The organism is Mesorhizobium sp. WSM4310 (assembly GCF_007003935.1).
GTDB lineage: Bacteria > Pseudomonadota > Alphaproteobacteria > Rhizobiales > Rhizobiaceae > Mesorhizobium.
On record NZ_VFTA01000012.1, the window covers coordinates 111,547 to 168,803 of the forward strand.

At 63.2% G+C, this 57,257-nt stretch carries 52 protein-coding genes (2 of these 52 only partly in view); 26 read left to right on the forward strand and 26 right to left on the reverse strand.

Annotation, left to right across the window (positions count from 1 at the left end):
* Positions 1-316: the 5' portion of a single-stranded DNA-binding protein gene (locus tag FJV80_RS15490; protein ID WP_064985641.1), read on the reverse strand. It extends 203 nt beyond the left edge of the window; the window shows 316 of its 519 coding nt (coding positions 1-316); the start codon lies at positions 314-316; its stop codon lies off the left edge, out of view.
* Between the two features lie 226 nt (positions 317-542).
* Between FJV80_RS15490 and FJV80_RS15495 the strand changes: the two genes are divergently transcribed.
* From FJV80_RS15495 to FJV80_RS15530, 8 genes are all read left to right on the forward strand, one after another.
* Entirely contained in the window at positions 543-857 is a 315-nt protein-coding gene (locus FJV80_RS15495; protein WP_010909628.1) for a metalloregulator ArsR/SmtB family transcription factor, read from the forward strand.
* A 14-nt stretch (positions 858-871) separates the two neighbouring features.
* Positions 872-1,342, forward strand: a complete 471-nt coding sequence (locus FJV80_RS15500) for an SRPBCC domain-containing protein (RefSeq protein WP_246688979.1) — start codon at positions 872-874, stop codon at positions 1,340-1,342.
* Positions 1,343-1,364: 22 nt separating this feature from the next.
* The gene (locus FJV80_RS15505; protein WP_142876830.1) at positions 1,365-1,970 is read left to right on the forward strand and encodes an ATP-dependent Clp protease proteolytic subunit; all 606 of its coding nucleotides are present in this window, start codon (positions 1,365-1,367) and stop codon (positions 1,968-1,970) included.
* An 82-nt stretch (positions 1,971-2,052) separates the two neighbouring features.
* Positions 2,053-2,352, forward strand: coding sequence for a hypothetical protein (locus tag FJV80_RS15510; protein WP_142876831.1), 300 nt, complete (start codon positions 2,053-2,055; stop codon positions 2,350-2,352).
* Between the two features lie 701 nt (positions 2,353-3,053).
* A complete protein-coding gene (uvrA, locus tag FJV80_RS15515) occupies positions 3,054-5,975 on the forward strand; it encodes an excinuclease ABC subunit UvrA (RefSeq protein WP_095793717.1) in 2,922 nt (973 codons plus the stop codon).
* Positions 5,976-6,009: 34 nt separating this feature from the next.
* Positions 6,010-6,480 carry a GNAT family N-acetyltransferase gene (locus FJV80_RS15520; RefSeq protein WP_095789699.1) on the forward strand — a complete coding sequence of 157 codons (471 nt, stop codon included), beginning with the start codon at positions 6,010-6,012 and terminating at the stop codon, positions 6,478-6,480.
* Between the two features lie 59 nt (positions 6,481-6,539).
* Positions 6,540-7,346: a DUF72 domain-containing protein gene (locus FJV80_RS15525; protein WP_142876832.1), complete on the forward strand. Its 807-nt coding sequence runs from the start codon at positions 6,540-6,542 to the stop codon at positions 7,344-7,346.
* A gap of 183 nt (positions 7,347-7,529) precedes the next feature.
* Positions 7,530-8,678: a GGDEF domain-containing protein gene (locus FJV80_RS15530; RefSeq protein WP_142876833.1), complete on the forward strand. Its 1,149-nt coding sequence runs from the start codon at positions 7,530-7,532 to the stop codon at positions 8,676-8,678.
* A gap of 72 nt (positions 8,679-8,750) precedes the next feature.
* Here FJV80_RS15530 and FJV80_RS15535 read toward each other — a convergent pair whose 3' ends face one another.
* The 6 genes from FJV80_RS15535 to urtA all read right to left on the reverse strand — a co-directional run bounded on the left by FJV80_RS15535 (position 8,751) and on the right by urtA (position 14,945).
* On the reverse strand, positions 8,751-8,927 hold the full coding sequence (locus tag FJV80_RS15535) for a hypothetical protein (protein WP_019858306.1): 177 nt from the start codon (positions 8,925-8,927) through the stop codon (positions 8,751-8,753).
* A 267-nt stretch (positions 8,928-9,194) separates the two neighbouring features.
* Positions 9,195-9,890, reverse strand: a complete 696-nt coding sequence (gene urtE / locus FJV80_RS15540) for an urea ABC transporter ATP-binding subunit UrtE (protein WP_142876834.1) — start codon at positions 9,888-9,890, stop codon at positions 9,195-9,197.
* A 69-nt stretch (positions 9,891-9,959) separates the two neighbouring features.
* Positions 9,960-10,706, reverse strand: coding sequence for an urea ABC transporter ATP-binding protein UrtD (gene urtD, locus FJV80_RS15545; protein WP_095775376.1), 747 nt, complete (start codon positions 10,704-10,706; stop codon positions 9,960-9,962).
* A 5-nt stretch (positions 10,707-10,711) separates the two neighbouring features.
* Positions 10,712-11,947 (reverse strand): urea ABC transporter permease subunit UrtC, encoded by a 1,236-nt coding sequence (urtC, locus tag FJV80_RS15550; protein ID WP_095793713.1) that lies wholly within the window; start codon positions 11,945-11,947, stop codon positions 10,712-10,714.
* Positions 11,944-13,557, reverse strand: a complete 1,614-nt coding sequence (gene urtB, locus FJV80_RS15555) for an urea ABC transporter permease subunit UrtB (RefSeq protein WP_095789695.1) — start codon at positions 13,555-13,557, stop codon at positions 11,944-11,946. The genes urtC and urtB overlap by 4 nt, the downstream gene beginning before the upstream one ends.
* A gap of 107 nt (positions 13,558-13,664) precedes the next feature.
* A complete protein-coding gene (urtA, locus tag FJV80_RS15560; protein ID WP_245318325.1) occupies positions 13,665-14,945 on the reverse strand; it encodes an urea ABC transporter substrate-binding protein in 1,281 nt (426 codons plus the stop codon).
* 341 nt (positions 14,946-15,286) lie between these two features.
* On the opposite strand from urtA, the gene FJV80_RS15565 reads away from it, so the two are divergent.
* Both FJV80_RS15565 and FJV80_RS15570 read left to right on the forward strand, forming a co-directional pair.
* Positions 15,287-15,694 carry a hypothetical protein gene (locus FJV80_RS15565; protein WP_142876835.1) on the forward strand — a complete coding sequence of 136 codons (408 nt, stop codon included), beginning with the start codon at positions 15,287-15,289 and terminating at the stop codon, positions 15,692-15,694.
* 39 nt (positions 15,695-15,733) lie between these two features.
* Positions 15,734-15,922: a hypothetical protein gene (locus tag FJV80_RS15570; RefSeq protein ID WP_095775371.1), complete on the forward strand. Its 189-nt coding sequence runs from the start codon at positions 15,734-15,736 to the stop codon at positions 15,920-15,922.
* Positions 15,923-16,045: 123 nt separating this feature from the next.
* On the opposite strand, the gene FJV80_RS15575 is transcribed toward FJV80_RS15570, so the two are convergent.
* Positions 16,046-16,759 carry a DeoD-type purine-nucleoside phosphorylase gene (locus FJV80_RS15575; protein ID WP_142876836.1) on the reverse strand — a complete coding sequence of 238 codons (714 nt, stop codon included), beginning with the start codon at positions 16,757-16,759 and terminating at the stop codon, positions 16,046-16,048.
* A 90-nt stretch (positions 16,760-16,849) separates the two neighbouring features.
* Positions 16,850-19,426, reverse strand: coding sequence for a PAS domain-containing sensor histidine kinase (locus tag FJV80_RS15580; RefSeq protein ID WP_142876837.1), 2,577 nt, complete (start codon positions 19,424-19,426; stop codon positions 16,850-16,852).
* 328 nt (positions 19,427-19,754) lie between these two features.
* On the opposite strand from FJV80_RS15580, the gene FJV80_RS15585 reads away from it, so the two are divergent.
* Positions 19,755-20,498 carry a flagellar biosynthetic protein FliO gene (locus FJV80_RS15585; protein WP_095775369.1) on the forward strand — a complete coding sequence of 248 codons (744 nt, stop codon included), beginning with the start codon at positions 19,755-19,757 and terminating at the stop codon, positions 20,496-20,498.
* A gap of 151 nt (positions 20,499-20,649) precedes the next feature.
* On the opposite strand, the gene dksA is transcribed toward FJV80_RS15585, so the two are convergent.
* Complete coding sequence (gene dksA / locus FJV80_RS15590; protein ID WP_010909647.1) at positions 20,650-21,066, reverse strand: RNA polymerase-binding protein DksA; 417 nt, start codon at positions 21,064-21,066, stop codon at positions 20,650-20,652.
* Between the two features lie 246 nt (positions 21,067-21,312).
* Here dksA and FJV80_RS15595 point away from each other — a divergent pair, with 246 nt between their 5' ends.
* The 4 genes from FJV80_RS15595 (at position 21,313) to FJV80_RS15610 (ending at position 25,189) form a co-directional block, all read left to right on the forward strand.
* A complete protein-coding gene (locus FJV80_RS15595; RefSeq protein ID WP_142876838.1) occupies positions 21,313-21,816 on the forward strand; it encodes a histidine phosphatase family protein in 504 nt (167 codons plus the stop codon).
* 140 nt (positions 21,817-21,956) lie between these two features.
* Positions 21,957-23,432, forward strand: a complete 1,476-nt coding sequence (locus FJV80_RS15600) for a YcjX family protein (RefSeq protein ID WP_142876839.1) — start codon at positions 21,957-21,959, stop codon at positions 23,430-23,432.
* Positions 23,429-24,514, forward strand: coding sequence for a YcjF family protein (locus FJV80_RS15605; protein ID WP_142876840.1), 1,086 nt, complete (start codon positions 23,429-23,431; stop codon positions 24,512-24,514). The genes FJV80_RS15600 and FJV80_RS15605 overlap by 4 nt, the downstream gene beginning before the upstream one ends.
* 123 nt (positions 24,515-24,637) lie before the next feature.
* A complete protein-coding gene (locus FJV80_RS15610) occupies positions 24,638-25,189 on the forward strand; it encodes a hypothetical protein (RefSeq protein ID WP_142876841.1) in 552 nt (183 codons plus the stop codon).
* A 93-nt stretch (positions 25,190-25,282) separates the two neighbouring features.
* Here FJV80_RS15610 and FJV80_RS15615 read toward each other — a convergent pair whose 3' ends face one another.
* From FJV80_RS15615 to FJV80_RS15625, 3 genes are all read right to left on the reverse strand, one after another.
* A complete protein-coding gene (locus FJV80_RS15615) occupies positions 25,283-25,549 on the reverse strand; it encodes a hypothetical protein (protein ID WP_019858327.1) in 267 nt (88 codons plus the stop codon).
* A 180-nt stretch (positions 25,550-25,729) separates the two neighbouring features.
* Positions 25,730-26,938 (reverse strand): MFS transporter, encoded by a 1,209-nt coding sequence (locus FJV80_RS15620; RefSeq protein WP_142876842.1) that lies wholly within the window; start codon positions 26,936-26,938, stop codon positions 25,730-25,732.
* A gap of 59 nt (positions 26,939-26,997) precedes the next feature.
* Complete coding sequence (locus tag FJV80_RS15625; protein ID WP_185975215.1) at positions 26,998-27,987, reverse strand: AraC family transcriptional regulator; 990 nt, start codon at positions 27,985-27,987, stop codon at positions 26,998-27,000.
* 161 nt (positions 27,988-28,148) lie between these two features.
* Here FJV80_RS15625 and FJV80_RS15630 point away from each other — a divergent pair, with 161 nt between their 5' ends.
* Positions 28,149-29,984, forward strand: a complete 1,836-nt coding sequence (locus tag FJV80_RS15630) for a monovalent cation:proton antiporter-2 (CPA2) family protein (protein ID WP_142876844.1) — start codon at positions 28,149-28,151, stop codon at positions 29,982-29,984.
* A 15-nt stretch (positions 29,985-29,999) separates the two neighbouring features.
* Entirely contained in the window at positions 30,000-30,545 is a 546-nt protein-coding gene (locus tag FJV80_RS15635) for a DUF924 family protein (RefSeq protein ID WP_095775361.1), read from the forward strand.
* A gap of 3 nt (positions 30,546-30,548) precedes the next feature.
* Here the strand turns inward: FJV80_RS15635 and folK are convergent, their stop codons facing one another.
* Genes folK through folP form a run of 3 tightly spaced genes read right to left on the reverse strand, consistent with a single transcriptional unit; the run spans position 30,549 to position 32,259 of the window.
* Positions 30,549-31,061, reverse strand: coding sequence for a 2-amino-4-hydroxy-6-hydroxymethyldihydropteridine diphosphokinase (gene folK, locus FJV80_RS15640; protein ID WP_142876845.1), 513 nt, complete (start codon positions 31,059-31,061; stop codon positions 30,549-30,551).
* Positions 31,045-31,404: a dihydroneopterin aldolase gene (gene folB / locus FJV80_RS15645; RefSeq protein ID WP_095775359.1), complete on the reverse strand. Its 360-nt coding sequence runs from the start codon at positions 31,402-31,404 to the stop codon at positions 31,045-31,047. The genes folK and folB overlap by 17 nt, the downstream gene beginning before the upstream one ends.
* 3 nt (positions 31,405-31,407) lie before the next feature.
* Positions 31,408-32,259, reverse strand: a complete 852-nt coding sequence (gene folP / locus FJV80_RS15650) for a dihydropteroate synthase (RefSeq protein ID WP_095775358.1) — start codon at positions 32,257-32,259, stop codon at positions 31,408-31,410.
* 99 nt (positions 32,260-32,358) lie between these two features.
* Here folP and FJV80_RS15655 point away from each other — a divergent pair, with 99 nt between their 5' ends.
* Together FJV80_RS15655 and FJV80_RS15660 are read left to right on the forward strand one after the other, a co-directional pair.
* Complete coding sequence (locus FJV80_RS15655) at positions 32,359-32,979, forward strand: DUF922 domain-containing Zn-dependent protease (RefSeq protein WP_095775357.1); 621 nt, start codon at positions 32,359-32,361, stop codon at positions 32,977-32,979.
* A 217-nt stretch (positions 32,980-33,196) separates the two neighbouring features.
* Positions 33,197-34,690 (forward strand): MDR family MFS transporter, encoded by a 1,494-nt coding sequence (locus FJV80_RS15660; RefSeq protein ID WP_246688980.1) that lies wholly within the window; start codon positions 33,197-33,199, stop codon positions 34,688-34,690.
* 9 nt (positions 34,691-34,699) lie between these two features.
* On the opposite strand, the gene FJV80_RS15665 is transcribed toward FJV80_RS15660, so the two are convergent.
* The 3 genes from FJV80_RS15665 to FJV80_RS15675 all read right to left on the reverse strand — a co-directional run bounded on the left by FJV80_RS15665 (position 34,700) and on the right by FJV80_RS15675 (position 36,836).
* On the reverse strand, positions 34,700-35,731 hold the full coding sequence (locus FJV80_RS15665; protein WP_142876846.1) for an NAD(P)/FAD-dependent oxidoreductase: 1,032 nt from the start codon (positions 35,729-35,731) through the stop codon (positions 34,700-34,702).
* A 316-nt stretch (positions 35,732-36,047) separates the two neighbouring features.
* Positions 36,048-36,368: a 2Fe-2S iron-sulfur cluster-binding protein gene (locus FJV80_RS15670; protein WP_010909663.1), complete on the reverse strand. Its 321-nt coding sequence runs from the start codon at positions 36,366-36,368 to the stop codon at positions 36,048-36,050.
* Positions 36,369-36,467: 99 nt separating this feature from the next.
* Positions 36,468-36,836: an Hpt domain-containing protein gene (locus FJV80_RS15675; protein ID WP_032930394.1), complete on the reverse strand. Its 369-nt coding sequence runs from the start codon at positions 36,834-36,836 to the stop codon at positions 36,468-36,470.
* 273 nt (positions 36,837-37,109) lie between these two features.
* Between FJV80_RS15675 and FJV80_RS15680 the strand changes: the two genes are divergently transcribed.
* Together FJV80_RS15680 and FJV80_RS15685 are read left to right on the forward strand one after the other, a co-directional pair.
* Positions 37,110-43,523: a kinesin gene (locus FJV80_RS15680; RefSeq protein WP_142876847.1), complete on the forward strand. Its 6,414-nt coding sequence runs from the start codon at positions 37,110-37,112 to the stop codon at positions 43,521-43,523.
* Between the two features lie 99 nt (positions 43,524-43,622).
* Positions 43,623-44,237: a 3'-5' exonuclease gene (locus FJV80_RS15685; RefSeq protein ID WP_142876848.1), complete on the forward strand. Its 615-nt coding sequence runs from the start codon at positions 43,623-43,625 to the stop codon at positions 44,235-44,237.
* A gap of 25 nt (positions 44,238-44,262) precedes the next feature.
* Here FJV80_RS15685 and FJV80_RS15690 read toward each other — a convergent pair whose 3' ends face one another.
* Genes FJV80_RS15690 through FJV80_RS15705 form a run of 4 tightly spaced genes read right to left on the reverse strand, consistent with a single transcriptional unit; the run spans position 44,263 to position 48,340 of the window.
* On the reverse strand, positions 44,263-44,913 hold the full coding sequence (locus FJV80_RS15690) for an ABC-type transport auxiliary lipoprotein family protein (RefSeq protein WP_095775353.1): 651 nt from the start codon (positions 44,911-44,913) through the stop codon (positions 44,263-44,265).
* Positions 44,914-44,950: 37 nt separating this feature from the next.
* Positions 44,951-46,324 (reverse strand): MlaD family protein, encoded by a 1,374-nt coding sequence (locus tag FJV80_RS15695; RefSeq protein WP_095793700.1) that lies wholly within the window; start codon positions 46,322-46,324, stop codon positions 44,951-44,953.
* Positions 46,325-46,338: 14 nt separating this feature from the next.
* Positions 46,339-47,148 carry an ABC transporter ATP-binding protein gene (locus FJV80_RS15700; protein ID WP_142876849.1) on the reverse strand — a complete coding sequence of 270 codons (810 nt, stop codon included), beginning with the start codon at positions 47,146-47,148 and terminating at the stop codon, positions 46,339-46,341.
* A 4-nt stretch (positions 47,149-47,152) separates the two neighbouring features.
* Positions 47,153-48,340 carry an ABC transporter permease gene (locus FJV80_RS15705; protein WP_142876850.1) on the reverse strand — a complete coding sequence of 396 codons (1,188 nt, stop codon included), beginning with the start codon at positions 48,338-48,340 and terminating at the stop codon, positions 47,153-47,155.
* Between the two features lie 77 nt (positions 48,341-48,417).
* Between FJV80_RS15705 and dgcA the strand changes: the two genes are divergently transcribed.
* On the forward strand, positions 48,418-49,401 hold the full coding sequence (gene dgcA, locus FJV80_RS15710; protein ID WP_142876851.1) for an N-acetyl-D-Glu racemase DgcA: 984 nt from the start codon (positions 48,418-48,420) through the stop codon (positions 49,399-49,401).
* Here the strand turns inward: dgcA and FJV80_RS15715 are convergent.
* A complete protein-coding gene (locus FJV80_RS15715; protein WP_095793698.1) occupies positions 49,321-50,586 on the reverse strand; it encodes an MFS transporter in 1,266 nt (421 codons plus the stop codon). The two genes, dgcA and FJV80_RS15715, sit on opposite strands and share 81 nt — an antisense overlap.
* Positions 50,587-50,710: 124 nt before the next feature.
* Entirely contained in the window at positions 50,711-51,526 is an 816-nt protein-coding gene (locus tag FJV80_RS15720; protein WP_142876852.1) for a UDP-2,3-diacylglucosamine diphosphatase, read from the reverse strand.
* A gap of 119 nt (positions 51,527-51,645) precedes the next feature.
* Between FJV80_RS15720 and FJV80_RS15725 the strand changes: the two genes are divergently transcribed.
* The 4 genes from FJV80_RS15725 (at position 51,646) to FJV80_RS15740 (ending at position 57,159) form a co-directional block, all read left to right on the forward strand.
* Complete coding sequence (locus FJV80_RS15725) at positions 51,646-52,425, forward strand: SDR family oxidoreductase (RefSeq protein ID WP_095789678.1); 780 nt, start codon at positions 51,646-51,648, stop codon at positions 52,423-52,425.
* Between the two features lie 175 nt (positions 52,426-52,600).
* The gene (locus tag FJV80_RS15730) at positions 52,601-54,925 is read left to right on the forward strand and encodes an NADP-dependent malic enzyme (protein WP_142876853.1); all 2,325 of its coding nucleotides are present in this window, start codon (positions 52,601-52,603) and stop codon (positions 54,923-54,925) included.
* 192 nt (positions 54,926-55,117) lie between these two features.
* A complete protein-coding gene (locus FJV80_RS15735; RefSeq protein WP_142876854.1) occupies positions 55,118-55,798 on the forward strand; it encodes an outer membrane protein in 681 nt (226 codons plus the stop codon).
* 155 nt (positions 55,799-55,953) lie between these two features.
* Positions 55,954-57,159 (forward strand): DUF2865 domain-containing protein, encoded by a 1,206-nt coding sequence (locus FJV80_RS15740; RefSeq protein WP_142876855.1) that lies wholly within the window; start codon positions 55,954-55,956, stop codon positions 57,157-57,159.
* Here FJV80_RS15740 and FJV80_RS15745 read toward each other — a convergent pair.
* Positions 57,077-57,257 carry the end of a glutamate--tRNA ligase gene (locus FJV80_RS15745; RefSeq protein ID WP_142876856.1) on the reverse strand. It continues 1,193 nt past the right edge of the window, so only the last 181 of its 1,374 coding nucleotides appear in the window; its start codon lies off the right edge, out of view; its stop codon occupies positions 57,077-57,079. The two genes, FJV80_RS15740 and FJV80_RS15745, sit on opposite strands and share 83 nt — an antisense overlap.

Genomic DNA, 57,257 nt, shown 5'->3' on the forward strand with positions numbered 1-57,257 from the left:
GCTGCAGCACGACTTCCGTCGTGTACTTGTCGGCGCCGGTCTGGTCCTGCCATTTGCGCGTCTGCAGCTGGCCCTCGACATAGACCTTCATGCCCTTCTTCAGATACTGCTCGGCCACCTTGGCGATGCCCTCATTGAAGATGACGACATTGTGCCACTCGGTCTTTTCCTTGCGCTCGCCGGAATTCTTGTCGCGCCAGCTTTCCGACGTGGCGATACGGATGTTGACGACCGGCTCGCCAGAGTTCAGGCGGCGGATTTCAGGGTCCGCGCCGAGATTGCCGACCAGAATGACCTTATTGACGCTACCCGCCATGATTTTTCTCCGCGCTCATCCGAAACAAATTTTTGTCGCAGCACCTTACAGGCTGCGGACGTCAGCCGCCTGCTAAGGCTGGCTTTTCCCACAAGGTTTTTGTTCCCTTTTCGTTCCTATATGCGCTGCCGCTGATTGTCAAGGAATGGCAACAGTGCCTGAGCCTGACATATGGGTTTCAAAACAGCGCTTGCCAAATCAATAAGTATCGACTTATGCTTTTGTCATGATCGAAGCAGAGATTTTCCGCGCTTTGGCTGACCCGACGCGCCGCGCCGTCTTCGAGCGCCTCGCCGCAGCTGAAATGAGCGTGTCCGAATTGCGCAGCGGCCTGACGGTGTCGCAGCCGGCAGTGTCGCAGCATCTGGCGGTGCTGCGCGGCGCCGGCCTCGTGGTCGAGCGGCGGGCCGGACGCAACGCCTACTATCGTGCCGATCCGCAGGGGCTCGCCCCCTTGCTCTCCTGGATCGAACGCTACCGGACCTTCTGGCCGGAGCGGATCGAAAGGCTCAAGACGGTTTTGAAGGACATGGATCAATGAAGGATTTGGGATCGATGAACGCCAAGACCCGGGGCGAAGCCTCCCCGGATGTGCTCGAGTTCGAATACGACCTTGCTGAACCGCCGGAAAAAGTGTGGCGGGCGCTGACCGTGCCGGAATTGCTCGCCGCATGGATGATGCCGAACGACATCAGGCCGGAAATCGGCAATCGTTTTGCCTTCGCCGGGACCGAAGCTGCCATCGAATGCGAAATCCTCGACGCCGAGCCGGAGCGCCTGCTGCGCTATTCCTGGCGAGAGCAGCCGGGCGACGCCGGGGATCCGCTCGACAGTGTCGTTACCTTCACACTCGCCCGCACCGTTTCCGGCGGCACGCATCTGCGCATCGTCCATGACGGTTTTGCAGGGAAAGCGATGCCCGCCGTCGCCACGGCGGGCGCCGGCTGCCGGCTCTCGCTTGGAGTGGACGGGCGCGCAAAGCCTGTCGCCGCGAACATACCGAACACCCTGCTGCTCGCAGCCTGAACACGGAAATCGGAGACGAAAAATGAGCGGTCTTGCCAGTCTGGTGCCGATGGTGATCGAGCAATCGAGCCGCGGCGAACGCGCCTTCGACATTTTCTCGCGGCTGCTGCGCGAGCGCATCATCTTCATCAATGGCGAGATCAACGACGACGTCTCGGCGCTGGTCTGCGCGCAGCTTTTATCATTGGAGTCGGACAGTCCCGACAAGGAGATATCGCTCTACATCAACTCGCCGGGCGGCGTGGTGACCAGCGGGTTCGCCATCTACGACACGATGCAGTATGTCAGTTGCCCGGTATCGACCGTGTGCATGGGGTTTGCCGCCTCGATGGGTTCGTTCCTGCTGATGGCGGGCACGCCGGGGCGCCGCATCGCGCTGCCCAACGCCACCATTCTGCTGCATCAGCCGCTGGGCGGCTTCCAGGGCCAGGCTTCCGACATCCAGCGCCATGCCGAGCGGATCGGCAAGACCAAACGCCATATGGCCGAACTCTACGCCCAGCATTGCGGCCGCAGCTATGAGGAGGTCGAACGCACGCTCGACCGCGACCATTTCATGACCGCCCGCGAGGCCCAGGCATGGGGCATTGTCGACCATGTCTTCGACACGCGCAAAAAGGCGGCGTGAACCAGCTCGGATTTCTGCCCGCTGTCGATGATTTGACGACACCGCTCTGGTTCCGGGAGCGGCTGGTCCCTATAATCCCGGGATGATCGACACTCATTCGCCCAGGACGTCGCATCGCCTCATGGTCGCAGCGGTGCTCACTTTTGCCAGCCTTGCGAGCGGTATGGCCCTCGCCGGCGACAGCGCACCGCAGGCACAGAAACGCGCACTGCCCGGTGTGAACGGTGATTATCGCATCGCCAAGCCGGGTCCCCGGCCGGAACCCGACGATGCGTTCCCCAGCAACGGCAACGGCACGTTCAAAATCGGCGATACCGATGTCAGGATTTCCGGCACCATCACGATCGATATGGCCACGGGCGGGTTTAAGCCGCCGAGGTGAGCAGCCCTCCGCTGGGGCCGGTGCAGCCATGTCGTCAAAAGAACAGCCCCGCCGTGCCCTAGGCAAACGGACGGGGCTTTTCTGGATCTCAAATCCAAATTTTGCCGGGAGTGTACTGCCGGCGTTTGATTTCGGATGCTACGCGGCGTCAGCCGACGATCCGACTAGCGGTCTCTGATTTTGGGGATACGGCAAGTCACGGTTTGTCGGGTGGCGCAAACGCTAAACCCTGGCACTTATGCCTGCCGCGGCTCCAACGAGGCGTGGAGCCCTTGGGGACTGTCCGGTGGCGTCATGCTCCGCTCCTGTGTCCGTTGCGACATTGTCGTAGCGAAGCGCAAATCGCAAATGCCTGCGGCGTCTCGCAGGCCGCCTTGGGGCGGCGAGGCCATCGAAAGACGGCCGGCTTCACTGACCCCGGGAGACTGCCCCCGTGAGCCGGCCACGTCAACCTTCAATAGCCGGTTACGGAAAATTGTGATCGCCGGGAGGTTACGTACAGGTCAGGTTTCTACACAGCTTTGTCAGGAGCGTGTTCGGCCTTTGTTCTTTCTGCTTGCCCCTTCGCGCGAAAGACGGTTAAACGACTTCTGTCGGGAATTGTGGCGTCTCTCGACGTGGCGGCAAAAACACCTACATAGGGGATGGCTGGGACAATCCCGCCAATCCCACGAATTCCAGATCTGAGGCGGCGACCGGCGATGGCCGACCATAAATTCCTTTCCATTCGCGGGGCGCGCGAACACAATCTGAAGAATGTCGATCTCGACCTGCCGCGTGACAGCCTGATCGTCATGACCGGCCTGTCTGGTTCCGGCAAATCGTCGCTGGCCTTCGACACCATCTATGCCGAAGGCCAGCGCCGCTATGTCGAGAGCCTGTCGGCCTATGCCCGGCAATTCCTCGAGATGATGCAGAAGCCCGACGTCGACCAGATCGACGGCCTGTCGCCTGCCATCTCGATCGAGCAGAAGACTACCTCGAAGAACCCGCGCTCGACGGTCGGCACCGTCACCGAGATCTACGACTATATGCGCCTGCTGTTCGCGCGTGTCGGCGTACCTTATTCGCCGGCCACCGGCCTGCCGATCGAGAGCCAGACGGTCAGCCAGATGGTCGACCGGGTGCTGGCGCTGGAGGAAGGCACGCGCCTGTTCCTGCTGGCGCCGATCGTGCGCGGCCGCAAGGGCGAGTACCGCAAGGAACTGCTGGAGCTGCAGAAGAAGGGTTTTCAGCGCGTCAAGGTCGACGGTGTCTTCTATGAGATATCCGATGTTCCGGCGCTCGATAAGAAATACAAGCACGACATCGACGTCGTCGTCGACCGTATCGTCGTACGCGGCGATCTGGCCACGCGTCTTGCCGACTCCATCGAGACGGCGCTGAAGCTCGCCGAGGGGCTGGCGGTGGCCGAGTTCGCCGACAGGCCGCTCGATTCCAGCCAGACCGGCGAGGATTCGGTCAACAAATCGAAGAACGAGACGCATGAGCGCATCCTGTTCTCGGAAAAATTCGCCTGCCCAGTGTCCGGCTTCACCATTCCCGAAATCGAGCCGCGGCTGTTCTCGTTCAACAACCCGTTCGGCGCCTGCCCGACCTGCGACGGTCTCGGCAGCCAGCGCGCCATCGACCCCAATCTCGTCGTGCCCGACGAAAACGTGTCGCTGCGCGACGGCGCCGTCAGCCCATGGGCGAAGTCGACCTCGCCCTATTACGTGCAGACGCTCGAGGCCTTAGGCAAGGCCTACGGCTTCAAGCTCGGCGACAAGTTCAAGGATTTGAGCGCCGAGGCCCAGGACGCGATCCTGCGCGGCACCGGCGAGCGTGAAGTCACCTTCCAGTATGATGACGGCCTGCGCTCCTACAAGACGACCAAGACCTTCGAAGGCGTCATCCCCAATCTCGAACGGCGCTGGAAGGAAACCGAATCCGCCTGGATGCGCGAGGAGATCGAGCGCTTCATGTCGGCGACGCCCTGCCCCGTCTGCAAAGGTTATCGGCTGAAGCCGGAAGCGCTGGCGGTTAAGATCGGCGGCAAGCACATCGGCGAAGTCACGGAACAGTCGATCCGCAACGCCGACAAATGGTTCACCGACCTGCCTGCGCAGCTCAACGACAAGCAGAACGAGATCGCTGTGCGCGTGCTGAAGGAAATCCGCGAGCGGCTGCGCTTCCTCAACGATGTCGGGCTCGATTATCTGACATTGTCGCGCAATTCGGGCACGCTGTCGGGCGGCGAGAGCCAGCGCATCCGCCTAGCGTCGCAGATCGGCTCGGGGCTCACCGGCGTGCTTTACGTGCTGGACGAGCCGTCGATCGGCCTGCACCAGCGCGACAACACGCGCCTGCTCGATACGCTCAAGCACCTTCGCGACATCGGCAACACCGTCATCGTCGTCGAACATGACGAGGATGCCATCCTGCATGCCGACTATGTCGTCGACATGGGTCCGGCCGCCGGCATCCATGGCGGCGAGATCATCGCCCAGGGCACGCCGCAGCAAGTGATGGCCAATCCCAACTCGATCACCGGCAAATACCTGTCGGGCGCGCTTGAAGTAGCCACCCCCGGGGTCCGGCGTGAGGCGAAAAAGAACCGGCGCCTGAAAATCGTCGGCGCGCGCGGCAACAATCTGAAGAACGTCACTGCCGAAATCCCGCTCGGCACCTTCACCGCCGTCACCGGCGTATCGGGCGGCGGCAAGTCGACCTTCCTGATCGAGACGCTGTTCAAGGCAGCCTCGCGCCGCATCATGGGCTCGCGCGAGCATCCGGCCGAGCATGACCGCATCGAGGGCCTGGAATTCCTCGACAAGGTCATCGACATCGACCAGTCGCCCATTGGACGGACCCCGCGTTCGAACCCCGCCACCTATACCGGCGCCTTCACGCCGATCCGCGACTGGTTCGCCGGCCTGCCCGAGGCCAAGGCGCGCGGCTACCAGCCGGGACGCTTCTCGTTCAACGTCAAGGGTGGCCGCTGCGAGGCCTGCCAGGGCGACGGCGTCATCAAGATCGAGATGCACTTTTTGCCTGACGTCTACGTCACCTGCGACGTCTGCCACGGCAAGCGCTACAACAGGGAGACGCTCGACGTCCTGTTCAAGGGCAAGTCGATCGCCGACGTGCTCGACATGACCGTCGAGGAAGGCGTCGACTTCTTCGCCGCCGTGCCGGGCGTGCGCGACAAGCTCGATACGCTGAAGCAGGTCGGCCTCGGCTACATCCATATCGGCCAGCAGGCGACGACGTTGTCCGGCGGCGAGGCGCAGCGCATCAAGCTCGCCAAGGAACTGTCGCGCAAGGCGACAGGCAAGACGCTCTACATTCTCGACGAGCCGACCACCGGCCTGCATTTCCACGACGTCGCCAAACTCTTGGAAGTGCTGCACGAGCTGGTTGACCAGGGCAACACGGTGGTGGTCATCGAGCACAATCTCGAAGTGATCAAAACCGCCGACTGGGTGCTCGACCTCGGCCCCGAAGGCGGCGACGGCGGCGGCGAACTGGTTGCCCAGGGCACACCGGAAGCGATCGTGCGCGAGAAGCGCAGCTACACCGGGCAGTTCCTCAAAGAACTGCTGGAGCGGCGCCCCGGAGGCAAGCGCGAAGCGGCGGAGTGATCAGCGGACCGGTTGGCGCCTGGAGAGTGTTTGGATGACAATCAGAAGAGCGCTTGCCGGTGATATCCAAACAGTCGTTTCGCTGACGCAAGCCGCCTACGCCCCCTACAACGCCATGCTCGACGCGCCGCCGATCCCGGTGACCGAAGACTACGCGCCGCGCATCGCGAACGCCGAGGTCTGGCTGCTGGAGAGCGACGGCGAACCTGCCGGAGTGCTCACACTGGAGCGGCATGCGGATCACGCCATGATCTTCTCCATCGCGGTGTCGCCCGCCTTCCAGGGCAAGGGGTTCGGTATCGCATTGCTAAAACACGCCGACGAGCAGACGCGCCAGTGGCGCCTGCCGGAGATACGGCTCTACACCAATGCGAAAATGGAGCGGAACATCGCGCTCTATCTCGCTTACGGCTATCGCGAAACGGGTCGCCGGCCCAACCCCTACCGGCCAGGATGGGTGCTTGTCGACATGGCAAAGCCGGTCGACGAGACCACGACGGCCTGATTTTCTGAACGCGGCCAGACTTCTGAATTTGGCCAGACACCGCACTCGGGAGGACGATAATGAGCAAATCGGGAACAATCCGCTCCGGCATGGGCGGCTGGACCTTCGAGCCCTGGGATACGTCCTTCTATCCGGACAAATTGTCGAAGGCCAAGCAACTGCACTACGCCAGCCGGCAGGTGCCGAGCATCGAGGTCAACGGCACCTACTATTCCAGCTTCAAGGAGCCGACCTTCGTCAAATGGGCAAGCGAGGCGCCGGACGGTTTCGTCTATTCGCTGAAGGGCAACCGCTTCGTCACCAACCGCCGCGTGCTGGGCGAGGCCGGTGAATCGATGATGCGCTTCCTCGGCTCCGGCGTTGCCGCGCTCGGCGACAAGCTCGGCCCGATCCTGTGGCAGTTCGCGCCGACGAAAAAGTTCGATCCGGACGATTTCGAAGCTTTTTTGAACCTGCTGCCGGAGAAACAGGACGGTGTCGCGCTGCGCCATGCGCTGGAAGTCCGCAACGACAGTTTCATCGTGCCGGAATTCGCGGCACTTGCCCGCAAATACAAGGCGGCGATCGTCTATGCCGACCATGCCAAATATCCTGATATCGCCGACGTCACCGGCGACTTCGTCTACGCACGACTGCAGACCGGATCGGACGACAATCCCGATTGCTACACGCCGAAGGGGCTCGACGAGTGGGCGGCGCGGGCAAAGACATGGGCTGAAGGCAAGCAGCCGGCCGATTTGCGACGCGCCGATCCCGCCACCGACGCGCCTGTTCAGCCGCGCGACGTGTTCGTCTACTTCATCACCGAGGGCAAAGTGCGCGCACCGTTCGGGGCGATGGCGCTGATGAAGCGCATAGCCGGCTGACAAGCATTCGTTGTTGTTCGGCTACATGCTGTAAGTGCATCATCTATGCGTTTTGCGCGTAGCAAAGCGTCTATTCCCGGGCATCTTCGCCACGATCGTAACCTTATCGACACTTCCTTGCTGCATGTATGCGGCGACGCCAAGCTGCAGAGCTGGAGCCGCCGCCGGCAGGGAAAGAGGGGCATGTCGCTCGACTACACTTCACTTCTGCTGGCTGTCGGTTTCTCCGCTGCTTGCCTGAGCCTGACATTGTTCGGCATGTGGCTGACCGCCCGCACGGAACGGTTCCTGCTGACATGGGCGATCAGCCTGGTATTCGTGGTCGGCGATATCTTTGTCTATGACGCCTATATCGACATGCCCGGGCGCTTGCTCGGCATCGCCACCCTTGCCCTGTTGCTGCTCGGTTTCTCAACCATGCTGGGTGCGGCCTACCAGTTCAGAACCGGCGGCTCGCCGCTGCCGCGAGCATTGTTGGGCTGTGTTTCACTGGCAGTGACGCTGCCCCCCATGGCTCTGGGCTATGATGGCCTTGGCTTCATGTTCGAGAACCTGTTCGCCGCCTTGCTCCTGTTCGCGACGGCATTCGAATACTGGCGCGGCCGCGACGAAGCCCCTGCCCTGACGGTCGGCATCACCACGCTCTACTCGGCCACCGCCGTTTCCTTCATGCTGTGCGCGGCGGTCCTGGCATGGGACGGCAAGCTGGTTCTCGGCCATGCACCAAGCAACTGGGCCGAGGAACTGAGCCTCATTGTCGTCATCGCCAGTATGACGGGCATTGGCGCCCTGTCCCTTGCGCTCAATCAGGGGCGCCTGGCGAGACACCACCGCCGCAACGCGCTCACCGATCCCTTGACCGGCCTGCTCAACCGGCGCGCACTGTTCGACATGCATGGCCATCTCCCGGTCGGTGCCTTTACCGCCGTGGTCGTCTTCGATCTCGACAATTTCAAAGCCATCAACGACGAGTTCGGCCACGCGGCCGGCGACGAGGTGCTGAAGGTATTTGCGAGCGAACTCGCCGGCAATCTTCGCCAGACCGACGTTGCCGCGCGCATGGGCGGCGAGGAATTCGCGCTGGTGTTGAAGCGCACCTTGCCGGAAACGGTCGAGGGCGCGGCGGAGCGCATCCGAACCGCCTTCGCGACACGCCAGATAGAGACCGAAACCGGCTCCCTGAGATGCACGGTCAGTGCCGGTTTTGCATTCGGCAGCAAAGAGGGGCTCAGCTTCGACAAGGTGCTCAGCGCCGCCGACAAGGCGCTTTACGACGCCAAGCGCGGCGGCCGCAACCGCGTCACCGCCTCTGCGTTCCGGCGCGCGAGCTGACCGCGCTTATCAATGCCGAGCTGTGACTATTGGATGGGCGAAGGCGACTCTATTGGATGGGCGAAAGCGGCTCTATGCCGCCATCACGATTTCATTGAAAGTATCGAGGTCGACGTAGAACACCTTGGTGATCTCCTCGATCAGGTCGTCATATTCGCAGCCCTGTGACCTCAAAATGTTGATGGCCGCGATGATATCGACCCGTTCGGTAAGCCGCCGCTTCTGGTAGTCCTCGACGAAACGTTCCATGGCTGTCCCTTAGCCTGTGTGCCCAAACGCGTTTGAACGACAAAGATCGCAGGAGAGAAGCTAGGAAGCCTTGCTTGCGTGGAACTTGCCGGCCTTCGCCGCACCCTCGATCTGCGATAACCAGACTGATACGGAAGCGGCCGACTCACAAAGCCAACAAAAGACTAGCATGCCGCCTCTGGCGCGCCAGAGATGAGGATCGCTGGATGAAAGAAATATTGGAATTGCCAAGGAGTTTGGATCGTCAGCTGAAGTCCAGCACCGATTCTAGACGGTAAGAAACTTTCGCACATCAGCCCGGTCTAAATCTTGCGCCGGTCCAGTATGGACGATCTGGCCCCGGTCCATGATGTTGACCTCGTCGGCAAGCTCGCGGCAGAAGTCGAGATATTGTTCGACCAGCAGCACCGCGATACCAGCCTGGTCGCGCAAATAGCGGATGGCGCGGCCGATGTCCTTGATGATCGATGGCTGGATGCCCTCGGTGGGCTCATCCAGCACCAGCAGCTTCGGCCGCATCACCAGCGCTCTGCCGATGGCGAGCTGCTGCTGCTGACCGCCCGAAAGATCACCGCCACGGCGGCCGAGCATCTGCTTCAGCACTGGAAACAGCTCGAAGACATGCGCCGGCACATTGCGGTCGGCACGCTTCAACGGCGCAAAACCCGATTCCAGGTTTTCGCGCACCGTGAGCAGGGGAAAGATCTCCCTGCCCTGCGGCACGAATGCGATGCCCGACCGGGCGCGGTCATACGCCGCGCTCCGGTCGAGCGCCTTCCCCTCGAAGGCAACGCTTCCGCTCGTCAGCCGGTGGTGGCCGACGATCGATCTCATCAAACTGGTTTTGCCGACGCCGTTGCGGCCGAGCACGCAAGTGATCTTCCCGGCACCCGCCTTCAGCGAAACGCCGCGCAGCGCCTGGGCGGCGCCGTAGTGGAGTGTGGCGTTGGAAACTTCGAGCATGTCAGCGCCTTCTCCAGAACCGGAGAAACGACAGATCGAAGCGATGAAACTGCACCCGCCAGACCATGGTCATCTCCCCAGATAGACTTCGACGACGCGCTCGTCGGCCGAGACGAAATCGAGTGTGCCTTCCGACAGCACCGAGCCCTCGTGCAGGCAGGTGACCTTGACGCCGAGTTCGCGAACGAAATGCATGTCGTGCTCGACGACGATGACGGAATGGTCGCGCGCAATGTCCTTGAGCAGCCGCGCCGTCTCCTCGGTTTCGGCATCGGTCATGCCCGCGACCGGCTCGTCGACCAAAAGCAGCTTCGGGTCCTGCGCCAGCAGCATGCCGATCTCCAGCCACTGTTTCTGGCCGTGGCTGAGATTGGCGGCCAGCTCGTGGCGCTTGTTGCCCAGCCGGATAATGCCGAGAATGTCGTCGATCTGCCGCGCCTCGGCCGCAGAGCGGCGGTTGAACAGCGCCGGGAAGATCGAACGCGGCCCCTTCAGCGCCAGCATCAGATTGTCCTCGATCGTGTGGCTTTCGAAGACTGTCGGTTTCTGGAACTTGCGGCCTATGCCCATCATGGCGATCTCGGCCTCGTCATGCCTGGTGAGATCCACCTGGCCGTCGAAGAACACTTCGCCCTCGTCGGGCCGCGTCTTGCCGGTGACGATGTCCATCATCGTCGTCTTGCCGGCGCCGTTGGGGCCGATGATGGCGCGCATCTCGCCCTTGTCGAGCACGAGCGACAAATTGTTGATGGCGCGAAAACCGTCGAAGGAGACCGAGACGCCGTCGAGATAGAGCATGGTGTTCGACTTGCTCATGGTCGCTACTCCGCCGCCTGCGGTTCAGGGTCGGACAAGGACCATTCGCCCGGATTCCTCGCCGGCGAGCGAGCGGGCTTCGAGGTCGCGGACGGCATTGCAACCTTGGTGGCGGCCTCTTCAGCGACGGAGGCCGCGCGCAACGCCTTCGCATTGCCGCCCCAGCTGTCCCACATGCCGATGATGCCCTTTGGCAAGAGCAAGGTGACGGCAACGAACAGGCCGCCCAGCGCAAACAGCCACAATTCCGGCAGCACGCCGGTGAACCAGGATTTGCCAGCATTGACCAGCAGCGCTCCGATGATCGGCCCGACAATGGTGCCACGTCCGCCGACGGCGGCCCAGATCACCACCTCGATCGAATTGGACGGTTCGAACTCGCCGGGATTGATGATTCCGACTTGCGGCACATAGAGCGCGCCGGCAATGCCGGCCATGACCGCCGAGACGGTGAAGGCGAACAGTTTCACATTCTCCGCCCGCCAGCCGAGGAAGCGCGTGCGGCTTTCGGCATCGCGCACCGCCATCAGGAGCTTGCCGTATTTGGAGCCGACGATCGCCCAGGTGATGAACACGGCGAGCGCCAGCATCACCGCGCTGGCGGCGAACAGCGCCGAACGCGTTGCGTCGGCTTGCACGTTGAAACCAAGAATGTCCTTGAAATCAGTCAGGCCGTTATTGCCGCCGAAACCCATATCGTTGCGGAAAAAGGCGAGCAGCAGCGCATAGGTCATCGCCTGGGTGATGATGGAGAGATAGACGCCGGTGACGCGGCTGCGGAAGGCGAACCAGCCGAAGACGAAGGCGAGCAGGCCGGGCACCGCCAGCACCATGATCGCCGCAAACCAGAAATGATCGAAGCCATGCCAGAACCACGGCAATTCCTTGTAGTTCAGGAACACCATGAAATCAGGCAGGATCGGGTTGCCATAGACGCCGCGCGAACCGATCTGGCGCATCAGATACATGCCCATCGCATAGCCGCCGAGCGCGAAGAAGGCGCCGTGGCCGAGCGAAAGGATGCCGCAATAGCCCCAGACCAGGTCGAGCGCGAGCGCCAGCAGCGCATAGCAGAGATATTTGCCGGTCAGCGCCACGATATAGGCCGGGACGTAGAAGGCGCTGGTTGGCGACACCGCAAGGTTGAGCAGCGGCACGATAATGGCCGCGGCCAGCAGGATGAAGATGGTGATGGCGATGCGGCGGTCGGCGCCGGCGGCGAAGAAGCGTCCCGTGATCATGCTTCCACCGCCCTGCCCTTGAGGGCGAACAGGCCGCGCGGGCGCTTCTGGATGAACAGGATGATCAGCACCAGCACGACGATCTTGCCGAGCACGGCGCCGGCATAAGGCTCGAGGAACTTGTTGACGATGCCCAGCGAAAAGGCGCCGACCAGCGTGCCCCAGAGATTGCCGACGCCGCCGAAGACGACGACCATGAAGCTGTCGATGATGTAGCCGCGGCCGAGATTGGGCGAGACATTGTCGATCTGGCTGAGTGCGACGCCGGCAATGCCGGCGATGCCGGATCCGAGCGCGAAGGTCAGCGCGTCGACCCATGGCGTCCTGATGCCCATCGAGGCCGCCATGCGCCGGTTGGCGGTGACGGCGCGCATCTGCAGTCCCCAGGGCGTGCGCTTCATCACATAGAGCAGGACGCCGAAGACGGTGAGCGCGAAGACCAGGATCCACAGCCGGTTCCAGGTGATGGCCAGCTGGCCGATATCGAACGAACCCGACATCCAGGAGGGGTTGCCGACCTCCTGGTTGGTCGGCCCGAAGATCGAGCGCACCGCCTGCTGCAGGATCAGCGACACGCCCCAGGTCGCCAGCAGCGTCTCCAGCGGCCGTCCGTAGAGGAAGCGGATGACGCCGCGTTCGATGGCGAGGCCAACGAGTGCGGCGACCAGGAAGGCAAGCGGCAGCGCAATGACCAGCGACCAGTCGAACAGGCCGGGAAAGGATGTGCGGATCACTTGCTGGACAACGAAGGTCGTGTAGGCGCCGAGCATGACCATCTCGCCATGCGCCATGTTGATGACGCCCATGACGCCGAAGGTGATGGCGAGCCCGATCGCCGCGAGCAGCAGCACCGACCCCAGCGAAATGCCATACCAGATGTTCTGCCCGGCATCCCAGATGGCGAGCGTTGAATTAATGCTTGCGATTGCGGCCGTCGCCGCTTCCTTAACCGCTCCGGAGGCGTTGGCCTCGACGGAGGTGAGTAGCGAAACCGCATTACGGTCGCCACGCGCACCGATCAGCGCGATTGCGGCGAGCTTGTCTGCATCAGGCTTGTCTGAAACCAGTATGGAAGCGCCACGCGCCTGCTCTAGCAAAGCCTTGACGCTCGCCACGCTTTCACTGGCGATCGCTGCGTCGAGCGGTTCGATATTGGCGGCGTCCGGTGTCTTGAACATGGTGTCGGCCGCGGCGATGCGAACGGTCGGATCCTTGGAACCAAGCGTCAACGTGCCCAATGCATCACGGATGGCGCGGCGCAAGGTGTTGTTGACAGTGATCTTGGTTATGTCGTCCTCGGAGGCCTCGCCAGCTGCCTCGCCGCTCAGCGGGTCAAAAAGCTGGACGCCTTCATCGCCTTCCTTGCCGACAAAAACCATCGAGTCGGCGGTGCGAATGTAAAGATTGCCGTCAGCCAATGCAGCAAGCGGCCGTTCGACAGCGGAATCCCCTGTGGCTGTCAATTCTTGGACGACAGCTCCCGTCTCAGAAAAGTCCGTTACCGTAGCGAACTTGGCGATGATGCCACGCAGGTCGGCTTCCGCGGCGCCCGAAGACGACAGCGTCGTCAGCAGGAACAGCAGTGTCAGGCCCGCGCGGATCAAGGTCATCGGCTTATGTTAACCCCTTGAAGGTTTGAATTGGACGTCCGGACGGCGGAGGAAACCGTCCGGACGCTGCGGTCTGGTCATGGACCCAACAGTCCAGACCTGGGAGGTCAGTTCGTTCCCTTGCCGCCGCACTTGCCGGTAGCAACGTTGAAGTTGCCGCAGGACAGAGGCTTGCGCCAATCGGAGATCAGGTCCTTGGAATCCGGCAGGTAATCGGACCATTCATCGCCCATCACCAGACCCGGTGTCTTCGAAACCGTTTCGAACTGGCCATTGGCCTGGATTTCGCCGATCAGCACCGGCTTGGTGATGTGGTGGTTTGGCATCATCGTCGAATAGCCGCCGGTCAGGTTCGGCACCGAAACGCCGATCATGGCATCGATGACCTTGTCCGGATCGGTGGTGCCGGCCTTTTCAACCGCCTTCACCCACATATTGAAGCCGATATAATGGGCTTCCATCGGGTCGTTGGTGGTGCGCTTGTTGTTCTTGATGAACTTGTGCCAATCGGAGATGAACTTCTTGTTCTCGGGCGTGTTGACGCTCTCGAAATAGTTCCAGGCGGCGAGATGGCCGACCAGCGGCTTGGTGTCGAGACCGGCAAGCTCTTCCTCACCGACGGAGAAGGCCATGACCGGAATGTCCTCGGCCTTGATGCCCTGGTTGCCGAGTTCCTTGTAGAATGGCACGTTGGCGTCACCATTGACGGTCGAAACGACGGCGGTCTTCTTGCCGGCAGAACCGAACTTCTTGATCGCAGAAACTTCGGTCTGCCAGTCGGAGAAGCCGAACGGCGTATAGTTGGTCATGATGTCTTCGGCAGCGACGCCCTTGGACTTCAGATAGGCCTCGAGGATCTTGTTGGTGGTACGCGGATAAACGTAGTCGGTGCCTTCCAGCACCCAACGCTTCACCGAACCGCCGTCCTTGCTCATCAGATAGTCGACGGCCGGAATGGCCTGCTGGTTCGGAGCCGCACCCGTGTAGAACACGTTGCGCTCGCTTTCCTCGCCCTCATACTGGACGGGATAGAACAGGATGTTGTCGAGCTCGGAGAACACCGGCAGCACCGACTTGCGCGACACCGAGGTCCAGCAGCCGAACACCGCCGCGACCTTGTCCTTCGAAATCAGCTCGCGCGCCTTTTCGGCGAACAGCGGCCAGTTGGAAGCCGGATCGACGACGACGGCTTCAAGCTTCTTGCCGAGCAGGCCGCCCTTGGCGTTCTGCTCATCGATGAGCATCAGCATGGCGTCCTTCAGCGTCGTCTCCGAAATCGCCATGGTCCCCGACAGCGAATGGAGAATGCCGACCTTGATCGTATCGTCGGCCGCCCTGGCGGGAGCCGACATCAACAGGCCGGCGGCAACGACGCTCGCCGAAAACATTTTTGTTATTGTCGAGAAATTACCCCTCATACGGAAGTCTCCCACGCTGGTTGATTGCACCGCAACAATACAATGCAACCCCCATGCCAACCGCCGCCGGGACGCTGAAAAACGGCCAATAATAAACATTATCAATCATTTACTATATTAGATTGAACAAATCTAAGAGAGCCGGTTAAAAATTGGTTGAGAGAAATTTGCGCAGCGCATATAGCAGCTGCCTAATTTTTGCCCAATTTCGCCAAATGCCTAGATTTTGGCCTCAACGTGCGAGGTGGGGGCTATGAAGTTGCAGCACAGCGCAAAAATAGGGCAAGCTCTCTGCTCAACCGAGCGACGTCATGACATCCCTGATTTCACGCATTTTTATCGGCATAGCGCTTCTGGCGGCAGCGACCGGCGCTGCACAGGCCGACTTCAGCGACGGCAAGATGCCTGACGGCACCTATCACTGCGAAGTCTACCTGCTCGGCATGTTCCTCGACCTCGGCAACATCACCATCAAGGGGAACGTCTATACCGGCCCGGTAACCTTCGGAACCGCCCAGCAGGCTTACAATTATCAGATGAATGCAAACGGCGAGATCTCCTGGCTGGGACCGCTCGGCGGCTACACCACGGGCGGCAACTCGCTGTCGATGACCCAGGCAACGCTGGATGGCCAGAACCCGCCCTCCTTCGACATCATCATGAAGCAACCCGACGGCGCCTTCACCGCCTCGACCTGCACCCGGCGGAGCAATCCGTAGGCCTGCCCTGGAACGGCGCCGCCGTACGGCCCGCAACCCGTGTCCGCCTTCTCGTGTCATCTCACGCCGGATGGCACGACCTTGTTCCTGTCGGTCCAGCACCCCGCGGAAGACGCCGAGACGCTCGACAAGGCGCAAACATTGTGGCCCGATTTCAGGGACGGCCAGCCGCCGAGGCCGTCAGTGGTCGCCATCCGCCGCATGGACGGCCTGCCGGTCGGCGCCTGACCTATATCCGACAAAAATGCGGAGCGCCTGGCGCGCTCCGCACAGCGGTCCGGGAAGACGGCAATCACCGGCGACGGTCACGCCGAACTGCTTGAAGGCGATTCTGCTTTCACCGGAAGCGCTTTAGCGCGCCGCTGCGGCAACCTCGAGCGCCAGCCGGCTCATATCGGTGAAAAGCGCCTGGCGTTCGGAATAGTCGGCCTGTTCGCCGGTAACCAGATTGTCGACAACGGTCAGCAGCGATAACGCCCTCGCGCCGAAATGCGCCGCGACGCGATAGAGCGCGCTGGTCTCCATATCCACGGCCAGCGCTCCGAGTGCCCTTGCCTCGGCATATCGGGTGTGCGTTTCAGGATGATGGAATATGTCGGTGCAGACTGTCGGGCCGGCATGGTGGTCGATGCCGAGTTCTGCTGCCTTGGCCAAGGCGCAGGAGAGCAACGCCGGATCCGGGCCGGCGTCAGCCTCATAAAGGCCAAAGACCTGGCCGCTTTGCTTGTTTTCCGGCCGTGCCGATTGCGAGATCACCAGGCTGCGCAGCTTTACCTCGGCGCTCAGGCCGCCGCAGGTCCCGGTGCGGATCAATGTTCGGGCGCCATAATAGTCGAGCAATTCATGGGTATAGATCAGGAACGACGAAACCCCGATACCCGTTGCCTGGATGCTGATGGGCCGGCCGCGATAAAGGCCGGTAAAGCCGAAAGCACCCCGCCTGCGATTGACGCAGCGTGGCGCCTCGAGAAATGTCTGCGCCATCCATTCGGCGCGCTGCGGGTCGCCCGGCAACAGCACCGTTTCGGCGTAATCGCCCTTGCCTGCCTCTATGTGTGGCGTCAATCGCTGCTCCCCCAAGCCCGACTACCCTCTCGCCCGCAATCATGGCGCTGTCGGGGCGTTGTGTAAGGCAGACCATGGGAGAAAGCTAAATTAGGACTCCAGCATATCCTTGACGATCGTCGCCAGCTGCTTGAGCGAGAACGGCTTCGGCAGGAAGCCGAAATGCGCGTCGGCTGGTAGGTTCCTGGCGAAGGCGTCCTCGGCATAGCCCGATACGAACACGAACTTGATATCCGGCTGGCGCTTGCGCAACTCGCCAAGCAGGGTCGGCCCGTCCATTTCCGGCATGACGACATCCGAAACGACGATGTCGACCTTGCCGCCCAGGGCTTCGAATACTTCCAGCGCCTCGACGCCGGAGGATGCCTCATGCACCGTATAGCCACGCGAGGTCAGCGCCCGCATGCCGCCCATGCGCACGGCATCCTCGTCCTCGACCAGCAGCACCGTGGCTGACCCCGACAGGTCCTTGGTGCTGTCGACCGGCTTGACCGGCGCGGCACTCGGGGTTTCCCCGGGTTCGGCCGCCTTTTTCGCTTCCGCGATATGGCGCGGCAGGAAGATGCGGAAGGTCGATCCCTTGCCTACCTCGGAATCGCAGAAAATGAAGCCGCCGGTCTGCTTGATGATGCCGTAGACCATGGACAGGCCGAGGCCAGTGCCCTTGCCGACCTCCTTGGTGGTGAAGAACGGCTCGAAGATCTTCTTCAGCACATCCGGCGCGATGCCGCTGCCGGTGTCTTCGACCTCGACCACGACATAGTCGGCCGCGGCCAGTTCGCGATAGGAGAAGGTCTTGCACTCCTCGGCGGCGACGTTACGGGTGCGCACGGTGAGGTCGCCGCCGGCGGGCATGGCGTCGCGCGCATTGACCGCCAGATTGACCACCACCTGCTCGAACTGGCCGATATCGACCTTGACCGGCCACAGGTCACGGCCGTGGTCGATCTTCAGCTTGATGTCGTTGCCGACCAGACGGGCAAGCAGCATCCTGAGATCGGCGAGCACGTCGGTGAGGTTCAGCACTTCCGGCCGCAGCGTCTGCTTGCGCGAGAAGGCCAGCAACTGCCTGACCAGTGAAGCCGCCCGATTGGCGTTCTGCTTGATGTTCATGATGTCGGGGAAGGACGGGTCCGACGGCCGGTGATTGGTCAAAAGCAGGTCCGACGCCATGATGATGGCGGTCAGCACATTGTTGAAGTCGTGGGCGATGCCGCCCGCGAGTTGCCCGACTGCCTGCATCTTCTGGCTTTGCGCCATCTGCCCTTCGAGCGCCTTCTGCTCGGTCGTCTCGACGGCGTAGACGATGGCCGATTCCTCTGCGCCCTCGCCGCCGGTGCCGTCGGCGACGGCATTGACGTAGAAACGGATGTGCCGCTCCTCGTTGCCGGGCAGCACGGTGTCGATCGGCTCGATGTCGGCCTGCCGCTGCCGGGCCTTCTCGAATGCGGCGGCAAAGGCCGGACGCTCTCGCTCGTGGATCACCGTATCGAGCCGCACACGGCGATCCACGGCGTCCCGGTCGACGACCGAGGAAAACAGCGACAGGAAGGGGGCGTTGGTGCGCAGGATGCGCCCGCTGGCATCGACACCCGCGATCGCCATCGGCGTCGAGTTGAAGAAGCGGGTGAAGCGCACTTCCGAGGCGCGCAGATCGGCCGAGGCATCCTCGCCTTGCGTGCGGTTGAGCACGATCGTGCGTGTCGGACCCCCGAGACCTTCGCGGCTGGCCGAAACGCGATGCATGAAGCGCACCGGCAGCGCCTCTCCCGTCATCGTCGTCAAATCGAGATCGATGACCGCGTTGCGCGTCGTGCCGGGGTCGGCCTTGACCGAGCGCACCAAAGCCATGCCGTCGCCGGCAACGATATCCGGCAAGGTCACCGCGCCGGGTGTGAAGCTGGCAAGATCGATGCCCAGCCACTCCGCGAGCGTGGCGTTGATGTAGGTGACGCGACCGTCCTGGTCGGCGGAAAAGAAGCCGGCCGGGGCGTGGTCCAGGTGATCGATGGCCTTCTGCAGATCGAGGAAGAAACGCTCCTGCTCGGCCCGCTCCTGCGAAATGTCGGCGAGTTGCCAGGCCAGCATCGGCAAGCGCTGGCCCGGAACGTTGAAGGTGCGGGCGCGCGCCCGGTACCAGCGGGCGCCCGGTTCGGCGCCGGGCCGGATCGACTGCGCCAGCCGAAACTCGCCGTCGCCCGGCTGCCCGTCACGCAGGCCGGAGGCCAGCCGGTAAATCGTCACCGAGGCCTCGGGAACATCCGAAAGCAGCCCTTCGACCGTCTTGAGGTCGGCGGCCGAGGAAGCTCCGGTCATGTCGGCATAGGCACGGTTGGCGTAGACGACGCGGCCCTTGGTGTCCGTCACGAGCAGGCCCTGCGCCATCGAATCGACGAAAGCCTTGGACAGTTCATCGCCGGTCGAGCGCGGCGTGACCTGCACGAAGCCGATCGCGGTCGCAAACAGGAAGCCGACGCCGATCATCGCCAGCACGCCAAGCATGCCGAGCAGGAAGGGGTCCCCAAGGCGCTCGCGGAACAGGCCGAAGACGATCGCGGCCCCCGTCAGAACGACGATGAAGATGATGAGCCGGGTGACCGCGCCCGGTCGCGTGTTCTGGTCGACGATCGGTACCGGATAGAAATCGCCGCGCGCTTCCTTGGCCATATGCCCCCTGCTCGTGAAGTCCGACGTTCCGACACCCGCCCCTGATGCATGTCGCCCAAAAGTGACTTCGGTTTTGGGAAAACGACATGCACAAAAACAAGGCCCTAGCGCGCCTCGCGTGAATCCGCTTCAGCGCGACCCGCTTTAGCCGGTTGAATCACATTCTCCCAGTCCGGAAAAGGCCCGGGCGGCAAATGTCAGATAAAAATGATGCCGGCCGGCCTTCCCAGTGTTTCAAGCTGTTCACGATGCGTGAAAGGCAACTTGCGGTGGCCAGCCGCAACGGTCTAGTGTCGCGTCACTTTCCAAAACCGATCAGGGGAAACCAATGCAGTGGCTGGATAGCGTGGCGGGCCCTGGTTATGCGGCGGCACTCCTGTGGACCTTCGCGGCGCTGATCCTGCTGGTCATCGTGCTCGTCATCGTCAGGCTCGTTCGCAACCTGACTTTCGGCACGTTCGTCGCCGGTGGCCGGAACCGCAAGACGCGGCTGGCCGTCATGGACGCCACCGCCGTCGACAGCCATCGCCGGCTGGTGCTGGTGCGCCGCGACGATATCGAACATCTGCTGCTGATCGGCGGCCCGACCGACGTCGTCGTCGAACGCGACATACGCCTTGCCGCACCGCGCCGTCCAGCGCTGACCGGAGATAGTGGTCTGCAACCTGTCCCGGCCACCGCGGCCCCGGCGGCAAAACCGCGGCCGCCTCAGCCGGCTCCCGCACCGGCACGACCGGCGCCGCAGCCGGCGACCGCGGCGCCGCCGCCTGCCCGCCAGCGCCCGGCAGCGCCACCACCAGCCCCAACCCCCGCACCGAAACCGGCGCAACCCCATCAATCGACCAACGTCACGCCGCTGCCTGCCTATGGCTCAGCCAACGCCAATGCCGTCAGGCACGCGCCATCGCCACCGCAGAGCAGTATCGACGACGAGCTGATGAAGGACCTGGAGGTTTCGCTCGACCAGCCGCGCTCCGGTGGTCCTGTTGGCAAACCGGTGGCCAAGGCGCCGCAATCGCTCGACGATGAAATGACCAGGCTTCTAGGCGAACTTTCAAGCCAGAAGAAATGATTGGCGCCTGAGGCGCCCCGCCGGCCGGGGTTTGCTTTCGCTTGCTGCAACGGATTTGTGATACAACCAACAAAAATGGCCGGAAAGCCCGGCCATTTTTGACAATGACTTCACTTGTAACTGCCTTGAGATGCAGTCCAGAAGCAATGCGTCAGTCGTCGCGATAGACTTTTTCGCGGCGCTCATGCCGTTCCTGCGCTTCGATCGACAAGGTGGCTATCGGACGGGCGTCGAGCCGTTTCAGCGCGATCGGCTCGCCGGTCTCCTCGCAGTAGCCGTAAGTGCCTTCGTCGATGCGCTGCAGCGCCGAATCGATCTTCGCGATGAGTTTGCGCTGACGGTCGCGAGCCCGGAGCTCGATGGCGCGGTCTGTCTCGGAAGAGGCGCGGTCGGCGAGGTCGGGGTGGTTGGCGTTTTCCTGCTGCAGGATTTCGAGAGTTTCGCGCGCTTCGCGCAATATGTCATTTTTCCAGGTGACGAGCTTCAGGCGGAAGTAGGATTTCTGCCGCTCGTTCATGAACGGCTCGTCTTCGGAGGGTACGTAATCGGCGGTAACGATGTCGTTCATTCGACTCACCCAAACTGCCCCAAATTTGGCGCTTATATATTCGCCGCCCGACGCCTGCACAAGCGCAATCAGTCACCGACTCACGCAATTGTTAAAGTGCCCCCGCGGCACCCATTGGGGCGAGATGTCGCTGATTCGATGGAGAAAGTGCCGCATGATTCTTTGCGAGGAAGAACAAGGGGCCATTGTGCGCGGCGCCCTTCTCGTGGCTAATCGTGCCGCGGCTTCGGCATCATCGGAGGTTGGGTGAGCAGGCTCTATCTGTTGCGGCACGCCAAGGCTGGCTGGGCGCTGCCCGGCATGCGCGATTTCGATCGACCGCTTGATGCATCTGGCCGCGCCGATGCCGAGACGATGGGCGCTGCCATGCGCTCCCGTGGCTATGTCCCCGATTTGACATTGTGCTCCAACGCCCGGCGCGCCAAGGAAACGCTCGAAGGGCTGGCCGGCCAGACCGACACCGGCAAGGTGCTGTTTTTCGACACGCTCTACAGCGAAGACGCGGCCGACTATCTCCGCCTCATCCGGGAACATGGCGGGCCAGGGTCACTGCTGGTCATCGGTCACAATCCGATGACGGAGGATCTTGCCATGGCAGTGTCAGGCGATGGCGACGAGACGGCGCGTGCCATGCTCAACCATGGGTTCCCGACCTCGGGCCTGGCGGTCGTGCGTTTCCTCGACGATCTGGCGAAAGCGGCCCAGGAAACGGGTTATCTCGAGGCGTTCCTGACACCGGCCGATCTCTAACTCTCTGTTTTGGCGCGATTTCGGACGGGAAAACCGCTCCGCACTTTCCTGGAATTGCTTCGGCATCGATTTCCGGCGCCATTTCAAAGCCGGGTTCCAACGCCTATATCGGACGGACCGCAGCCCCGAGAGATCACATTTTGGCATCATCGCTGACCACCTTCACCGACGAGGCAAGAATTGCCCTCGATACGCTGTCGGGACGCGCCACCGGGCTTTTTTCTCCCTCGCTGCGGCTGGGTGTGACGGGCCTTTCGCGCGCCGGCAAAACGGTGTTCATCTCCGCGCTGGTCCACAATCTGATCCACGTCGGACGCCTGCCGCTGTTCGAGGCACAGAAATCCGGGCGTATCGCCCGCGCCTTCCTGGAAGAGCAGCCCGACGACGCCGTGCCGCGCTTCCAGTACGAGGATCATATCGCTGCATTGGTCAACGACCGTGCCTGGCCCGATTCCACGCGCGCTATTTCGGAACTGCGGCTGACCATCGAATACGAATCGGCCTCCGGCTGGAGCCGTATGTTCTCATCCGGCAAACTGTCGGTCGACATCGTCGATTATCCCGGCGAATGGCTGCTCGACCTGCCGCTGCTCGGCAAATCCTTCGCCGATTTTTCACGCGAGGCCGTGGAGATGGCCACTTTGCCGGTGCGCGAGGACCTTTCGCGGGACTGGCGGGCAATCTCGGCGGAAATCGACCCGAATGCCGACGCCGACGAGATGACCGCCCGCCGCCTCGCCGAAAGCTTCGCGGCCTATCTCAAGGCCTGCAAGCTCGACGAGCGCGCGCTTTCGACCCTGCCGCCCGGCCGTTTCCTGATGCCTGGCGACCTCGAAGGTTCGCCCGCGCTGACCTTCGCACCGCTGGCCGGCCTCGACAGGCGCCAGCGCCCGGGATCGCTGCACGCCATGATGGAGAGGCGCTACGAGGCCTACAAGACGCATGTCGTCAAACCCTTCTTCCGCGAACACATCACCCGTCTGGACCGCCAGATCGTCCTGATCGACGCCATGCAGGCGTTGAACGCCGGCCCCGGCGCCATGGCCGACCTCGAGCGTGCGGTGACCGAGATCCTCGGCTGCTTTCGTCCCGGCCGGGGCAGCTTCCTCACCGACCTCTTTTCGCGGCGCATCGATCGCATCCTGGTCGCCGCGACCAAGGCCGATCACCTGCACCACGAAAGCCATGACCGGTTGCAGGCGATCGTGCGGCGGCTGGCCGACCGCGCCGTGGCGCGAGCGAACTTCACCGGCGCCGACGTCGACGTGGTCGCCATGGCGGCGGTGCGCGCGACCCGCGAAGGCACGGTCAAGCAAGGCCGTGAGGCGTTGCCTGTCATCATCGGCACGCCGATTGCCGGCGAGAAGATCAACGGTGAAACGTTCGACGGAAAGACCGAAACTGCCATATTTCCCGGTGACTTACCGGAGAAGATTGATGCGGTGTTCGACGTCTCAGGACCCGACCACAGGCAGGATTCCACGGACCCGGCAATCCGCTTTGTCCGATTCCGCCCGCCAAAACTCGAACGCACGGCCGAAGGTGTCACGCTGTCTCTGCCGCATATCAGGCTCGACCGTGCCTTGCAGTTCCTGATCGGAGACCATCTGGCATGACCGCGCCCCGCAAACCGGCGGCCTTCCGCATCGAGCCGGAGGCCGCGCCGACACAAGAGGCGTCAAAGACGCGGCAGGCCGAGCCCCCGCGCAAACCCCGCGGGCTGAAGACCGATGTCGCGCTGGTCATACCGGCGGAAGTCGACGTCTTCGACGAACCCGACATCGTTGCCGCCGAACCGCCACCGGCGGTCGCCCCCAGGAAACGCTCGTTGTTCGGCGGCATCCTCTTCGGCGCGATCGGCGTGCTGGTTTCGCTGGCTGTCGGCCTGTGGACCGACCAGCTGATTCGCGATCTCTTCGCCCGCGCCGAATGGCTGGGTTGGCTGGCCGCCGGCATGGCAGCGATCGCCATATTGGCGCTTGTGGTGATCATGATTCGCGAATTCCTGGCGATCGCCCGCCTTGCCGAAGTCGAGAAACTGCAAAAACGCGCGCTCGACGCCATCGCGCGCGACGACCCCAAGGCGGCACGATCGGTGGTCGACGAGCTTTCGGCTTTCGTCGCGGCCAAGCCCGAGACCGCGGCCGGCCGGCGCGCCCTGGCCGAACTGCGCGGCGAAATCATCGACGGCGGCAATCTGGTGCGTCTGGCTGAAGCGGAAATCCTCGGCCCCCTCGATGCCAGGGCCAAGGTGATGATTCTCGAAGCCGCCAAACGCGTCTCGCTGGTGACGGCGGTCAGCCCGCGCGCGCTCGTCGATGTCGCCTATGTCGTGTTCGAGGCCGGACGCCTCATTCGCCGTCTCTCGGAACTCTATGGCGGACGCCCGGGAACGCTGGGGTTTTTCCGCCTGGCGCGCAGCGTGCTGGCACATCTGGCGGTCACCGGCTCGATCGCCGTCGGCGACAGTTTCGTCCAGCAGATCGTCGGCCATGGCCTGGCGGCACGGCTTTCGGCCAAGCTTGGCGAGGGCGTCGTCAACGGCATGATGACTGCGCGCATCGGCATCGCGGCGATGGAAACCGCGCGTCCCCTGCCCTTCAGCGCCGCGAAGCGCCCGGGACTGGGCGATTTCCTCTCGGCATTGACATCGTTTGCCGCGAAGAAGGACACCGAAACCACGGGCTCCGGCAAATAGCGTCCTGTTCTTCCTAACGATGAGCGGATTGCCGTTTCGAGGCCCCGCAGTGACGAAGCATTAACCAATCTTCTTCATGGTCGAACCGGTTCCAAACAGCCTCTTTGTTGCCGGGTGTCGTCGATGAAAAGCGTAATTCTGTCCAGCGTCCTGCCCCTGACCGTTGCGATCACAGCAGTCGTCGGTCTCGCCTCGCAGGCTTCCGCCGCAGAGCCCGACAAGCAGTTCTTCCAGTCGGCCGAAGGCAAATGGGTCGGCCCGGGCGAAATCGTCGCCGGCAAGTACAAGGGCACGAAATTCAACTGCAGCTTCACCGGCTCAACGCCGGACGGCAAGATGGGCATGACTCTGGATGGCGGCTGCCGGGTCGGCATGTTCACCCAGCAGATGTCGGCCAAGATCGAACGCAAGGGCCGCGATTACAAGGGTTCCTTCATGGGGGGCGCTGACGGTGCGGGCCTGGACATCATCGGCGGCAACGTCGTCGATGCCCGCAAGGTGGTCTTCACCATCAACCGCAACCAGCTGCGCGGCGTCATGCAAGCCCGTATTCCCGACGACAATTCGATGACCGTGACGGTTGCCGTGCGGGTCCAGGATCAGCTGGTGCCGGTCATTGGTATGAGCCTGAAGCGCGTCGATGCCGTCGAAGTCGGCTCCATCGCCCCGAACTGAGCGCATTATCGCGCCCTACCCCCAAACACATCCGCAAAAGCAAGAGGCGGCGGCCCATCGCCACCGCCCCCTTTTGAACCAGTCGAAAGGCGCTTAGCCCTTGATGGCGGCCGTCACCTCGTCATACGCCTTGCAGGCGTCGGCGAGTGTCGTGGTGCCCTGGTACTTGGTTGTCACCGCCTGGACCTTGGCGGTCAGGTCAGCCGCCTTGGACGGATCCTTGGTGATCGCTTCCTGCAGTGCGGCGGCCATATCCTGTGCCTTCTTGGTCGCGATCTCGGCCGTGCATTCCGGCGCCTTCGAACAGGCCGAACCCGCAAGCACCGCCAGGCCGACGGCAACAAGCAAAAACTTCTTCATGTCAGTCATCTCCTTAAAAGGGCGCGACTTGATCGTCGCTCACCCTCCAATGGCCGAAGCCGAGCGTCCTTAGCCTTCGATTGTGGCAACAAGCAACGCGCGCATTGCGTAAACTTGTGTAACGCGTCAGCAATATTGTCCGGGCCGGATTCGGGCTGCCCGCGTCAGCGGCGGCAAAGTTCAGCTGCGCGGCTGTAACATCGCCAATACGGCTGTCGATGCTGCAAGGATGGCAGTCACGGTCAAAGGCGCTGTAGGGCCATGGGTGTCCACGACATAGCCGCCGACAACCGCGCCGATGGTGATGGCGACCTGAAAAGAGGCGACCATCAGGCTGCCCGCCGCTTCCAGCGCGTCCGGCGCTGCGCGAGACAGATTTGTCGGCAACACCACCGGCGCCATGCCGAAGGCGAAGCCCCACAGCGTCGCGAAGCCAAAGGCAACGCCAATGTGCACGCCCCAAAGCACCAATGACAGCGCCGCAAACGCCATCAATGCGGCGGTGACCACGAGAGCCACGTGGATATTGGCGTCGGCCATGCGGCCACCGGCAATATTGCCGATCACCGCGGCGATGCCAAATCCGAGCAACGCCAGGGCAATTGGCCCGGTTGCAAGGTGCGTCACATGTTCGAGAAAGGGACGCACATAGACCGATCCGGCAAAATGTCCCGTCATCAGCAAAAGGATGGCAAGCATACCAAGTTGAACGCCACGTCTCCGTGTCAGACGAAGGACGTCTGCAAGACTATTGCTTGCCGTTGCAGGCAAGGACGGCAGGCTAAGCAACTGCAGCAGCATGGCAAGCAAGGCCAACCCCGCTGTCATGGCCATGGCGCTGCGCCAACCCAGCCAGTCGCTGATCAACGCGCCCATCGACGGTGCGGCAATGGTTGCGAGCGAGACGCCGAGGGTGACGATAGCCATGCCCCGCCCAGTCGCATTGGCGCCAACCAGCCTCGCCACCACGGCGACCGAAAGTGCCCAGAAAGCGCTGAGTGCGATCCCCAGTCCGGCCCGACCCAGCAACAATAACCAGAAATCGGTCGCCAGCGCCGCAAGAATGTTGGAACCGACCGCCAAGGCGCTGAGACCAACCAGCACTGCCTTGCGGTTCAATCGGCCGATGAGAACATTGCTCAACATGGCCGTCACGGCGCCGACAGAAGCTGTGGCGGTGACGACCTGTCCGGCTGTTCCTTCACTGATACCGAGATCGCGCGCCAGGGGCGTCAGCAGACCTGCCGGCAGAAATTCGGCTGACACCAGAGCAAAGCTGGTGGCGGCCAATGAAATGACCGCGAACCAGGTGGTTGCGCCCCACCTGGCCGGCGCAGCCGCATCAACGTCTATCGCCGCGTCTTCAAGCTGTAATGTTGTGTCTGTCACGGACGTATCTCCAAAGTTTGGAGATCTTCATAACCGAGTCCGGTCGGATGAAATGTATCTTAGAATCCGAAATTCATGTCTATTCGTCCGGGAATTGTGCGGCGCACAACGCCAGGGGAGACATTGGTGATGCGCTTGAAGGCGCGAGCGAAGGATGCCTCGGAATCATAGCCCAAGCGGGTAGCAACCTCGGCCACCGACAAACCGTTTTGCCCCAACAACTCGCGGGCAAGCTGCATGCGCAAACGGGCGAGATAGTGTGCCGCGCCTTCTCCCAATACAGCGCTGAAGCGCTCGGCGAAAATGGAGCGCGACTGGCCTGCCAGGCTGGCGAGGCTTTCGAGCGTCCAGTTATGGCCGGGGTCTCTGTGCATGGCTGCCAGAGCGCGGCCAATATTGGGGTCGCGGATGGCGGCGAGCCAACCGGTGGTCGAAGCTCCCGTGCAATTGACCCAGCAGCGAATGAGCCGGGCTGTCAGCAAGTCCGCCATACGCGACAAGATGGTGGCGCTGCCCATCTGCGGTTGCGCGGCCTCCGCGGTCATGGCCGCCAGCAAAGGGCCAATGACCAGGTCATTGCCGGCCACGTCGCAACCCTTGATGATAGGCGGCATCAGCGTGATCAACGGGTTCAACGCATAGGCGCCCAAGGCCATTGAGCCGCAGAAAAGGGTGCTTGTCGCGCCCGTGCCTTCCCGTACGACTTCGCAGACGTTGCCCCCCAACTTGGTCACCCGGCAATCATCGAGCGAGCCGCCTGCAACGTCTGGCGCGCTGGCCAGCCGATGGGTGATGCCTTGTGGCAGCAGCACCAGATCGCCATCGCGCAGCTGCTGCCAGCCTTGCACTTCGGTGTGGATCCAGCATGGACCCTGACCGACAAAGTGAAAACGAAGCAGCGATTGTTGCGGAAATTCTATGCTCCAAGGATGTCGAAGCTCGCAGCGGCCATAATTGACGCCACTCAGGCGAAAGTCTTGTAGGACTTCGCTGAGCGCATCCATCGGAATATGTGGCGCGGGAGACGGCCAGGACGAATGATCAGTCATCACGTCAATATACATACCAATCGTCCGACGGGCAAGCGGAGACCGTTGTCCCACCAGGGGACACACTTTGTCGGCACCCTACCCGTCCTGGCAGGTTCCCTGGCCTTGCCTCCTGCTCCAACTGCATGCAAGGACTGCTGAAGGACATAGGGACAAGAGGCATGGCAGCGGAAACATCAGGCGGCGATCTCATTCAGGTGGTGGCGCTGCTTGCCGCGGGGGTCGTCGCCGTCCCCATCTTCAAACGAATGGGCCTCGGCTCGATCCTGGGCTATCTGGCGGCCGGCGTGGTGATCGGCCCGTTTGGTCTTCGCATCTTTTCCGAATCGGGAGCCATCCTCCACGTCGCCGAACTCGGCGTCGTCATGTTCCTGTTCATCATCGGGCTGGAAATGCAGCCGTCGCGGCTTTGGGGCCTGCGGCGCGAAATCTTCGGGCTCGGCGCGCTGCAGGTCGGAGTCTGCGCTGTCCTGTTGACCGGGGTGGGAATGGCCGGCGGTTTTCCGGTCTCGCAATCCTTCGTCGCCGGCGCCGGTTTCGTGCTGACCTCGACGGCGATCGTCATGCAGCTTCTCGAGGAACGCGGCGACATCGCCTCGCCGAAAGGCCAGCGCATCGTCTCCATCCTGCTGCTGGAAGATCTGGCCATCGTGCCGCTGCTGGCCCTGATCGCGTTCCTGGCGCCCGGCGGCGCCGACACCAGCCTGTCGGAAAGGCTGACCGAGGTCGGCATCGGCCTTGCCGCGATCATCGGACTTGTGCTGGCGGGGCGCTATCTGCTCAACCCGTTCTTCCGCATCCTGGCGGATGCCCGTGCCCGCGAGGTGATGACGGCCGCGGCGCTGCTGGTGGTGCTTGGATCGGCGCTAGCCATGCAGCTCAGCGGCCTGTCGATGGCGATGGGCGCGTTCCTGGCCGGCGTGCTTCTGTCGGAATCGACCTTCCGCCATCAACTGGAAGCCGACATCGAGCCGTTCCGCGGCATCCTGCTCGGCCTGTTCTTCCTTGCGGTCGGCATGTCGCTCGACCTGCATGTGGTCGCCGCGAACTGGAAGCTGATCGCCATCTATGTCGTCGCCTACATGGTCATGAAGGCGCTCGGCATCTACATCGTCGCCCGCATCCTCAAGACCGGCCATCGCGAAGCCTTGGAACGCGCGGTCTTCATGGCGCAAGGCGGCGAATTCGCCTTCGTCCTCTACTCAGCCGCCGCCGCCGTCGGCATCATCGACAACCAGGCCAACGCGATGCTGACGGCGATCGTCATCATCTCCATGGTGCTGACGCCGCTGGCGATCATCGCCTTGCGCTATGTCACCCCGCGCGACGAGCAGTCGCTCGACGGCATCGACGTCGCCGACGGACTGACCGGCAGTGTGCTGATCATCGGTTTCGGCCGCTTCGGCCAGATCGCCAGCCAGCCGCTGCTGCTGCGCGGCATCGATGTGTCGATCATCGACAACGATGTCGAGATGATCCAGGCGGCCGCCGACTTCGGCTTCAAGGTCTATTATGGCGATGGCACCCGGCTGGATATCCTGCACGCGGCCGGCGCCGGCCGGGCGCGCGCCGTGCTGATCTGCGTCGACAAGGCCGATGCGGCCGTTCGCATCGCCCAGTTGATCAAGGCCGAATTTCCGCTGCTCACCGTGCTTGCCCGGGCTTTCGACCGCGGCACCGCGCTGCAGCTCATTCGCGCCGGCGTCGACTATCAGCTGCGCGAGACCTTCGAATCGGCGCTGGTTTTCGGCGGCTCGGCCCTGGAATCGCTTGGCGTTGATCCCGAAGACGTGGCGGAAACGATCGAGGACGTCAGGCGTCGCGACACCGACCGCTTCGAAACCCAGCTCGCCGAAGGCATTCGCGCCGGCCAGCGCTTCCTGCGTGGCAATATCGGCACGCCGATTCCCACACCGCTCTCCACGCCGCGCCGCCCCGGTCAGGCCCTCAACGAGGAGACGGCTGGCGTTCTGCACAAATCCGAAACAGCCGATTGAACCAAGGAATCATGCATGGAATTGGACAGCGGAGCCCTGTCGGTCACCAAATTCTGGCGCGACGCCGGCGAGGATGCTTGGTTCGAGAAGAGCGACGCTTTCGATGCCGATTTCCGCGATCGCTTTCTCGACCTGCACTATGCCGCGGCACGGCGTGAGTGCGACGCCTGGTCGGGCCATGCCGAAGGTTCGCTGGCGCTGATGATCCTGCTCGACCAGTTTCCGCGCAATTGCTTCCGCGGCACCGGCCACATGTATGCCACCGATCCGCTGGCGAAGCACTTTGCCCATAAGGCGGTCGCTGCCGGGCATGACCTGGCGCTGGAACCGGAAGTCCGCGTGTTCCTGTATTTGCCGTTCGAACATGCGGAAAACCTTGCCGACCAGGACATTTCGGTCGAGCTGCACACCGCCAGGGCCGAGTTCAACCTGAAATACGCGCTGGAGCATCGCGACATCATCCGCCGCTTCGGGCGGTTTCCGCATCGCAACAGGATGCTTGGCCGCGAGACGACACCGCAGGAGCAGGCGTTTCTCGACGAAGGCGGATTTTCCGGCTGATAGCTAGGTCAGCCACCAGTCCCGGCCGGACGGCAACCGCTCGATTCCGGCGGCGTCGACAGCGCCGAGCCGTTCCGACACGCTTCTCCCGCCGACGGCAAGATCCGGCGCGATTTCGGCCAGCGGCGCCAGGACGAAAGCGCGCTCCAGCATACGCGGATGAGGCACTTCCAGACCGGTCTCATGGATGACGCGGTCACCGAACACCAGAATGTCGATATCGATCAGGCGCGGCCCCCAGCGCTCCTCGCGCACCCGCTTCAGCGTCCGCTCGGCGTCGAGGCAGAGGTCGAGCAGCGCCCGCGGCGAGAGCCGGGTCGACAGTTCGGCGGCGGCGTTGAGGAAATCCGGCTGATCGAGCTTGCCCCAGGGCGGTGTGCGGTAGAGCGACGAAACGGCGGTGACGCGCGTGCCCGCATCGGCGTCGAGAATGCGCAGCGCCGCCGCCATCGAAGCCGCCGGATCACCCAGATTGCCGCCGAGGCTGAGGAAGACGGTGTTACTCGGGCCAGACAACGGTCACCTCGACATGATCGAGCACGCCAGGCACCGGCGCGTTCGGCTTGCGCACGGTGATTTCGGCCCTCTTGATCTGCGGAAACCGCTCCGTCAGCGCCTTTGCCACTTCCATGGCCAGGGCTTCGATCAGGAAGCGCCGCTTCCCGGTGATGATCTTCTCGATCACCGTGAAGGCAATGCCGTAGTTGACGGTTTCCTCGATCGCGTCGTCGACAAGCGCGCGCCCGGGTTCGACCGACAGCACCGCGTCGACATAGAAACGCTGGCCAAGGGCTTCCTCCTCGTCGAGCACGCCATGCCGTGCAAAGAAAGCGCAGTTCTTCAGGCGGATGACATACATGGCTCAGCGTTCCGATGCGGCGGTTTCAAGCGCCAGCATAGCATCCGCCACGGCCAGCGCGTCCACGTTGATTGCGACATCATGGACGCGAAACAGATGCGCGCCCTTGAGCCTGAGAATGACGCTGGTCGCCGCCGTTCCGGCCGCCCGGTCTGCCGCATCGCGGCCGGTGACGGTGCCGATGAAGCGTTTTCGCGAGGTGCCTGCCATCAGCGGAAAGCCAAGCGCATGGAGCTCGGAAAACCGCGCCATCAGGTCGAGATTTTCCTCAGCCGTCTCCTTGGCGAAGCCGAAACCTGGATCAAGCACGATGCGATCGTCCGCAATGCCGTTACGACGGGCGATCTCCAGGGATTTTTCCAGGAACGCAAACTGGTCCGCGATCACGTCGGTCAGCTTCTCGCGATCCCGCCCGGTATGCATGATGATGAGCCCGGCTCCGGTTTCGGCGGCGACCCGCGCGATGTCGGGCTCGCGCTGCAGGCCCCAGACATCGTTGACGATATGCGCGCCGGCAGCCACGGCCAGCCGCGCTGTGTCTGCGCGATAGGTGTCGACCGAAATCAGCACGTCACCGGCGCGCGCCAGCGCCTCGATCACCGGCAGGACGCGCGCCTGTTCCTCGCTGGCCGAGATGGCGGCGGCACCCGGCCGGGTCGATTCTCCACCGACATCGATGATCCGTGCCCCTTCCTCGATCATCCGGCGCGCCTGGGTCAGCGCCGCTTCGGGCGCAGCGAACAGTCCGCCGTCGGAAAAGCTGTCGGGAGTGACGTTGAGGATGCCGACGACCACGGCCTTGCCGCCAAGGTCGAGATAACGTCCATGCGCCAGCTGCCATCGCCTCGCCGTCATTGCTCATCAACCATGGGCTCATCAACGATGTGTGATCCGCAAAGGATCAATTCCGTTGCGCCGGCAACGGCCGTAACGCAAGGTGGGTAAAGAGGCAATATGATGAAACGATCCCTGCTTTGCGCGCTACTGCTTGCCGTGACCGCTGTTCCGGCGGGCGCGGCCAATCTCCTCAAGACATACAGCTATTTTTCCATTGGCGGCAGCACGCTCGAAGACATCGAGACGCAGCTCTCCAAACATGGGCCGCAGGTCAAAAGCACGGGCTCGCGCCACCCCGGCGCCACCCAGATGGCCTTCACCACCCGGATCAGCTACGCCAGGCAGGCTGGCTCCTGCCGGATCGCCGACGCCGCCGTGACGGTCAAGGTCAAGGTGATCCTTCCGGAATGGCGCCGCCCGCGCAAGGCGGATCCCGACGTGAAGCTGTTCTGGGACACGCTGTCGGCCGACATCAAGCGCCATGAAGAACGCCATGTCGAGATCGCCAAGAACTATGGCCGCGAGCTGGAAAACGCGCTGAAGGCGACCTACCCGCGGACGGATTGCGCTGCGGCCAAGGCCAAGGCGGCCGAGATCACCGCCGCCATTCTCGCCAGGCACGACCGCGCCCAGGTGCAGTTCGATCGCGTCGAGAGCGTCAATTTCGAAAGCCGTATCCTGCGGCTCATGCGCTACCGCATCCAGCGCATCGAGAACGGCCGGCTGCCACCTGGCTGAATTTCATCGGCGCACTCGATGGCGCCGGTGCAAGCCAACCGGGCCGAAGCATAGTGCCAGCGTCGGAAAACTTTCGAACGGCGGTCGAAATCGGCCTAAACGGAACGACATATCACGGGTTGGCAAGTACAATCCTCACGGCACGAGCACCACGACCGATCGCGCGGCGAACGCGTCAGGCAAGCCCAATCGTCGACCCGGATCGCGCGCAAAACACATGGACAAGACTATGGACCAGGCTGTCGACAAGCAGACCATACCGGCTGCCGCCACACCGCTGACCGAAAGCGAGAAGAACGCCATCATCGGCGGCGTCCTTCTGTCCATGCTGCTGGCGGCGCTCGACCAGACCATCATCGCACCCGCCATGCCGACCATCGCGCGAGCGCTCGGCCACGCCGAATATCTGCCCTGGATGGTCACCGGCTATCTCCTGACCGCCACCGCCGTGGCACCGCTCTACGGCAAGATTTCCGACGTCTATGGCCGCCGCCCGACCGTCTACGCGGCGATCCTCATCTTCCTCGCCGGATCACTGGTCAGCGCCATGGCCCCCAACATGTTCGTGCTGGTGATCGGGCGCGCGATCCAGGGTGCCGGCGGCGGCGGCCTGTTTGCGCTGGCGCAAACCGTCATCGGCGACCTCGTGCCGCCGCGCGAACGCGCACGCTATGCGGCCTGGGTGTCAGGCACCTGGGCCGTCGCCAGCATTGCCGGGCCACTGCTGGGCGGCACCTTTGCCGAGCATCTGCACTGGTCGCTGATCTTCTGGATCAACATTCCGCTTGGGCTTTTGGCCATGGCGATCATCAACAAGCCGCTGAAGAAGCTGCCGATCGCAGCCAAACATCACCGCATCGACGGGTTGGGCGCCGTGCTTCTGGTTATCGCCACGGCCCTTCTGCTTCTGGCGCTCAACTGGGGTGGCAGCACCTATCCCTGGTTTTCCCACGAAATCCTCGGGCTGGTGGCCGGTTCGGCCGTGTTCTGGGCCCTGTTCGCACTGAGACTGATGAGGGCCGCCGAACCGCTGATCTCGCTTGAAGTGCTGGGCAATCCGATCGTGCTCGCCGGTGCGCTGTCGATGTTCCTGCTGCAGGCGGCCAATATCGGCGCTTCGGTCTACTTGCCGGTCTATCTGCAAACCGTCATCGGGCTTTCCGTCAGCGAATCGGGAATGGCCATGCTCGGCCTTTTGCTCGGCACGGTCGCCGGTGCCGCCACAAGCGGCCGCCTGATCCCCCGCTTCGTGCACTACAAGCGCATCGCCATGATCGGCATCGCCTTGGCCATTGTCAGCATTGGCGTGCTCAGCGCCATTGCTGGACACGCCTCGCTGCTCGAGGTCGAGATCCTGACAACCCTGATCGGCCTGGGCAGCGGAACGACATTCCCGGTCGCGACCGTCTCTGTCCAGAACGCCGTCGATCGAACCCATCTCGGGGTTGCGACAGGCGTGCTGACCTTCCTGCGCACGCTGGGTGGCGCGCTGGGCGTCGCCCTGCTCGGCGCGGTCGCGCTCGGCTATGGCCTGCCGCTCTCCGCCGAGGGTTCGCAGACACATGTCCAGCTGGCATCAGCCTTGCCGTTCGTGATGATCTTCATCACCGCCGGCATCACCCTGGTGCTGGCGCTCGTCGCCATGATGCTGATGCCGGAAAAGGCGCTGCGCGGACGCGACGAAGCGGTTGCGCCCGTCCTCGCGGAATAGGAGCGGTCTTTACTCCACCACGCCGAGCTTCTTCTGCAGGCTGGTCGACGAGGTCGTGTATTGGAACACGATCCGCTCGCCGGGGCTGACGATGCGCTTGGCCGCCTGCGCCATCAGCGCCACTTCATGGAAGCCCGACAGGATCAGCTTCAGCTTTCCCGGATACGAGTTGATGTCGCCCACCGCGAAAATGCCGGGCACCGATGTCTGAAATTTCTCGGTGTCGACCGGAATCAGGTTCTCGTGGAGGTTGAGCCCCCATTCCGCGATCGGCCCGAGCTTCATCGTCAGGCCGAAGAAGGGCAGCATGCGTGTGCATGGCACTTCGATATCGCCTTCCGGACCACCCTTGATGGTGGCCGATGACAGCTGGCCGTCGGCGCCGGTCAGGCCGGTCACCTGGCCGACCTTGAACGCAAGCTGCTTCATCTCTTGCATGGCATACATTTTGTTGACGCTGTCGGGCGCCGCGCGGAATTCAGGGCGCCGGTGGACCAGCGTCACGCTTTTTGCCACCGGCTGCAGGTTCAGTGTCCAGTCGAGCGCCGAGTCGCCGCCGCCGACAATGACAAGGTCGTGGCCGCGAAAATCCTCCATCCGGCGCACTGAATAGAAGACGCTCTTGCCTTCATAGGGCTCGATGCCCGGGATCGGGGGGCGTTTGGGTTGAAACGAGCCGCCGCCGGCGGCGATCACCACCACCTTGGCCTCGAACACCTCGTTCTCGTCGGTGGTGACGCGAAAGCTGCCATCCTCCAGTTTCTCGAGGCTGGAGACCATGCGGTTGTAGGTGAAGTCAGGCTTGAACGGATGGATCTGCTCGAGCAGCTTGTCGACCAGCCCTTGCGCCGAAATCGAGGGCCAGCCGGGAATGTCGTAGATCGGCTTTTCCGGATAGAGTTCCGCGCATTGGCCGCCGGGTTTGTCGAGGATATCGATCAGGTGGCATTTCATGTCGAACAGGCCGAGCTCGAACACGGCGAAAAGGCCGACAGGCCCTGCCCCGACAATGAGAACATCCGTCTTGATTGTTTCGGTCATGCGATGTGGTCCCCTTGGGAATGGGGCGAGACTGCATGAGCCGTGGCCTGCTGCCAAGCAGCCAATGTCAAAGAAATTGGAACGTCGCCGAAGGCATATTGAGATTCAGGTCAGGCCGAGCCGGCGTCGAAGACGGCGCGAAGCGACCAAACAGGGTTGATACCGAGAACCGGAGCGCAACGTACTTTCATATGCGAGTACCGGCCTACCCGGGCCATAGCCCTAGCTGCCACGATCCCTCGTCAAGTGCTTCGGCCGGCGAAGGCCGGAGGAAGCCGCCGTTTGCAGGCCGGCATCACCCGAATATCAACACGCCCTAGCCCTGGCGCTCCGGCACCCGCACCACCAGGCCGTCAAGCGCGTCGCGTACCTTGATCTGGCAGGACAGACGCGAGTTCGGCTGGACGTCGTAGGCGAAGTCCAGCATGTCCTCTTCCATCGCTTCCGGCTCGCCCACTTCCGCCGTCCAGGCCTCGTCGACATAGACATGGCAGGTGGCGCAGGCGCAGGCGCCACCGCACTCCGCCTCGATCCCCGGCACGGCGTTGCGGATGGCGTTTTCCATGACCGTCGAGCCGTTTTCGGCGTCCACGTCGAATTGTGTGCCGTCATGGGCGATGAAGGTCAACTTGGTCATTTGTCACCTGAAGGGAGTTTCCGCCGAGATAATCACTCCGGCAGACAAGTCAACTGCCGTGCGAAAGCGCCGCTCGGTGACGTTTTTCCACAAACCGGGTCAGCGATTGATGGCGGCGATGAAATCGCGCACTTCGTCGATCAGTTTGCCGAGCCGCTTGAGGGTCTGGCCGTCTTCCGGCTGCCGCTCGATCTCCGTGGCACAATCGGCGATGGCGAAGGCGCCAACGCCGCGAGCAGACCCTTTCAACCCATGCGCAAGCAGAAGCCGGTCCTTGAGATCGGCATCGACAATTTTGTCGCGTACCGACAGCGCCTGCTGTACAAACAGCGCCAGCACCTCTTGCTCGAGGGCGCGGTCGCCCATCGTTTGCCGGGCAAGGTGTGCCAAATCGACCGGTCGGGACTGCCTGGTTCCCGAGACGTCGCCTCCGGGCATTGAAAAGGCAATGCCGCTTTCGCCACGCATGAACTCGAACTCCGTTTTCTTCGGCCGCCTGAAAAATTAGGCGAATCCAATGGACAACGGGTTAATGAATGGCCCGGAAAAATGTTGCGAAAGCGGCGCACGGATCACGGTTCCGTTAACCTTATATTTAAAGTTTTACGTATCCCGCGGAATGCATGTTTTCTTTACCCCCCTGTGTCATTACGATACGAGGGTCCATTTTCAGCCTCCTGCGCGGGGGTACGACAAAGACAATTATAAGCCCCGCGGCAGCTAGTACAGGGTAGCGAAGGCATGGCAAAGAAACCAACGACGACGACGAGAAATCTCGACAGCGACGTGGCCAGGGAACTGGAAAAAGCGCTCGATCTCGACCTCAGCGGCGACATCGGCAGCGGCGATCTCGATATCGCGGCTTCGATGGAAGATCTGGAAGCGCAGATATCCCAGGCCGCCGACGAGCTGGCACGCGAGGGACGCAACCAGAAGCCGGCACCCGCCGCCAATCAGGCCCCCATTGCCAATCAGCCCGCGAGTCCCGCGCCGAAGGCCAAGCCGGCAGAACTGCGCCCCGTGGAGACACGCAATGGCAATGGCAACGGCGCGCAGCCCACGGGCTTCGCGCCGGCCAATGATGATCGCCAGAAGGATTACAAGACCCTCCTGCACGGCCTCAACAGGCGCGCCTCCAACACCGTCTACTGGATCGTCGCCTTCGTCTCGCTCGCCTGGATCGCCGGCGCCGGCGGGCTCGCCAACCTGCTGTTCGGACCGAGCATCTGGAGGATCCGCACCCTCGACCAGTTCCTTGCCCGTCCCGAACTGATTGGCCTCGCCGTCGCGGCGATCGTGCCGATCATCCTGTTCTGGGCCTTCGCGGCCATGATTCGCCGCGCCCAGGACATGCGCATTGCCGCCCAGTCGATGACGGAAGTGGCCTTCCGCCTGACCGAGCCGGAAAACATGGCGCAGGATCGCGTCATGATGATCGGTCAGGCCGTTCGCCGCGAGGTGGCGGCCATGGGCGAAGGCATCGAACGCACGCTGGCCCGCGCCGTGGAGCTGGAAACGCTGGTCCACAGCGAAGTCAACCAGATCGAGCGCTCCTATTCGGAAAACGAAACCCGCATCCGTTCGCTCGTCGACGGGCTTGGCAGCGAGCGCGAGGCGGTCGTCAGCCATGCCGAGCGCGTCCGTGCCTCGATTGCCGGTGCGCATGAGACGCTCAGGGATGAAATCGGCTCCGCCAGCGACATCATCCGCGACTCGATCCTCAATGCGTCGACCAAGCTGTCGATGACGATCACCAATTCCGGCGACACGCTCATCGACCGCATCAATGAAAGCTCGATGTCGATCTTCGATTCGGTGGAAGGCCGGCTCGACACCATCACCGACAAGCTTTCGACCTCCGGCGAGGCCTTCGCCAGCCTGCTCGACACGCGCATCGCCAAGCTGACGGATACGACGGACGGCCTGACCCGGTCGCTGACCGATCTGCTCGACGATCGCACCACCGGCATGGTTTCGCTGCTCGGCGGCGCCGCGCGCACCCTCAATTCGGAATTCGAAGCCAGCCTCAACGGCATCGAACGTACGCTGGCCGAACGCGGTCAGGCCCTGATCAGCGAATTCCAGACCCGCGCCGAAGCGCTGGACACCGGCACGCAGAAGCTCAACGCAGCGCTCGAGGCCCGCGCCCGCCAGATCAACGAGACGCTGGTCGAGCGCGCCCGCGAAATTGCCCACACCTTCGCCGAGAGCAAGGATACGCTGGCCGCGATGATCGATCAGGGCAAGACCCAGATCGGCGCCGACATGGCCGACATCGTCACCTCGACATCGAGCATGCTGGAGGCTCGCGCCAGCGACTTTGCCGGTCGCATGGAAGCGGCGCGTCATGTCGTCTCGCGTTCTTTCGATAGCGACATCCAGCGGCTCGCCGACGCCCGTGTCGGCATCGAGGAAGCCGTCGAAAACCACAGCCGCAAGCTGTCCGAAAGCCGCGAGCGCATGGCGGCCGCCATGCAGGCGGACCTGGAGAAATTCGCCGAAAGCCGCGACGGCATCGATGCCGCGGTGACCAACCAGGTGCAGAAGCTGGCCGAAGGCCGCAGCCTGATCGCGCGCGCCCTCGAAGAGGATCTGCGCAAGGTCAACGAATCGCGGGCCGCCATCGACGCGTCGCTCGGCAGCCACCTCGAAAGGCTGGAAGAAGGCCGCAACAGGCTTTCGCTGGCTCTCAACGAAGACTCCGGAAAACTCGTGCAAGCCCGCACGATCATTGATGAAATGGTCGCCGGTCATGTTGGAAAGCTCGCCGAAGGCCGCAACATCCTGTCGCGCGCCCTGGAAGCCGACCTCGGCAAACTGTCCGACAGCCGTGCCAGCATTGACGGGCTGGTCGCCGGTCAGGTCGAGAAGATCGCCGAAGGTCGTGCGGTGCTCGCCAAGGCCTTGGAAAACGATATCGCCGGCATCAAGGGCCTGATCGAGGCGCATTCGGCAAAGCTCGTGGATGACCGCAGCCAACTCGGCCGTTCGCTCGAGGACGACCTATCTGGCATCAGGGGCTTGCTTGACGATCATTCGGTCAAACTCGCCAACGACCGCAGCCTGCTGTCGCAGACGCTGGAAGCCGACCTTGCCAAGTTGGCCGAAAGCCGCTCGAGCATTGACGGTCTCGTCGCCGGCCAGGTCGAGAAGCTGGCCGAGGGCCGCGACATTCTCAAGCGCGCGCTGGAATCGGACCTCAACACCATCAAGGGTGTCATATCGAGCCAATCGGAAAGGCTGGCTGAGGATCGCGGACTGCTTTCGCAGGTCCTCGAAGCCGACTTGCAGAATGTGAACAGCGTCATCGCCGACCACATGAACAGGCTCGTTCAGGATCGTTCGACATTGTCGAAGGCTCTCGAGGACGACCTCGCCAAGCTGGCCGACAGCCGCTCCAGCATCGACGGGCTAGTCGCTGGTCAGGTCGAGAAGCTGGCCGAAGGCCGCGACATTCTCAAGCGCGCGCTCGAAGCCGACCTCAACACCATCAAGAACACCGTTGCCGACCAGTCGCAGAAGCTGGTCGACGACCGCGCCCAGTTCGCCAGGGCGCTCGAAGCCGATCTCGAAAGCGTCAATAGCCTGGTCAGCAGCCATTCCGAGCGGCTCGTCCAGGATCGTTCGACCCTGTCGAAGGCGCTGGAAGTCGACCTCGACAACGTCAACGGCCTGGTCAACAGCCATGCCGAGCGGCTCGTCCAGGACCGTTCGACGCTGTCGAAGGCGCTGGAAGCCGACCTCGAAAGCGTCAGCGGCCTGGTCGGCAGCCACGCCGACAGGCTTGTCCAGGAGCGCTCGACCCTGTCCAGGGCGCTCGAGGACGACCTTGCCAAGCTGGCCGAGAGCCGTTCGAGCATCGACGGCCTGGTCGCCGGCCAGGTGGAGAAACTGGCCGAAGGCCGCGACGTTCTCAAACGCGCCCTCGAAGCCGATCTCGCCAAGCTCGCCGAAAGCCGCTCCAGCATCGACGGGCTGGTGGCCGGCCAGGTGGAAAAGCTCGCCGAAGGCCGCGACATTCTCAAGCGCGCCCTCGAGGCCGACCTGCAGAAGCTGAGCGAAAGCCGCGGCGAGATCGACGGCGTCATCGCTGGCCATGTCGGCAAGCTGGCCGAAGGCCGCAACATGCTGAGCCGCGCGCTGGAAGACGATCTCGGCAAGCTCGCCGAGACCCGCAAGGACGTCGACCGCTCGCTGTCCGGCCACATCGACCAGATCGCTGCCAGAAGCACCGACATTTCGGCCGCGATCGCCGCCGATGTAGAGAAGATCGAGCAGGCGTTCAGCCGTCAGACCGGGATCATCGAGGAACGCGCCGGAACCATGGAGCGCGCGCTCTCGACCGGCGTCGACAATGTCCGCAGCGTGCTCGAAAAGAGCGCGGTCTTCGTCGCCGGCGCCTTGCGCGAAAAGGTCCTGGAGGTCACCAGCGCGCTGCATGAGCAGGCCGGTGCAGCCTTCAGCGATGCCGACCGCAAGATCGCCGAGCGCGCCGAACAGACGTCCGCCGCCCTTTTGGCGCGGGCCGAAGACATCGCCCGCACCTTCGAGGAAGCCGACCGTCGCCTGCACGCCCGTGCGGAAGATACGTCCAACGCCTTGCTCGCCCGCGCCGACGACGCCTCCAGCTCGCTGCTGGCCCGCGCCCACGAAACCGCCGATCAACTGGCCGCCCGCGCCGGCGAGATCGCCGGCACCTTCGAGCTGGCGGACCAGAAGCTCGCCGCCCGCGCCCAGGAAACGGCCGACCAGCTGGCTGCCCGGGCCCAGGATACCGCGAACCATCTGGCGGCCCGCGCCAGCGAGATTGCCGGCACCTTCGACGCAGCCGACCAGAAACTGGTCGCCCGCGCCGTCGAGACGGCACAATCGCTGGCCGCCCGCGCCGGCGACATCCTGCGCAACTTCGAAAGCGCCGACCAGCGGCTCGGCATGCGCATCGGCGAATCCGCCGAGGCGCTCGCCGCCCGCGCAACCGACCTTGGCCGCATCTTCGACGCTGCCGATCAGCAACTGGTCTCGCGCATCGCCGAAGGTTCGGATGCTCTGTCCAGCCGTGCGTCCGAGATCGGCCGCATCTTCGACGAGGCCGACCAACGCCTGGTCTCGCGCATCGCCGACAGCTCTTCGACGATCGGCGAGCATGCGCAGACCATCGTCGGGGCTTTCGCCAGCACCGAGCAGAAGGTCGCCGACCGTGCGCGCCAGACCGGCCAGGAACTGGCCGTGCACGCCCGCGAAATCGAGCAGGCACTTGCCGGCGCCGACGAGCGTCTTGCATCGACCGCGGCGGCTGCGGCCGCCCGTGTCGAGGAGCAGATCGCCAGCGTCGAGAACCGCCTCGCCCATACCACCGAAACAATGGGCCAGAGGCTCAATGAGCAGGTGTCGAGCGCCGAGGCACAGCTCGTTTCGCGCGCCAATGTGATCGCCGAGACCTTCACCGCTGTAGGCCAGCATATCGGCCAGAGCACCAACGACGCCGCCAAGACGATCGGCGCCAACACACGCGAACTCAACACCATGCTCGCGGCGCGGTCGGCCGAAATGTCGAAGATCCTCGACGAAACCGCGCGGCCTTTGGTCGAACGCTTCGCCCAGGGTGGCTCGGAACTGCAAAAGAGCATGGAAGAGGTCACCGAACGCGCCACCGAGAAGCTGCGCAGCGAAAATGCCGCCCTGGTCAACGCGCTCGCCAACCGCACCGCCGAGACCTTGTCGGCGGTCGAAGGCGCCCGCTCGTCGCTGTCCGACAGTGTTGCCGATCTCATCGGCCGCATGACCAAGTCCAGCTCGCAGCTCGGTCAGCTGATCGAGCAGGCCGCGGTCAATCTCGGTCAGGTCGACGAACGCCTGACCGGCAGCACGCAGAGCTTCGCGGCGACAACAGAAAAGGCGGCGCAGACCTTTGCCAGCTCGGCGCGCCTTGTCGATTCGAACACCACAAGGCTGACGGAACTGTCGTCGTCGACCTTGCGCGAAGTGGCCTCGATCGCCACCAAGTTCGATGAACACAGCCGCCTCCTGGCCAGCGCCTCGGACCTGTTGAGCTCGGCCCAGAGCAACCTCGAGCACACGCTGGAAAGGCAGTCATCGCTCGAAGACCTCGCCGTCGGTCTGGTCAAGAAGTCGGAGGATCTCGAAAGGGTCATGCGCTCGTTCGAAAACCTCGTCGGCCAGACGCTGCAGAACGCCGAAGGCAAGACGATGGAGTCGGCCGACAAGATCCGCAATGCCATCACCGACGTGGTCGATTCGGCAACCAAGCGCTTCGCCGATGCCACCGATGAGATGCGGCGCACCGCGAGCTCGATCAAGAGCGAACTCGACCTCACCCGCGCGGAACTCAAGAAGGGCGTCATCGAGATGCCGGAAGAGGCAAAGGAATCGACCTCGGCGATCCGCCGCGCCGTTTCCGAGCAGATCAACGCCTTGAAGGAGCTTTCCGACATCGTCGCGAAGTCCGGCCGCGGCGGCGGCGACACCTCGGAGCCACGCAATCTGCGCCCGGCGCCGCAAGCGCCGGCAGCACGTCCCGCCGAACCGCCACGTCGCGCGCCGGCAGCACCGCAGCCGGAGCTTCGCACGCCTCAGGCGCCGTTGGGCGGCACGGCGCTGCGCGGCACGCTCGATCTCGAGCGTCCGGCCGAGCCGCGCCAGCGTCCCGAAGCCGGCGCCCGCACGCCACAGGGCGGCTGGGTGCGCGACCTCCTGACAGCGGCGTCGAACGATGCGGATCTCAGGCCGGCGGCAGCACCCTCGGCGCCCGTGGAAGCGCCGCGCGCGGCCCCTGCCCAGCGCTCGCCGCTGCATGTCGTGGAATCGCTGAACTCGCTATCCGTCGACATCGCACGGGCAATTGACCACGATGCTTCGATCGAGCTGTGGAACCGCTATCGGCGTGGCGAGCGGGACGTGTTCACGCGCCGGCTCTACACGCTGAAGGGCCAGCAGACGTTCGACGAAATCCGCCGCAAGTATCAGGGCGAGGCCGAATTCCGCGCCGCCGTCGACCGTTACTGCGACGACTTCGAAAAACTGCTCAAGGACGTCTCGCGCAACGACCGCGACAACATCATGGCGCAGACCTACCTGACCTCGGACACCGGCAAGGTCTACACCATGCTGGCCCACGCCAGCGGGCGCCTGCACTAAGCGTCAGCGGCCAAGCGACCGAGATCTGCTTGCGGAAACCTCTGCGTTTCCGCAAGCTGGCACCCAAACGCCCGGTTCGCCGATAAAAGGGGGCTGACCGTGCAGACGGCAATCATATTCGACTGCGAGTTTCTCTGCCTCGAGGGGTCGCAACGTCGGTTTTGGTGCGCGGCTCACGATCCCGACCCGGTCATCGCGCAGATCGGCGCAGTCAGGCTTGGTCTCGAAGACGACTTTCCGCTGCTCGGCACGCACAAGGCCTATATCAGACCGATCGATCGGTTTGGCCGGAAATACGAACTCGACCCGTTCTTCACCAGACTGACCGGCATCACCGAGGAAAACATCGAGACCGAAGGGGTTGCGCTCGGAGAAGCCCTTGCAGGGATCGATCGCTTTTCCGGTGGCGCGCGGTTCTGGTCCTGGGGCAAGGACGAACTGAACATGATCGCCATCAGTTGCTATGTCGCGGGCATTCAGCCGTCCATCCCCGCCACCCGGTTCGACAACGCCGTCAAGCTGCTGATCGCGGCGGGGATGCCGCTCGAGGATCTCGCACGGACGCCAAGCAACAAGCTTGCGGACTATCATGGCGTCGAACACCCGCCATTGCAGGGACATGACGCGCTCGACGACGCGCTGTCCGTCACCTACACGCTGCAGCACTTGATGAAGACTGGAAAGCTGCAGCCGGAAGCCTTCGACAGCTTGTAGCTTGAAGCGTCTGGCGGGATTGCGCTCAGATCACCGAATCGGTCCAGCGAACGATCTGTTTGGCGGCATCGCCGAACGCGCTGTCGAGCGCACTGACATAGGCAGGATTGCCGCTGCCCGAAACCGGCGCGGACGCGGTGAAGCTCTTGGAAGCGCGTACCTCGCCGTTGCGATCGTTGAGCAGGCGCACGAACAGGTCGACTTCGGCATGTTCGCCACCGTCGACACTCACTTCGAAGGAACGGATCTCGACGATCACCTGGTAGTCGATCGCCAGGCCCTCGCCCGGCTTGCCGACGCCGGCAAAGCTGCCCGAACGCTGGAAGGTCTCCGCCAGCCGCGCCTGCACGATCACCGGCAGCCGGTCGGCCCATTGCGCGCCCTTCAGATACTGGATCGAGCGGTCGGAGGGTTTGATGACGATGTTCTGACTGTCCAGCGCCTTGAGCGCCGAGGGCTGGGCGATCAGGATTTGCTTGCGGCTATGGCCACGGGCGTCAACCGACGGCGCCGAAAGCTCGAATGTGTCGAGCGGCGCAGGCTTGCCGCCCAGTACCGCACAGCCGGCAAGCGATAGCGCAAGCAGCGCCGCAGCCGGTGTCAATCCACCCGTTCTCACCCATACCGACTTCACGCGCGATCCCCGTTGTCCCCGGATCGTAAGATCAACCCGCATCCGCGGCTCATGTTCTTGGGGCGAGCAGACGCCGAAGTCAACGCCGCGCCCTGCCGTCGAATTGCCGAACCTCGCCCTCGCCACCTGAAAGAATGCGCTGCGGATTGCGGCTGAGATCCGTGACCGCTTCCTCGATACGGGTGATCGAGCGGCGGCTGTCCTGCACCAGCGCCTCGACATTCGAGAGGCCTTGGCCTGAGAAGCGCGACAGATTGTCGGTGATGGTGCCAAGGCGCGCATTCAGCGTGTCGGCGACCTGCTTGAACGACTTCAGCGTGGCCCTGGCGTCCGCCATCACGCCGTTGGCCTCGCCGGAGCCGAGCAAATTGTCGACCTTGGCCAGAATGCCGTCGACCCGCACCGAAGCATCGTTGAGGCGCTGCGCGAGTTGTTTGGCGTCCTTGATCGTCTGATTGATATCGTCGGCGCGGTTGGCGAACTTGTCGGTCACCATTGCAATGTCGGCGGCGGCCTTGTTGGCGTTTTCGCTGGCCTTCTGGATGTTGGCCAGAGCCGTACGCACCTGCGCCGGGTCGACACCGTCGAGCACGCCGTTGACCTTGGTCAGCGTGCCTTGCGTCTGCTTGGCGAAATCATTGACGGACCCGACCGCCGTGTCGACATTCTTGATCACGCCGTCGAGCTGCTGCGATGTCTGCTTGAGGTTCGCGGTCACCGTATCGACATTGGCGACGATGCTCTTGATCTTGTCCCTGTCGACGGCGTTGAGCAGGCCCTCCGCCGCCTTCAGCGTGCCGTCGAGCTTGCCGGACACGCCCTTCAGTTCTTCGGACAGCGCGCTGACGCTGGACAGGAACTTGTCGATGCCGTCGGAATTCTTGGCCAGCGCATCGGAGAATGTCTGCACGTTCTGGACAGTCTGTGTCAGCGGCCCGCGAACATCCCTGGTGAAGCCCTCGAGTTCGGACAGCACCTTGTCGGCGCGGGTGAAGATGTTCTGCGCCGTCTGCAGCAGATTGGTCACGGCGGAAGGGTTGGCTACGATCTCGGCGACCTTGCCTTCCTTCTCGGCCTGATCGAGAAGTTTCACTTCCTTGGGATCGGCTCCCTTGAGCTCGATATTGGCCTGCCCGGTGAGGCCGGCAAGCCCGATATCGGCCTGCGTCGACTTGGTGATCGGCGTCATCCGATCGATCTCGGTGTCGGCGATGGCGACCGTCGGATTGTCGACGTCGATATAGACGCGCTTGACGTCACCGACCTTGACGCCGTTGAACAGCACGAAGCTGCCGCGGCCAAGACCGGAAGCCGAACCAGGGATGCGCACGCGCAGCAGCGTCGTCTCGCCCCTGTCACCGATCGCCGCCGTCCAGTAGACGAAGCCGAACGCCGCCAGGATCGCAACCAGCGTAAAGATGCCGACAATGACGTAGTTGGCTCTGGTTTCCATTATTTCACTTATGGCTATGCACGTGCGGCAAGATCAAGTTGGCGGGCGCGTTTTCCGCGGAAATAGGATTTCACCCACGGTTCCTCGCTCTTCAGCATGTCGTCGATGGTGCCCTCGACCAATACTTTCTTCTTGCCGAGCACCGCCACGTGGTCACAAGCGGTAAACAGCGTGTCGAGGTCGTGCGTGACCATATAGACGGTCAGATCCATGGTGTCGCGCAGCTTGACGACGAGTTCGTCGAACTCGGCAGCACTGATGGGATCGAGGCCGGACGTCGGCTCGTCGAGAAAGACGATATCCGGATCGAGCGCCAGGGCGCGCGCAAGTGCTGCGCGCTTGATCATGCCGCCGGAAAGTTCTGATGGGAATTTCTGCGCCGCGTCCGGCGGCAGCCCGACCAGCTCGATCTTGAGCAGTGCCAGCTCGTCCATCAGCTTCCTTGGCAGGTCGAGATATTCGCGCATCGGCACCTGCACATTCTCCTGCACGGTCAGCGCCGAAAACAGCGCGCCATGCTGGAACAGCACGCCAAGCCGCATGTCGATGCGCAGGCGCTCGATATCGCTTGCTTTGTCGACGTCGACGCCAAACAGCCTGATCGTTCCGGACTGCTTGGGCATCAGCCCGAGAATGGTGCGCAACAGGACGGACTTGCCGGCGCCCGAAGCGCCGACGAACCCCAGGATCTCGCCGCGCTTGATGTCGAGCGAAAGCTTGTCGAGGATCAGCTTGTCGTCGATGGCAACGGTGACGTCACGCACCGAAAGGACGATCTCGTTCTCGTCCTTTTCCACCGTCTTGATGCCATTGCCCTTCGCCATTGTGTCAGAACTCGATCGCTGCGTAGAACATGGCGAAAAGCCCATCGAGGATGATGACGACGAAGATCGACTTCACCACGGAGGCAGTCACGTGCTGGCCGAGCGATTCGGCGCTGCCGCCGACCTTCATGCCTTCGACCGAGGCGATCGTGCCGATGATCATGGCCATGAACGGCGCCTTGATCAGCCCGGCGAAAATCGTGCTGAGATCGATGGCGACACGCAGGCGGTCGATGAATGCGGCGGGTGGGATATCGGAGTAGAGCCAGGCCGCGGCAATGCCGCCGCCGAGTGCCGCGAAATTGGCGATGATCGTCAGGCACGGCAAGGCGATCACCAGCGCAACCAGGCGCGGAAAGACCAGGACGCCAATCGGATTGAGACCGATGACCTTCAGTGCGTCGACCTCCTCGCGCATCTTCATCGAGCCGATCTCGGCGGTGATCGCGCTGCCGGAGCGGCCGGCGATCATGATTGCCGTCATCAGCACGCCGAGTTCGCGCAGGATCAGCACGCCGACGAGGTCGACGACGAAGATGTCGGCGCCGAAATAGCTGAGCTGGTAGGCGCCTTGCTGGGCAACGATGGCGCCGACGATCGCCGACATCAGCACCACCACGGGAATGGCGCCGACGCCCATGCGGTCGATCTGGTTGAAGATCGCCGCCGGGTTGACGGCATGGCCACGGCCGAGCTTCATCTGCGCGCCGCGGATGGTCGCGCCCAGAATATTCATCGAGGCGAGGAAATCGTCACGCATCTCGTAGACGCGCCGGCCAACCGCCTCGAGGGCGCGAATGACGATATTGGGCGGCCGCGCCGGGCCGGATTCGGGTTCGCGCCGGACAGCCTCGCCGACCGCGTCGAGCAGGATGGCGGCGATCTCGCTTTGGCCTTGCAGCCGAACCTCGACATTCTTCTTCTCGAAGGCGCTGACGAGCCGGTCGATTAACCAGGCGCCGGCGGTATCGATCTTCTCGATTTTCGAAAGATCGAGCGCCAAAGTCTTGAAACCGTTTCGTTTCTCGATCTTGCGCATGTCGGCGTCGACCAGCGCCACAGTCCGTGTCGTCCAGATTCCGGAGAACGCGCAGCCGAGCACGCCACCCTCCTCGCCGACCGCGACGCGCGGTTGGTGGTCAGCCTCCGAGGCGGTGGTGCCGCTTGCGTCGCGCTTGCCGATGGTCAACATGGCGTCCTGTTTAGCCTGATGGGTCCGACCTTGTCGATTTGCCGACAACCCTTCTCGCACAGCCGGAGCAGAAAAATATGGCGCGTGTCATTTCGGTTGAGGCGGAGCGTTTTCCAATCGCTGGCACCTTCACCATTTCGCGCGGCTCCAAGACCGAGGCCGACGTCATCACATGCACGATCAGCCAGGATGGTCGTAGCGGGCGCGGCGAATGCGTCCCCTACAAGCGCTATGGGGAAACCATGGACGGCGTACACGCCGCGATTGAGGCCATGCGCGAGCGGATCGCCGGTGGCATCGACCGGACCACGTTGCTCGACGCTATGCCGGCGGGAGCCGCCCGCAACGCCGTCGACTGCGCGCTGTGGGACCTTGAAGCCAAGATCAGCGGCAAGCCGGTGGCAAACGCAATCTGGCCGGCGCCGCTGCGCCCGCTGGAAACCGCCTACACACTGTCGCTCGGCGAAGCCGAAGCGATGGCGGCACAGGCCCGCGCCAATGCCGGCCGGCCGCTGCTGAAGGTCAAGATCGGCGGTGATAACGACATCGCCCGAATCCAAGCGGTGAGGCAGGCCGCGCCTGAGAGCCGAATTATCCTCGATGCCAATGAAGGCTGGACCGACGACAACATCGTGGCAAACCTCGCTTTTGCGGCGGCGCAAGGCATTGCGCTGGTCGAACAGCCCTTGCCCGCTGGCCAGGACCGGATCCTGCGCCACATCGGCCATCCTGTGCCGATCTGCGCCGACGAAAGCGTGCATGAGGCGAAGAACCTGGAAACGCTGGTCGGCCTTTACGATGCCGTCAACATCAAGCTCGACAAGTCGGGCGGACTGACGGCGGCGCTCATGCTGCGCGACCGCGCCCGCGAGCTCGGTTTCGGCATCATGGTCGGCTGCATGGTCGGCACGTCGCTTGCCATGGCGCCGGCGGTGCTGCTCGCCCAGGACGCCGATTTCGTCGACCTTGACGGTCCGCTGCTACTTGCCCGCGACCGTGTGCCGGGTCTCGTCTACCAGGGATCGCTCGTCTCCCCCCCGGACCGGGCGCTTTGGGGCTGAGCGCGCAGCAAGCCCGATCAGCACCAGGCCGGCGATCGCGATCGGGATCATCACCAGGAAACCATCGACGCCGAGACGGTCATAGAGCGGGCCGGAAGCCAGCGTAACCGCGGCCATGAAGAAGCCGTTGAAGAAATAGGCAATGCCTTGCGCCGCACCCGTGCGCTCTTCGGAGACGGTCTCGGCGATCATTCTCTGCAGGCCGATGAGCACCATGGCGACAGACACCGAGTGCAGTGACTGCACGGCGAAGAAGCCGGCGATGCCGAGCCCGAGCGGCCAGACCAGTGGAAAGATGATCCAGCGCACGATGGAGCCGATGCCGGCGATCACCATCACCTTGACGACCGACACGGAAGCGAAAATGCGGTTGAAAAACAAAAACATGCAGACTTCGGACACCACGCCCCATGCCCACAGCAGGCCGACGACGGAATCGCTGATGCCGATCGATTTCCAGTAAATGGAAACGAAACCGTAGAGGAAGGCGTGGCTGGCGGTGATAATGCCGACGCCAAAGGTGAAGTAGAGGAAATAGGCATTGAACAGGCTCGGGGCCGCGTGCTGGATTTCCACTGCCGACAACGGCGAGGCCTTGCGCGGGCGCCCCATGCGCGGCGCCAGCAGCCCGGCGACGAGCGCCGCGCCAAGGGCAAGGACTATGATCACCGGAACGGCTTGGGGTCCGGTGGCCGCCAGGATGAAGCCGCCCGCGACGTTGGCGCAGAGATAACAGATCGATCCCCATTTGCGCATGCTGGCATAGTTCGAGCCGAAGCGGCGCACGCCCGAAAGCGCCAGCGAATCGGCGATCGGCGAATGCGGCGTCCAGACAACGGTGAGCGCCAGCGACACAGCCAGCACCATCGCGTAGGTCGGGGTGAGGAAATAGCCCGCCGAGAGCAGCAGCGAGGCTGCCACCAGCGCGACATAGACATTGGCGCGGTCCCTCGCGCGATCGGCCAGCGTCGTCAGCAGCGGCGTGGTCACCACGCGCAGGAACATGGGCGCGGCCAGGATGACGGCGATCTGCTCGGCGTGAAACCCCTTGGCCTGCAGCCAGAGCGGAAAATAGGGCAGATGCGTGCCGAGCGATATGAACAGTGTGCCGAAGATCAGGCTCATGCGCAGTTCGAAATGGCGCGGCTTGACGAGCTGTTCTGGCGAAAGCGGCGGCAGGGACATGAATCGATCCAATTACGCCGCGCTCGATCTGCCGGCGACGTGGATCGATCCCTTAACATGGCGGAAAAGCAGGCGGAACCGGCTGGACCAATGATTGACGCTTAAAGTCGTCGCGACCTTCATGTCAGGCCGCCTGCCCGACCCGATCCTCGATGAGCATCGGGATGAAAGGTTCGTCCCACGACTCCGGCAGCACCTGCGCCCAGGTCAGGATTTCCATCCGGCCATCGAAGTGCTCCACCACGGCCGTGCAGCTCTCCACCCAGTCGCCGGTGTTGATGTAGCGAACGTCGTCGAAATTCTCGATCGCCGCATGGTGGATATGGCCGCAAATGACGCCGTCGACATGCGAGCGGCGGGCTTCCTCGGTCAGCACGGTCTGGAACGAGCCGATGAAGTTGACCGCCTTCTTGACCTTGACCTTGGCCCAGGACGAGAACGACCAGTAAGGCAGGCCGAGCAGTTGGCGCAGCCGCGTCACCACCCGGTTGACGTTCATAGCCGCGTCATAGGCGTGGTCGCCGAGATAGGCGAGCCAGCGCTGATTGTGGACGACGGTGTCGAATTGGTCGCCATGGATGACGAGCAGGCGCTTGCCGTCGGCGGTTTCATGGATGGCGCGGTCGGCGACGACGATGCCGCCGAAATGCACGCCCTGGAACTGGCGGGCGAATTCGTCGTGATTGCCGGCGATATAGGTGATCGAGGCGCCCTTGCGCGCCTTGCGCAGCAATTTCTGCACGACATCATTGTGGCTTTGCGGCCAGTGCCAGCTGCGCCGCAGCCGCCAGCCATCGACGATGTCGCCCACCAGATAGATGATATCGGCGTCATGGTGGCGCAGAAAATCGATCAGGAACTCGGCCTTCGCCGCCTTCGAGCCGAGATGGACGTCGGAAATGAACATGCTGCGGAAAGTGCGGGGCTCGTGGCCTGGCATCGCGATTTCATCCTTGCTTTCGCGCAGCCTATGCCCCGATTCATGCAACAACCGTATGACGGTTGCGATTGGTCCAGCCTAGGGACTAGCTTGCCGGCCAAATCACAGGAGAAATCGTCATGGATCTTGGTATCCGCGGAAAGAAGGCCATCGTCTGCGCTTCGAGCAAGGGTCTTGGAAAAGGCTGCGCCATGGCGCTGGCCGAGGCCGGTTGCGATATCGTCGTCAATGGGCGCAACGCCGAACTGGTGGCCAAGACCGCAGCGGAACTGCGCGCGCGTTACGGCGTGACGGTGACGGAAGTCGTCGGCGACGTTTCGAAACCGGAAGTGCAGAAGGCGCTGCTCGCCGCCTGCCCGGAGCCCGACATCCTCGTCAACAACAATGGCGGCCCGCCGCTGCGCGATTTCCGCGAACTCGATCGTGCGAAAATCCTCGAAGGCGTGACCCAGAACATGGTGACGCCGATCGAACTGGTGCAGGCCGTCCTCGACGGCATGGCGAAGCGCGGCTTCGGCCGCATCGTCAACATCACCTCGCTGTCGGTCTATGTCCCAATTCCCGGTCTCGACCTGTCGTCGGGCGCGCGCGCCGGCCTGACCTCCTTCCTCGCCGGCGTAGCGCGAACGGTGATCGACCGCAACGTCACCATCAACAGCCTCTTGCCCGGCAAGCTCGACACCGACCGGCTGCGCGGCCCGCATGAGGCCGGCACCGTCGAGGACCCTGCCGCGGCGGCCGCGCGCAAGAGCCGCATCAGCGCCGATGTCCCGGCCAAGCGGCTCGGCACGCCGGAGGAATTCGGCCAGATCTGCGCCTTCCTCTGCTCGGTTCATGCCGGCTATCTCACGGGCCAGAACATACCGGTCGATGGCGGCCTCTACGTTAGCGCGTTTTGATCGCAAGGTCTGCGAAGCGGCGCGACTCATCTGGCATGAAGTTGCCATAAGAACTTGATATTAAGGATTTTCTATGCACCGCCACTTAATGCTGCCGGCGCGTCAATTAGCGTCGCGAAAAATCTTGGCCGCATGCTAAAAGGACTCCCGACACAGGTTTCGAGGGAGCGGCCGTATGGAAGGCGAGAACAAGAAAACGGCACGTTCGGACCTCGACGAAGCCGCCCTCTACTTCCACAAGCACCCGACGCCGGGAAAGCTCGAGATCCAGGCAACCAAGCCGCTCGGCAACCAGCGCGACCTGGCGCTCGCCTATTCGCCCGGCGTGGCGGCGCCTTGTCTTGAGATCCGCGACAATCCGGCAACCGCCGCCGATTACACGGCGCGCGCCAACCTCGTCGGCGTCGTCTCCAATGGCTCGGCCGTGCTCGGCCTCGGCAATATCGGCCCGCTGGCCTCCAAGCCGGTCATGGAAGGCAAGGCGGTTCTGTTCAAGAAGTTCGCCGGCATCGACGTCTTCGACGTCGAGATCGACGCACCCGAGATCGAGCGCATGGTGGAGACCGTCGCCGCTCTCGAACCCACTTTCGGCGGCATCAACCTCGAGGACATCAAGGCGCCGGAGTGTTTTGAAGTCGAGGAACGGCTGAAAGCTCGCATGAGCATACCGGTGTTCCACGACGACCAGCATGGCACCGCCATCATCGTCGCCGCCGCCGTGCTCAACGGACTGGAGTTCGCCGGCAAGACCATCTCGGACATCAAGGTCGTCACCTCCGGCGCCGGTGCCGCCGCCCTTGCCTGCCTGAACCTGCTGGTCTCGCTCGGCGTGCGCATCGAAAACATCTGGGTCACCGATCGTTTCGGCGTCGCCTACAAGGGCCGCACCGACGAGATGGACCGCTGGAAAGACCCCTATGTGAAGGATACCGAGGCGCGCACGCTGGCCGATGTCATCCCTGGCGCCGACGTTTTCCTCGGCCTGTCAGCGGCGGGTGTGCTGAAGCCGGAACTGCTGCAGCACATGGCGCCAAAACCTCTGATCCTGGCGCTCGCCAATCCCAATCCCGAGATCATGCCGGAAGTGGCGCGCGCGGCGCGTCCCGATGCCATGATCTGCACCGGCCGCTCCGATTTTCCCAATCAGGTCAACAACGTCCTGTGCTTTCCTTACATTTTCCGTGGCGCGCTCGACTGCGGCGCCAGCGCCATCAACGAGGAGATGAAGATGGCTGCGGTGCGGGCCATCGCCGCCCTTGCCCGCGAAGAGCCTTCGGACGTCGCCGCACGCGCCTATTCGGGCGAGACGCCGATCTTCGGACCCGATTTTCTGATTCCCTCGCCCTTCGATCCCAGGCTCATCCTGCGCATCGCGCCGGCCGTCGCCAAGGCGGCCTGCGACACCGGTGTGGCGACACGGCCGATCACCGACTTCGCCGCCTATATCGACAAGCTCAATCGCTTCGTCTTCCGCTCCGGCCTGGTGATGAAGCCGGTATTCTCGTCCGCCAAGGCATCGAGCGCCAAGCGCGTCATCTATGCCGATGGCGAGGACGAGCGCGTGCTGCGCGCCGCCCAGGTGGTGCTCGAGGAAGGCATCGCCGAGCCGATCCTGATCGGTCGCCCGCACGTCATCGAGGTCAGGCTGAAGCGCTACGGCCTGCGCATCAAGCCGGGCGTCGATTTCGGCCTGATCAATCCCGAGGACGATCCGCGCTATCGCCACTATGTCGACCTGCTGATCGAACTTGCCGGCCGGCGCGGCGTGACGACGGAAGCCGCGCGCACCATGGTGCGCACCGACAACACCGTGATCGCAGCGCTGGCGCTCAAGCGTGGCGACGCCGATGCCATGGTCTGCGGCCTCGAAGGGCGTTTCGAGCGGCATCTGCGCAACGTGACGCTCATCATTGGCCCTCGCGCCGGCATCAAGGACTATGACCTGTCGACGCTTTCGATGCTGATTTCGCAGCGCGGCATCATCTTCCTCACCGACACCCACGTCTCCGTCGACCCGACGGCCGAGGAGATCGCCGAGATGACCGTGCTGGCGGCCGAGGAAATCCAGCGCTTCGGCATCGAGCCGAAGGCGGCCCTTCTGTCGCATTCGGATTTCGGTTCGCGCGATTCACCAAGCGCGCTCAAGATGCGCCAGGCGGCGGCAATCCTGGCGCGCATCGCGCCGGAGTTGCAGTGCGACGGCGAAATGCATGCCGATTCCGCGCTGTCCGAGCATCTACGCCAGCGCGTCTATCCGCATTCGCGGCTCAAGGGCGAAGCCAATCTGCTGGTGTTCCCCAACCTCGATTCGGCCAACATCACGCTGACGGCGTTGCGCGCCATGATGGATGCGCTGCATGTGGGGCCGATCCTGCTCGGCACCGACAAGCCGGCGCACATACTGACGCCCTCGGTCACGTCGCGCGGTGTGGTCAACATGACGGCTCTCGCCGTGGTCGAGGCAGCGCACAAGGCGCAGGCCGTCGCCAATCTGGACTAGGCTGAAGCCGGCTTCAACAGGCCGGCCCGGTCTTCCGGGCGGCATCCTCACGTGCCGGCGACAACTTGTTGCAAACGGGGTGTTGCCGACCGGCAACTTGCGATTGCGGAAAATCAACGTTGCCCGGAAGCGGATTTCGCGGGGAAGACCGACCTGATATGGTTGCGCATCTGATCTGACGGCGAGGACGTCATGAAAGGCTTGTTGCTCGCATCCGCATTGCTGTCGCTGATCGGCGGACAAGCTCTGGCCGCGGACGCCATCAGTGTCGAGCCCGCGACGGTCCATGACTGGTCCGGGGTCTATGTCGGCGGTCAGATTGGCTACGGTTTTGGACGGACTGACGCGACGTACAATTTGCCGAACACCCCAACGATCCGGGGTTCGCAGGATTACGATACCGATGGTTTCCTGGGCGGCGTGCAGATCGGCTACAACTATCAGATCAACTCCGCGGTTCTTGGCGTCGAGGCCGATGTTTCCGGAGCCGACATCAAGGGGCACTCCGACGAGATCACCTCCGGCTTGGGCGATGTTTACGACACCAAGGTGGACTGGTTTGGAACGCTGCGCGCCAGGGCGGGCTACGCGCTCGATCGTAGCCTGATCTACGGCACCGGTGGCCTGGCGTTTGGAAACGTCGAAAACCGGTATCTCGACGGTCCCCTCGATAGCTTTTCCGAGAAGAACACCAAGGTTGGCTGGACCATCGGCGCCGGACTGGAGCAAGCGATCACGGACCATTGGTCGGCGAAGTTCGAATATCAATATGTCGATCTGAGGGACCAGACCATCGACTATGCCCCGAACTCCAACACCACGTTCGACAACACGTTCAACGCGGTCAAGATCGGTATGAATTACAAGTTCTGACAGTCGGTGGAGAGATCTGCCGCGCCCCGTCGCTTTCCGGCTGATTGAACCCGCCCGCTGCCGCGATCGAGGGCAGGTAGCGGACCGCATCCGAAATAGACGATTAACCGGCAACGGGGTAGTTTGGCGGGCACAGGCCAGCGGGATTGAGGCGGATGACAAGCGGAGGGTTGAAGCGGGCGCATGCTGCCATGCTGCTTGGCCTCCTGCTGTCAGGCGCCACCATCGCCGAGCCACAGGCCGCCTCGCGGGTCTGCCGTCAATTGGAGGCCGATCTTGCCGCGGCTTCGCGTGGCGGCGGCGGTGGTCCGGCAATGATCCGCAAATACGATGCCGCGATCGACCGGCAGCGCGAACAGATCTCCAAGGCCCGCAGCCAGGCGGACAATGCCGGTTGCGGGTTTTCGCTGTTTTCCCGCAACATCAATCGATGCGCCGGGCTCAACGCCACCATCGACCGCATGAACGCCAATCTCGACGGTCTCCAGGCCAAGCGTGCCCAACTCGCCGGTGGCGGCGGCTCGCGTCGCGACCGTGGCCGCATCCTGGCCGCACTCGACGCCAATGGCTGCCGCGACGACACGGTTGCGCCGCGCCGCGCGCCGCTGCAGGAAGCCGACCGCGAGGAAGACGGCAACACCAACCTGTTCGACCAGCTTTTCGGCGGCGACGACCAGCCGAGCGACACGCCTGACCAGCCGGACGATCCCGGTGAGGAACGCAATGTCGGCCGCGTCCTGAACCTGCCCGGCGTTCCAGACGCTCCGGGCACCGGCGGCGAGTTCCACACCACCTGCGTGCGCACCTGCGACGGCTATTTCTTCCCGATGTCGAATGCCGCCTCGGTCGGCGATTTCGAGCGAGACCAGAAGAATTGCGAATCCAGCTGCCCCGGCACGGAGATACAGGTCTTCTATTCGCGCGGCATGGACGACGATTCGGCCTCGATGACCTCATCGGTCACCGGAAGGCCCTACAGCGAGCTGCCGACCGCCTATCTCTACATGCAGTCCAACATGTCGCGGCCGCCGGCCTGCGGCTGCAATGCCGCGCAGAACTTCCAGATCATTGGCGGCAACCCGCCGGCCCCGCAACAGTCGCTGCCGGAAACGGAAGCGGCACCGTTGGTTCCCATGCCGGCCTCCAAGCCCGATCCGGGGGCCGACCCGGAAACCCTGGCCAACGGGGACGGTGGGCTCGACCGCGACGCCATCAAGCGGCTTTCCGCCAAGCCGGTGACGTCGCCGGTATCCGCCTTGCCGCCGGAGCAGCGCAAGGTCAGGGTCGTCGGGCCAACGTTCCTTCCCGACCCATCAGCGGCAATAAATCTGCAAGCTCCGGCCCCGAAGGCAGTCCAGTAAGGGCAAGCCTCAGCGGCATGAACAGCCCCTTGCCCTTGCGCCCTGTCGCTTCCCTGATCTTGCCGGTCCAGTCCTTCCAGACCGCTCCGTTCCAGGGC

Excerpts from the sequence above, each read along its gene's own strand:
- FJV80_RS15495 (WP_010909628.1), top strand. The coding sequence starts at position 543 with ATGATCGAAGCAGAGATTTTCCGCGCTTTGGCTGACCCGACGCGCCGC.
- FJV80_RS15500 (WP_246688979.1), top strand. The coding sequence starts at position 872 with ATGAACGCCAAGACCCGGGGCGAAGCCTCCCCGGATGTGCTCGAGTTC.
- FJV80_RS15505 (WP_142876830.1), top strand. The coding sequence starts at position 1,365 with ATGAGCGGTCTTGCCAGTCTGGTGCCGATGGTGATCGAGCAATCGAGC.
- FJV80_RS15510 (WP_142876831.1), top strand. The coding sequence starts at position 2,053 with ATGATCGACACTCATTCGCCCAGGACGTCGCATCGCCTCATGGTCGCA.
- uvrA (WP_095793717.1), top strand. The coding sequence starts at position 3,054 with ATGGCCGACCATAAATTCCTTTCCATTCGCGGGGCGCGCGAACACAAT.
- FJV80_RS15520 (WP_095789699.1), top strand. The coding sequence starts at position 6,010 with ATGACAATCAGAAGAGCGCTTGCCGGTGATATCCAAACAGTCGTTTCG.
- FJV80_RS15525 (WP_142876832.1), top strand. The coding sequence starts at position 6,540 with ATGAGCAAATCGGGAACAATCCGCTCCGGCATGGGCGGCTGGACCTTC.
- FJV80_RS15530 (WP_142876833.1), top strand. The coding sequence starts at position 7,530 with ATGTCGCTCGACTACACTTCACTTCTGCTGGCTGTCGGTTTCTCCGCT.
- FJV80_RS15535 (WP_019858306.1), bottom strand. The coding sequence starts at position 8,927 with ATGGAACGTTTCGTCGAGGACTACCAGAAGCGGCGGCTTACCGAACGG.
- urtE (WP_142876834.1), bottom strand. The coding sequence starts at position 9,890 with ATGCTCGAAGTTTCCAACGCCACACTCCACTACGGCGCCGCCCAGGCG.
- urtD (WP_095775376.1), bottom strand. The coding sequence starts at position 10,706 with ATGAGCAAGTCGAACACCATGCTCTATCTCGACGGCGTCTCGGTCTCC.
- urtC (WP_095793713.1), bottom strand. The coding sequence starts at position 11,947 with ATGATCACGGGACGCTTCTTCGCCGCCGGCGCCGACCGCCGCATCGCC.
- urtB (WP_095789695.1), bottom strand. The coding sequence starts at position 13,557 with ATGACCTTGATCCGCGCGGGCCTGACACTGCTGTTCCTGCTGACGACG.
- urtA (WP_245318325.1), bottom strand. The coding sequence starts at position 14,945 with ATGTTTTCGGCGAGCGTCGTTGCCGCCGGCCTGTTGATGTCGGCTCCC.
- FJV80_RS15565 (WP_142876835.1), top strand. The coding sequence starts at position 15,287 with ATGACATCCCTGATTTCACGCATTTTTATCGGCATAGCGCTTCTGGCG.
- FJV80_RS15580 (WP_142876837.1), bottom strand. The coding sequence starts at position 19,426 with ATGGCCAAGGAAGCGCGCGGCGATTTCTATCCGGTACCGATCGTCGAC.
- FJV80_RS15585 (WP_095775369.1), top strand. The coding sequence starts at position 19,755 with ATGCAGTGGCTGGATAGCGTGGCGGGCCCTGGTTATGCGGCGGCACTC.
- dksA (WP_010909647.1), bottom strand. The coding sequence starts at position 21,066 with ATGAACGACATCGTTACCGCCGATTACGTACCCTCCGAAGACGAGCCG.
- FJV80_RS15605 (WP_142876840.1), top strand. The coding sequence starts at position 23,429 with ATGACCGCGCCCCGCAAACCGGCGGCCTTCCGCATCGAGCCGGAGGCC.
- FJV80_RS15610 (WP_142876841.1), top strand. The coding sequence starts at position 24,638 with ATGAAAAGCGTAATTCTGTCCAGCGTCCTGCCCCTGACCGTTGCGATC.
- FJV80_RS15615 (WP_019858327.1), bottom strand. The coding sequence starts at position 25,549 with ATGAAGAAGTTTTTGCTTGTTGCCGTCGGCCTGGCGGTGCTTGCGGGT.
- FJV80_RS15625 (WP_185975215.1), bottom strand. The coding sequence starts at position 27,987 with ATGACTGATCATTCGTCCTGGCCGTCTCCCGCGCCACATATTCCGATG.
- FJV80_RS15630 (WP_142876844.1), top strand. The coding sequence starts at position 28,149 with ATGGCAGCGGAAACATCAGGCGGCGATCTCATTCAGGTGGTGGCGCTG.
- FJV80_RS15635 (WP_095775361.1), top strand. The coding sequence starts at position 30,000 with ATGGAATTGGACAGCGGAGCCCTGTCGGTCACCAAATTCTGGCGCGAC.
- folB (WP_095775359.1), bottom strand. The coding sequence starts at position 31,404 with ATGTATGTCATCCGCCTGAAGAACTGCGCTTTCTTTGCACGGCATGGC.
- folP (WP_095775358.1), bottom strand. The coding sequence starts at position 32,259 with ATGACGGCGAGGCGATGGCAGCTGGCGCATGGACGTTATCTCGACCTT.
- FJV80_RS15655 (WP_095775357.1), top strand. The coding sequence starts at position 32,359 with ATGATGAAACGATCCCTGCTTTGCGCGCTACTGCTTGCCGTGACCGCT.
- FJV80_RS15660 (WP_246688980.1), top strand. The coding sequence starts at position 33,197 with ATGGACAAGACTATGGACCAGGCTGTCGACAAGCAGACCATACCGGCT.
- FJV80_RS15665 (WP_142876846.1), bottom strand. The coding sequence starts at position 35,731 with ATGACCGAAACAATCAAGACGGATGTTCTCATTGTCGGGGCAGGGCCT.
- FJV80_RS15670 (WP_010909663.1), bottom strand. The coding sequence starts at position 36,368 with ATGACCAAGTTGACCTTCATCGCCCATGACGGCACACAATTCGACGTG.
- FJV80_RS15675 (WP_032930394.1), bottom strand. The coding sequence starts at position 36,836 with ATGCGTGGCGAAAGCGGCATTGCCTTTTCAATGCCCGGAGGCGACGTC.
- FJV80_RS15680 (WP_142876847.1), top strand. The coding sequence starts at position 37,110 with ATGGCAAAGAAACCAACGACGACGACGAGAAATCTCGACAGCGACGTG.
- FJV80_RS15690 (WP_095775353.1), bottom strand. The coding sequence starts at position 44,913 with ATGCGGGTTGATCTTACGATCCGGGGACAACGGGGATCGCGCGTGAAG.
- FJV80_RS15695 (WP_095793700.1), bottom strand. The coding sequence starts at position 46,324 with ATGGAAACCAGAGCCAACTACGTCATTGTCGGCATCTTTACGCTGGTT.
- FJV80_RS15700 (WP_142876849.1), bottom strand. The coding sequence starts at position 47,148 with ATGGCGAAGGGCAATGGCATCAAGACGGTGGAAAAGGACGAGAACGAG.
- FJV80_RS15705 (WP_142876850.1), bottom strand. The coding sequence starts at position 48,340 with ATGTTGACCATCGGCAAGCGCGACGCAAGCGGCACCACCGCCTCGGAG.
- dgcA (WP_142876851.1), top strand. The coding sequence starts at position 48,418 with ATGGCGCGTGTCATTTCGGTTGAGGCGGAGCGTTTTCCAATCGCTGGC.
- FJV80_RS15715 (WP_095793698.1), bottom strand. The coding sequence starts at position 50,586 with ATGTCCCTGCCGCCGCTTTCGCCAGAACAGCTCGTCAAGCCGCGCCAT.
- FJV80_RS15720 (WP_142876852.1), bottom strand. The coding sequence starts at position 51,526 with ATGCCAGGCCACGAGCCCCGCACTTTCCGCAGCATGTTCATTTCCGAC.
- FJV80_RS15725 (WP_095789678.1), top strand. The coding sequence starts at position 51,646 with ATGGATCTTGGTATCCGCGGAAAGAAGGCCATCGTCTGCGCTTCGAGC.
- FJV80_RS15730 (WP_142876853.1), top strand. The coding sequence starts at position 52,601 with ATGGAAGGCGAGAACAAGAAAACGGCACGTTCGGACCTCGACGAAGCC.
- FJV80_RS15735 (WP_142876854.1), top strand. The coding sequence starts at position 55,118 with ATGAAAGGCTTGTTGCTCGCATCCGCATTGCTGTCGCTGATCGGCGGA.
- FJV80_RS15740 (WP_142876855.1), top strand. The coding sequence starts at position 55,954 with ATGACAAGCGGAGGGTTGAAGCGGGCGCATGCTGCCATGCTGCTTGGC.